The following is a 53,882-nucleotide window of genomic DNA, read 5'->3' as shown; positions in this document are numbered from 1 at the left end:
CGCAGGCGTCGTCGTCGCGGACCTGGACCTCGCGGCGCAGCGCGAGGCGCGACAGAAATTCCCGGTGCTGGAACACAGGCGCGCGCAGGGTGTCCTGCGCATGCGCACGGAGACCGACTGATGAACGATACAGCGATGCAGGCCACCGTCGACCGCCTGCTGGCCCCGGCGGGACTGCAGCAGCGGGATCTCGACCGCCTGCTCGGGCGCATCATGGGGCGCGCCGTCGACGCGGCGGACATCTACATCCAGTCCCTGCGCCAGGAAGCCTGGACGCTGGAGGACGGCAAGGTCAAGGATGCCAGCCACACCATCGAGCAGGGTGCCGGCATCCGCGCCGTGAGCGGCGAGAAGACGGGTTTTGCCTATTCCGACGAGCTCGTCATGCCGGCGCTCAGCGCCGCCACCGATGCGGCGCGCGCTATCACCCGCCAGGGCGGGGACGGTGCGGTGCAGGCCTGGCACTCGCCGCGTCCGGCGCCGCTCTATCCGGCTCTCGACCCGCTGGGCACGCTGGCCGACGAGGCGAAGATCGAGTTCCTCGAGCGGCTCGATGCCGTCACCCGCGCCGTCGATCCCCGTATTCGCGAGGTCGTGGTCAGCCTGGTGGGCGTGCATGAACTCATCCTCGTCGCCGCCAGCGACGGCACGCTGGCCACGGACGTGCGGCCGCTGGTGCGGGTCAACGTCATGGCGATCGCGGAGCAGGGCGGGCGGCGCGAGCAGGGCTACGCCGGCGGCGGCGGGCGCTTCGGCTACGGCTGGCTGCTGGAGGACGCCCGGGCGGAGGAGTTCGCGCGCGAGGCCGCGCGCCAGGCCCTGGTGAATCTCGAGGCCGTGCCCGCGCCGGCCGGGACCATGCCCGTGATCCTCGGCCCCGGCTGGCCCGGCGTGCTCCTGCACGAGGCCATCGGCCACGGCCTGGAGGGCGATTTCAATCGCCGCGGCACCTCGGCTTTCGCCGGCCGTATCGGCGAGCAGGTGGCCTCTCCCCTGTGCACGGTCGTGGACGACGGCACGCTGCCCGGCCGCCGCGGGTCGCTGACCATCGACGACGAGGGCACGCCCACCAACTGCACCACCCTCATCGAGAACGGGATCCTCAAGGGATACCTGCAGGACAAGATGAACGCGCGGCTCATGGGCACGCGCTCGACCGGCAACGGCCGGCGCGAAAGCTTCGCCCACCTGCCGATGCCGCGCATGACCAACACCTACATGCTGGCGGGGCCGCACGACCCGGCCGAGATCATCGCCAGCATCGACCGCGGCCTGTATGCGGTCAATTTCGGCGGCGGCCAGGTCGACATCACCTCGGGCAAGTTCGTGTTTTCCGCCAGCGAGGCCTACCTGGTGGAGAACGGCCGTATCACCACGCCGGTGAAGGGTGCGACGCTGATCGGCAACGGGCCCGACGTCCTCACCCGCGTCTCCATGGTCGGCAACGACCTGCGCCTCGACGCCGGCATCGGCGTGTGCGGCAAGGAGGGACAGAGCGTCCCGGTGGGCGTCGGCCAGCCGACGCTCAAGATCGACGCGCTGACGGTGGGCGGCACGAACTGAGGCGGGGGCAAGCCCGCCTTCAGTACCGTCGCGCGCGCGCGTCACGGTAGGCTTCCGCCGCCGCCACCAGCGCACTGAACAGGCTGCGTTGCGCACCCAGGTAAAGCAGGAACTCGGGATGCCACTGCACCCCGAGCAGGAACGCATGGCCCGGGTCCTCCACGGCCTGGACAATGCCGTCGAGGTCGCGTCCTGACACCCGCAGCCCGGTGCCCAGGCGGTCGATGGCCTGGTTGTGCAGGCTGTTGACCTGCCGCGGCCCCGGACCGAGCAGCCGCGCCAACCGCGTGTCCGGCTCGATGTGCAGCGTCTTCAGCGGCAGCACGGTCCAGCGGTTCGAGGTCTTGCTGCGGCGGGACGCAAGCTCCTGGAACAACGTGCCGCCCCGGCGCACGTTAAGCAGCTGCGCGCCGCGACAGATGCCCAGCAGCGGGAGGCCCGCGGCCAGCGCATGGTCGATCACCGCCGACTCGAAGGCGTCGCGCGCCGGGTCGTGGCGTGGCTCGACTTCGGGCTCCGCCGCATACAGCACCGGGTCGACGTCGTGGCCGCCGGTGACGACGACACCGTCGAACTGCGGCAAGGCAGCCTCCTGGCCCGGCCTGAGTTGCAGCGGCCGCGCGCCGTAGCGCCGCAGGGCAAGGCTGACCAGCAGGCGCGGACCAAAGGCGCCGCGCCGCGGACCGGTGACGGCGATCAGCGGCGCAGCCATGTCGAGGCGACCTCGTGGGCCCAGTCGCCGAGCCAGCGCTGCAGCGGGCGGGAGAGAAACCGGGCGTAGGCGTCACAGCAGGACGCCAGGCGACGGGGGCTCGCCGCCAGGGATTCCACTTGCAGCCAGTCGTTCCACGCGACGCGGAAGCCCCATTCGGGCCGGTGGATGTCGCAGTTGGGCAGGCGGTAATGCAGGGCCGGCCGCGGTTTTACCAGCGGATCGTCCACCACTGCGCGCACCCGCTCTTCGTCCAGGTGCAGGAACAGGGGCAGGAAGTCCAGGGCCCGGTTCCGCGTCGGGTTGAAGGCCAGGTAATCATCGATCAGCGTGTCGAGATCCGGCGCGTAACCCGGCCGCACCACCTGGCGCACGTAGTCCAGGGGGAAGGGGTCGATGTAGCTGGTGATGCGCCTGGTGAGGTCGACTTTCGCGCGCATGAGGAGCCAATCGTACAGGCACAGGAAAGCCTGCAGGTACGGCGTGACGTCGCGCGCGGACAGGCCCGGCATCTCGGGATTGAACTGCATGGCGAAGGCATAGCCGACGCTGTCCGAGGTGCCCCTTGCTCCGGCCTCGCGCAGCAGTCGGATGACGTCCTCGATCTCGTGCAGGCGGTGCAGCGGCAGCGGCGGGCTGACGAGTTCCAGCGGCACGACCAGGTCGGCCAGCGCCTTGAGCAGGTCTTCGGCGGAGTCACGCAACTCGTCCAGCAGGTCTTCGGCGCCGCGTTCCTCGTGCCCGAGGCGCTGCAGGAAATCGAAGTCCAGCTCGACGGCCCACTCCCCGGCCGGATCGCCGGCGAGAACGCGACGATAGCGCCCGTCGGTGCTGATGGAGAGATTCAGCCGCGCGGCCACGAGCTCGGCGATATCGTTGAGCTCGAGCCCGGTCATCTCCAGCTCGACGCCGACCCTGCGCTCGCGCCCCCGCGCTGTGCTGCGGCGGCGGGGCAGTCGCAGGCGGGTGTGGCTGCTGGCGGGTACGCGCTTGCTCAGTCTTCTTCCCGCTCTTCTTCCAGCTCGGCGTCGAATTGCGTGCCGGTGGCCGAGCCGTCGAAATCCCCCTCGCGATAGAGCAGCTCGTGCTCGCCGATGATGACGGCGTCACCGTCCTTGAGGGTCTTGCGACGCACGCGCCGGCCACCGAAATAGATGCCGTTCGTGCTTTTCAGGTCCTCGATGATGGCCGAGTTGTGTCCCACCGTGAGGTGGGCGTGGTGCCGGCTCACGAAACGGCTGTCCAGCTGGATGTCGTTGTCGGGCGTGCGACCGATGACGAAGCGCCCCCGCGGCAGCGGATATTCCTGCGGTTCTTCGCCACGGCAGGACACCACGATGCGCGCGATGATGTCCTGGTCCAGCGTGACCCCGGCGCGGAAACGATTGGTGCGGCTGGCGTAGTCGGTCCACTGCAGCTCTTCTACGGCCTCGCGCAGGTCGTCAGCGCTTACCGTGCCGCGCTCCTCGCTGAAAGCGACCAGCATCGCCGTGTCACACAGCGTGTTGATCAGCCGGGGGACGCCGCCGGTGTAGCGGTACACGAGCGGGAAAACCTCGGGTGCGAAGATCTCTTCCTCGGCGCCGGCGATAGTGAGCCGATGCCGGATGTAGGCCTCGGTCTCCGCCTCGGTGAGCGCCTTGAGGTGGAAGCGCAGGCGCGTGCGTTGCGCGAGCTGCTCGAGTTCCGGCGAATCCAGCGTGGCGTTGAGCTCGGGCTGCCCGGCGAGGATGATGCTCACGACCCTGCCGGCGCCGGGGCCGACGTCGGAGAGCATGCGAATCTCCTCCAGCACGGTGGTGTCGAGGTTCTGCGCCTCGTCCACGACGATGACCACGCGCCGCCCTTCCGCCAGCAGCTCGCGCAGGTGGGTGCTCAGTGCATCGAGCAGCTCGGCCTTGCGCATGTTGAAGGGGCGGATGCCGAACTGCGCCAGGACACTCTGCAGGAACTGGACCGCCGTGACCTGCGTCTGGTGGATGCGGGCCACGGTGACGCCGTCGTCGAGCTCGGAAAGGAATTGTTCCAGCAGTGTCGTCTTGCCGGCCCCGATCTCACCGGTGACGACCACGAAGCCGTCGCTGAACCACACCGTCGACTCCATGTAGGCGCGAGCACGCGCGTGCTGCTTGCTGAGAAACAGGAAGCGCGGGTCGGGGCTGAGCCGGAACGGGTGTTCCTTGAGGCCGAAGGATTCCAGGTACATGCGTCAACCGTCTGGCGCCTTGCGGCGCGGGATCAGGCGACCACTATAAGCGGCCCGCCACCGCGCGCAAGCGACGCGGTTCATGTTTCAGGCCAGCGCCGCCAGCCGCGCCAGGGCCGCATCGCGTTCCACGGCAGTGGCGCATACCACGGTGCAATGCCCCAGCTTGCGGTTTGGCCGCGCCGTCTTGCCGTAGTCATGGTAGTGCGCGCCCTCGATCGCCAGCACGTCATCGAGCGGCGGCATGCGCCCGATGAAGTTCACCATGGCGGCGTGGCCCGTGGCCTGCGTCGAGCCCAGCGGCAGGCCGAGAATGGCGCGCACGTGGTTCTCGAACTGGCTGGTGACGGCGCCCTCGATGGTCCAGTGCCCCGAGTTGTGCACCCGCGGCGCCATCTCATTGGCAAGCAGGACGCCGTCCAGCAGGAAGAATTCCACGGTCAGCACGCCGACGTAATCGAAGCGTTCGAGCAGGGCGCGCAGGTGGCGTTCGGCCAGCGCCTGCAGCGCGGCGTCATCCCAGGGCGCGCGCGTCTGGCGCAGGATGCCGTGCGCATGGCTGTTCTCCGCCAGGGGCCAGAACGCCGTCTCGCCGTTGCGGCTGCGCACGCCGACCAGGGAGAGCTCGCGCTCGAAGGGGACGAAGCCCTCGAGGATCGCCGGCACGCCGCCCAGCGCAGCAAAGGCGCCGTCCAGGTCGGCCGTTGTCTCGAGCCGCAGCTGGCCGCGGCCGTCGTAGCCGAGACGCCGGGTCTTGAGTATGGCCGGCAGGCCGACCGCAGCGACGGCGGCCTCCAGCCCGGCCTGCGAATCCACTGCCGCATGGGGCGCCGTGGGTATGCCGAGCTCGGCGAACAGGCGCTTCTCCGTCAGCCGGTCCTGGCCCGCGCCGAGGGCCGCGGGCGGCGGGAAGAAGGGCACGCGGGCGGCGACTGCTTCGGCGGCGTCCTGCGGCACGTTCTCGACGTCGAAGGTCACGATATCCACGGCCTCGGCGAGCGCGCCCAGCGCAGCCGGATCGTCGAAATGCCCCGGGATGATGCGCCCCACCTGCGCCCCGGGCGCATCGGGGTCGAGGTCCACGAAGACGAAGCGCTGGCCGAGCGGATAGCCCGCGAGTGCCAGCATGCGTCCCAGCTGGCCGGCGCCGATGATGCCGATGTTCATTCGGTGTCGGGGGCGGCGGGATCCGGCGCCGCCAGCACCTTGCGGGTCTGCTCGGCGCGGAAGCCTTCCAGCGCGGCGAGGATTTCGGGCCGCCCGGCGGCGACGATCGCCGTCGCGAGCAGCGCGGCGTTGACCGCCCCGGCGGTGCCGATGGCCAGCGTCCCGACCGGCACGCCGGCGGGCATCTGCGCAATGGAGAGGAGCGAGTCGAGCCCGTTGAGCGCCTTCGACTGCACCGGCACCCCGAGCACCGGCAGGCTGGTCTTGGCCGCCGCCATGCCAGGCAGGTGAGCGGCGCCGCCAGCGCCTGCGATAATCACTTCGAGTCCGCGCCCGCGCGCGCTCTCGCAGTACTCGAACAGGAGGTCGGGCGTGCGGTGCGCGGAGACCACCCGTGTCTCGTGCGGCACGCCGAGGGTCTCCAGCGTCCGGGCTGCGTGCTGCATCGTGCTCCAGTCGGAGCGCGAGCCCATGATGATGCCGACCAGCGTTTTCATCGCGCTATTCTAGCAGCGCCGCGCCGGCTGGTGCGCCATCCCCGTGCGCGCGCTCGACCAGCGTCTTGAGCTCCCGGAACAGGCGGCGGGAAGCCCCGCTGCGGCCCTCGCGTGCGGCTGCCAGCGTTTCTTCCAGCCGCTGTCGTTCCTCCGGCGTCACCACGGCGTGCGCCGCCACGAAGTCCCGCAGCACCGCGTCTCCGCCTTCGAGCATGCGGTCGCGCCACTGCTCGGTGAGCTTGAACAGGCGCGCCTCGACGCGGCTCGGGCGACTGCGCGCCTCAAGGAAAGCCTGCAAAGGCGCCGGGTCGACGTCGCGCATGAGGCGGCCGATGAACTGGCAATGCCGGCGCCGCGCCTCGTGCGACCGGATCGGCCCCAGTTCCTCGAAGGCCTGCAGCAGGCGCTCCGGCAGTTGCAGCGGCGCGAGGTCTGCGCGCGGCAGGGCAGCCAGTGCTTCGCCGAGTGACTGCAGGGCCTCGGCGTCGCGCTTGCGCCGGCTCTTGCTCGGCCCCTCGTGATCGCTCACAGTGCCGCCTCGAGCGCCTGCAGCAACTGCTCGACCTCGCCCAGGGTGTTGTAGTGCGCCATGGAAATGCGCACCACGCCCTCGTCGCGCGGCAGGCCCAGCGCTGCGACCAGCCGCGGGGCATAGAAATGGCCGTGCCGGATGCCGATCCGCGCCGCGTCCACCGCGGCGACGATTTCCCCGGGCCGCTTGCGCGCGGAGACGAAGGAGATCGTCGGCAGCCGGTCCGGACCGGCCTCCGCCGCACCGATGACGCGGACGTCGCGCCGGGTCGCCAGCCAGTCGAGCACGGCGGCGGTCAGCGTGCGCTCGTGCGCGCTGATGACATCGAACGCCGGCTGCCCATGGCGGGTCTCGAGCGCGTCGAGGTACTCGGGCACGGCCGCGGCGCCCCAGGCCAGCTCGTAGGGCCACGCGCCCGGCTCCAGTCGCGTGGCCGGCGCCGGCGCCGACATCCACTCATGGTTGAGGTTGGCCAGCATCGCGGCGCCGTCTGCCGAGCAGGACAGCAACGCGCAATGCGGGCCGAAGACCTTGTAGAGGCTGAAGGCGTACCAGTCGATACCGAGTTCCGCCGGCGCGAGGGCGCGGTGCGGCGCGTAGGCGACGCCGTCCACGCAGCAGCGCGCGCCGACGGTGCGTGCGCGCGCCACCACCGGACGCGGGTCGATCACGCTGCCGAGCAGGTTCGAGGCGTGAGTGAAGCACACCAGGCGCGTGCGCGGGCCGAGCAACTCGTCGAGGTCCTCCGCTTCCGGCCGCATGCTGTCCGGGCGGACGCGCCACCAGCGGATGCGGATGCCGTGCGCCTGCAGCCGCAGCCATGGGCCGATATTGGCCTCGTGGTCCGCCTCGCTGACCACGATCTCGTCGCCCGGCGAGAGCGTGGGCAGCAGCGCCCGCGCGAGCCGCGACAGCAGGGAAGTCGTCGCGGCGCCCATGGCCAGCCGCTCGGGTGGCAGGGCTGCGCCACCGCCGCGGCTGAACAGGCCTGCCAGCGCCGTCCTGGCCCTGGCCTGGAGCTCGCCTGCCTCGGCCGAGGGGCCGTAGGTGGCGCCGAGCTGCACCGGCCAGCGCCGCATGTACTCCGCCGTGCGCGCGGCGACAGCCTCGAGCGTGGCCGCGCCGCCGGCATTGTCCATCAGCACCCAGCCACCCTGGAGCGCCGGGAAGTGCCCGCGCACCCAGTCGAGATCCAGTGCTGCAGTGTCCAGTCGCGTCACGCTCATATCCCCTGCGAGGGGCCGGGATGATAGCACGGGGGTTTGCTACACTGCGGCGCCTGTTCCGGGCTCTCCGGACCGAGAGGAAACACGATGTCGTCGTCTGATCTGAGCGATCTCGAGGCCGCGCGTGCGCGACTCGAGGCGCTGGCCGAAGATGCGCTGGCGCGCGCCCGCAAGGGCGGCGCCTCGGCCGCCGAGGTGGGCGCGAGCCTGGCCGGCGGCCTGTCGGTGACGGTGCGCAAGGGGGAGGTGGAAACGCTGGAGCACCAGCGCGACCGTGGCTTCAGCGTCACCGTCTACTTCGGGCAGCGCAAGGGCAGCGCCAGCACCTCGGACCTCGCGCCCCGGGCCATCGAGGAAACGGTCGACAAGGCCTGCACCATCGCGCGCTACACGGCCGAGGACGCCTGTGCGGGCTTGCCTGACCCGGAATGCATGGCGGTCGATCCGCCCGACCTGGACCTGGACCACCCCTGGCACATCGATCCGGACCAGGCGGTCGCCCTGGCGCGCGACTGCGAGGCGGCGGGACTGCAGGCCGACGCGCGCATCACCAACACCGAGGGTGGGTCACTCTCCAGCCACCGGGGTTTGCGGGTCTACGCCAACACCCACGGTTTCAGCGGCGGCTACGCCAGCACCAGCCATAGCCTCAGCTGCGCGCTCATCGCCGGCAAGGGCGACCAGATGCAGCGGGATTACTGGTACACCCTGTCGCGCTGCGCGGACGTGCTGGAATCGCCGGAAGCGGTCGGACGCCGTGCCGCGGAGCGCACCTTGCGCCGGCTCGGCGCGCGCAAGCTGGCCACGCGCAGCGTGCCGGTGATTTTCGTTGCCGAGCTGGCACGGGGCTTTCTCGGCCACCTGGTCGGCGCGGTCAAGGGCGGCGCGCAGTATCGCAAGGCGAGCTTCCTGCTGGATGCGGCCGGCACGCAGGTGCTGCCCGACTGGATGAGCCTGGAGGAACGGCCGCACGTCGAGCGCGCGATTGGCTCTGCGCCCTTCGATGCCGAGGGCGTCGCCACGCACGACCGCGTGCTGGTCGCAGCGGGCGTGCTGCAGGGCTACGTGCTTTCCAGCTATTCGGCACGCCGCCTGGGATTGCGCACCACGGGCAATGCGGGCGGCATACACAACTTGCGCGTGCTCGGCGACGGGCGGGATTTCGACGCCCTGTTGCGGCAGATGGGACGCGGGCTGGTGGTGACGGAACTCATGGGCCAGGGCGTCAACGGCGTGACCGGCGATTACTCGCGCGGCGCCAGCGGCTTCTGGGTCGAGGGCGGCGAGATCGCGCACCCGGTCCACGAGGTGACGATTGCCGGCAACCTGAAAGACCTGTATCTCGACATCCAGGCCATCGGTTCCGACGTGGATACGCGCGGCGTCATCCAGTCGGGTTCGCTGCTCGTCGGACGCATGACGGTGGCCGGCGACTGACGGTACCTGGCTTCAGACCAGGTCGGCCAGGGTGTGGCCGTCGAGGCTCCGGGTTTCCGCTTCTCGCGCCGAGCGCAGCACATCGGCCGCCGGCTGCGCGTCGCTGCGCATTTCGCCGCGCACGGCGGCGAGAATTTCCGCCACGCTGATGGCGGCCGGCGCGCGCCCCGGCACGAAGGTTTCTTCTTCGGTAAGCAACAGCAGTCCCGCCTGCTCGAGGTGCGCGGTGATCTCTTCCAGCGCGCGCGCCGGGTACTGCAATGCCTGGGCCAGCTGGGCAAAGCCCGGCCGGCGGCCGTGGTGGAAGCCGCGCGCCACCTGCTGCATGATCGCCAGCGCCAGGTTCTCCACCTCGGTGATGGACAGTTGCAGGCGCGAGTGGCCATAGCGCAGTCGCCCGGGGTTCTGGACGTAGAACGCCACCTGCGCGCCGAGCAACAGGATCAGCCAGGACAGGTAAAGCCAGATCAGCGCCACGATGGCGATGGCGAAGCTGGAATAGATGGCGGCGTAACGCGTCGAGCCCACCACTATGGAGGCGAACAGCGAGCCGCCCAGGGTCCATGCGATGCCGGCCACGGCGGCGCCCACCAGCGCAGCGCTGATGCGCACCCTGGTGTTGGGCACGAAGGCATAGACGAAGGCGAACACCAGCACCACCAGCACGAAGGGCGCGAGGCGGCTGAGCAGCGCGATGAGCGAGCCGAAGGGCTCGATGCCGGTGATGGCCTGCATGGCGGCGCTCGAGTTGATGGTCGCGAGCATGCCCATGGCCGTGACCATCAGGATCGGCCCCACCAGGATCACGCTGAGATAGTCGCTGAAGCGCCGCGCGATGCTGCGCGACTGCTGGACCTGCCAGATGTGGTTGAAGGTGTCCTCCACCTTCTGCACCATCGAGATCACGGTGAACACCAACAGCGCCAGGCCGATGCCGCCCAGCACGCTGCCGCGCACGTTCTCGACGAACGCGATGATCTGGCTGGTGATCTCTGCGCCCTTGTCGCCGAGCGGCGCGAGGAACTCGTACAAGAGGGGCTCGACCTGCCGGTGTACGCCGAAGCCCTTCAGCACCGAAAAACTGAACGCCAGCAACGGGACGACCGAGAGCAGGGTGGTGTAGACCAGGCTCATGGCGCGCAGGGTGAGCTGGCCCTGGGACAGGTCGCGGGCGACGGCGTAGGCGAAGCGCGCCGGCAGCAAGAGCAGGCGCCGCAGCGGCTGGCGGGTGGCGCCGGAATCCTCCCACAGCAGCCGTTCGCAGCGCGCCAGCAGGGCACGGCTCATGCCGGGAACAGCTCTGTGTCGCCGGTGAGTCGGCGGTAGGCCTCGCGGTACTTCGCGGCGGTGCGGGCGATGATCTCCGCTGGAAGCCGCGGCCCCGGCGCCTGCTTGTCCCAGTCCAGGGTCTCGAGGTAGTCGCGCACGAACTGCTTGTCGAAACTGGGCGGGCTCGAGCCGGGCGCCCACTGGTCGGCCGGCCAGAAGCGCGACGAGTCCGGCGTCAGCGCCTCGTCGATGAGGTAAAGGGTGCCGTCGTCGTCGCGGCCGAACTCGAACTTGGTGTCGGCAATGATGATGCCGCGCTCGCGCGCGTAGCGGGCGGCCTCGTCGTAGATGCGGAGGGTCAGGTCCCGCACCTGTTCGGCGAGCTCGGCGCCGACGATGCCGACCATGCGGTCGAAGCTGATGTTTTCGTCGTGCTCGCCGACCGCGGCCTTGGTGGCGGGCGTGAAGATCGGGTCCGGCAGGCGGTCGGCCTGTCGCAGCCCGGCGGGCAGCGGGATGCCGCACACGGCTCCGCTGGCCTGGTAGTCCTTCCAGCCGGAGCCGATGAGATAGCCCCGCGCCACAGCCTCGACCGGCAGCGGCCGGAGCCGGCGCGTGACGCTGCTGCGCAGCCGGTAGTCCTCGCCGCAGACACCCGGCGGGAGGACCGACTCCACCGGCCTGTCCAGCAGGTGGTTGGGGACCAGTGCGCGCGTGCGCTGGAACCAGAAGCGCGCCGTCTGGGTCAGGATCTCGCCCTTGCCGGGGATCGGATCCGGCAGCACCACGTCGAAGGCCGAAAGGCGGTCGGTGGCGACCATGAGGAGGGTGTGCGCGTCCACTGCGTAGACGTCCCGCACCTTGCCCCGATGCAACAGCTCCAGTCCGGGCAGGGCGGATTCGAACAGCGTGCTCATGCTGCGGCCGCGCCCGGATGGCCGAGGCCGGACCGGCTGGCGGCGAATGCACGTGCTGTTAACATTGGGGCTCCCGTAGAGGCACAGGCCGTGATCCCCCGAATTCTCACAGCGCCCCGGCGCGCCCGTCAAATGCGCCCGTCGCGCGCACTGCTTCCGGGAGCATGCCGATGAGGTGGGCCGGCAAGCTCACGGGCGCGATTATCGGTTCGCTGGCCGGTCCCGTTGGCGCTGCGGTGGGGCTCTTCCTCGGGCACCAGTTCGACCGCGGCATGGAACGTCCGGCCGGCGGCGGTGGCCTGGGATCCGGCGATGTCGGCCAGGTGTTCTTCGCTGCGACCTTCGGCGTCATGGGCCACGTCGCCAAGGCCGACGGACGCGTCAGCGAGGCCGAGATCCAGGCAGCGCGCGGCATCATGAGCCGCATGCGGCTGACGCCGGAACAGGTGCAGGCGGCCATCGGTATCTACACCGCCGGCAAGGCGCCGGACTTCCCCCTGCAGGACACGCTGGCAAGCCTGCGCGCGGCGCTCGGTTCGCGGCGGACGCTGCGCCGGGCGTTCCTCGAGATCCAGATGGAGGCCGCGCTGGCCGACGGGCAGCTGCGTGCGCAGACACGGGAGGTGCTGTGGCGGATCGCGTCCGCGCTGGACCTGGGACGGGTCGAGATGGCCCAGGTGGAGGCGTTGCTGCGGCTGGGGCGGGGCTTCGGCGATCGGCGCACGGCCGTCGCCCCGCGGCCTTCCGCCGCGGACGCCTACCGCGTGCTCGGGCTGGAACCTGGCGCCAGTGATGCCGAGGTCAAGCTCGCGTACCGGCGCCTGATGAACCAGCATCATCCCGACAAGCTGCGCGCCCGCGGCATGCCGGATTCCATGATCCCGATGGCGGAGGCCAGGACGCAGGAGATTCGCGCCGCCTGGGAGACGGTGCGCGCCGCGCGCGGCATGCGCTGAGCCCCGGTGGCGACACAGGGTGGGGCGCGGGGCCGGGTTGGGGTAGAGTGTCGACGCCATGACTGACCCGCAGGACCCTGCCATGTCGGACTACCGCATCGCTCCCTCCATCCTGTCCGCCGACTTCGCCCGCCTCGGCGAGGAAGTAGACGCCGTGCTCGAGGCCGGCGCCGACATGGTGCATTTCGACGTGATGGACAACCATTACGTGCCCAATCTCACCATCGGGCCGATGGTCTGCGAGGCCCTGCGCAAGTGGGGCGTCGAGGCGCCCATCGACGTGCACCTGATGGTGCGCCCGGTGGACAGGATGATCGAGTCCTTCGCCAGGGCGGGGGCCAGCTGGATCACGTTCCACCCCGAGGCCAGCGAGCATCCCGACCGCAGCCTGCAGCTGGTGCGCGACCTCGGCTGCAAGTCCGGCCTGGTGTTCAACCCGGGCACGCCGCTGCACTGGCTGGACTACCTGGCCGACAAGGTCGACATGATCCTCATCATGTCCGTGAATCCCGGCTTCGGCGGGCAGAAGTTCATTCCCTCCGCCCTGCGCAAGATCGCCGCGGCACGCCGCTTTATCGACGACAACGGCTTGCCCATCCGGCTCGAGGTGGACGGCGGCGTGAAGGTCGACAACATCGCCCAGGTGGCGCAGGCCGGGGCGGACACCTTCGTCGCCGGTTCGGCGATTTTCGGTTCGGCAGATTACGCCAGCACCATCACCGCGATGCGGCGCGAACTCGCGGGTGTAGACGTCGACGTGGACTGAAGCGCCCGGTCGGGCTGGTCAGGAGGTGCGCTGCGCCCGTTGCTGGGGCCGCACGCCGTGCACCACGATGGTCTTGCCGCGCGCTCGCAGCAGGCCCTGCTCTTCGAGCACCTTGAGGACACGCCCCGCCATTTCGCGCGAGCAGCCCACGAGGCGCGACAATTCCTGGCGACTCACCTTGATCTGCATGCCGTCGGGATGGGTCATGGCATCCGGCTCCGCGCACAGGTCCATGATGGCATGCGCGATGCGCCCGGTGACGTCGACGAAGGCGAGGTCGCCGAGCTTGCGATTGGTGCGCTCCAGGCGCATGGCGAGCTGGGTGGCCAGCTCGAACAGGAGGCCGGGATTGTCTGCAGCGACCTGGCGGAAGCGGGCGTAGGTCATCTCGGCGATTTCGCAGGCGGTGCGCGTACGCACCCATGCGCTGCGGGTCGGCTGTTCGCCGAACAGGCCCATCTCGCCGAAGAACTGGCCCTTGTTGAGGTAGGCGAGGACCATCTCGTTGCCGTCGGCGTCCTCGATCATCACTTCCACCGAGCCGTCGACGATGTAGTAGAGCACGTCGGGCAGGTCGCCGGCATGGATGATGACCGTCTTGGACGGTATGGACCGTATGCGACAGAGCCCCAGAAAGCGGCTCATGGCAGGAATCTCGTTCCCCCTCCCCACGGACTCAACCATTCGCTGGCCTCGCTGCTTCTTATGTAAAAAGCCTTATGGCGCGCACCCTTTTAACCCACCGCCGGGGCAAGGGCAAGGGGAGCCGGGAGTCGGCGGGGTCAAATCCAGTACGCGGTGCGCGTCATGACCTTGGACATGAGCGTCATCAGGCCCCTGGCCGGTGCAGGCAAGGGCAGGCCGCCCGCGGCTCGCGCCTCGGCGCCGTGATGCGCCTCGTCGACCTTCATCTGCTCGATGATGGCCCGGCTGCGCTGGTCGCCGGGGGGCAACCAGCCGAGATGCTCCTCGAGATGGTTGATGACCTGCGCCTCCGTCTCGGACACGAAGCCGAGGCTCCAGCGGTCACCGGCCAGGCCGGCTCCGGCGCCGAGCACGAACGCCCCCGTGTACCACAAGGCGCCCAGCCGGCTGGGGGTGTCCCTCAGCTCCTCCAGGCGTTGCTCGCACCAGGCCAGGTGATCGAACTCTTCCACGGCCGCCTGTGCCATCGCCTCGCGCACCGTTTCCAGGCGCGCGGTGAGCGCCTGGCCCTGGTAGAGGCCCTGTGCCATGACTTCGCCGGCGTGGTTGACGCGCATCAGCCCGGCGGCATGGCGCCGCTCGCGATCGCTGAGCGTGTGTTCCGGGATGTCGCCCGCCGGATTGGGCCGGGACGGCGGCGGCGGCGGGCCGAACACCGTGCGTACCGCCTGGTCCAGTTGTTCCAGGGCGCGATCGACCGGCGTCAGCTTGCGTGCGTTCATGAGTCGGATTCTAGCGCAGCGACGACCAGCGAGGCGGGATGCAGCACCGCGACGTCGAGCCCCGCGCGCGCCAGGCCGGCCTTGAAATGCAGGGCGCAGCCGACATTGCTGGTGACCAGCGCATCGGGCGGAGCGTGGCGCAGCTCGTCGAGTAAAGGTTCGAGCAGCGCGTCCGCGAGCGCGGGCTGGCTGAGGAAGGTCTCGCCGGCCGCGCCGCAGCACCCCGCGGGGAGCTCGCGGAAGGTCACCCCCGGCAGCCGGTCCAGCAGGCGGCGCACGCTGTCGCCGGATCCGGTGACGTTGCGCTGGGTGCAGGGCACGTGCAGCACGACTTCGCGGTAGCGGCCCGGGTGCAGGTCGAGGCGGGCGTCGGCGAGCAGCTCGGAGGGATCGACGACGCGGCGTGCAAGTGCCCCGCCTTCAGCGCCCGCAAGACGTTCGTAATCCATCAGCGTGGCGGCGCAGCCGCTGGCGCAACTCACGAGCGGGGCGTCGCCCGCGAATGCCTGCAGGTTGCGTCGCGCCAGCTGCGCGGCGCGTTCGGGCCGGCCCGCATGCTGGTCCAGGGCCCCGCAACAGCGCTGGCGCCGCGGCGACTCGACGCGCCAGCCCGCCGCCTCGAGCGCTTGACGGACGTCGTCCAGGGTGGCGCCGTCGAGCGCCGCGCCCACGCAGCCCGTGAACAGCTGGACACGGGTCGCCGGCCCGTTGCGCGAGGCCGCCTGCAGCGTGCGCGGCGCGCGCGCGTCTCGCGGCAGGAGGCCGGCGGCGCGGCCAGGGAGCCTGCCGATCATGTGCGCCAGCCTTCTCATGCCCGGCAAGCCGCCGAGCCGGGCCGCAATCCGCAGCAGCACCGGCCGGCGCAACAGCGCCGCGAAAGCCCGCTGCATCGGTGCGTCGCGCACGCCCCGTTGCGCCAGCAACGCGCGCCCGGCATCGATCAGTTCGCCATAGGGCACCTCGGCGGGGCAGGCGCGCTCACAGGCGCGGCAGCCCAGGCAGCGGTCGAGATGCCGCACCAGCGCCGCATCGGCGTCGAGGCGGCCGCGCGCCAGTCCCTGCATCAGGGCGATGCGTCCGCGCGGGGACTCGCCCTCGATGTTGTCGACCGCGTAGGTGGGGCAATGTGGCAGGCACAGGCCGCATTTCACGCAGCGGTCGGCGAGTTCCAGCGGGAAGCGGGTCGTGGTGACGGAAGGCGGCATGGAGCAGGTCCACGGGCTGGGTCGTGCATGGGTACTTTTGCTATTCTATCCGGCTTCGGTTGGAGGGCGTGGCGCCCACAGGGAGACAACTAAATTGGACAACAGGATATTTCGTCTGTCGGCGCTGGCGCTGGCAATCAGTGCGCTGGCGGCACTGCCGGCGGCGGCCGGCGCGGAAGAGACTCCGGTCGGCCTCAATGGACGCGCGGCTTTCAGCTTCGCCGAGTCTCGTGGCAACACGGACAACCAGGCGATCACCGGCGAGGCCGAGGTCCAGTACAGGACGGACGGGCGCTGGGTTTACGACAGCCAGTTCGGCTTCGTCACGCGCGAGGAGAACAATATCCGCACCGAGGAGCGCTATGATTTTCGCGCCACGGCGAACTACTTCTGGACGCCGGACAACTATTTCTTCGGGCGGCTCGCCTGGCGCAAGGACAACTTCGGCTCCGTACGGGAAGAAACAGTGCCCAGCGTCGGCTATGGCCGCGTGCTGATCCAGAACGACAAGCATTCCCTCAAGGGCGAGATCGCTCTCGGCTACCGCTTCGCCGAGCTTTCGGATGGCACCGAGGAAGAAGGTGTCGCGGTGACTACCGGGGCGCGCTACCTGTGGAACCTGTCCGAGACCACCGACGTATTCCAGAACCTGCTGGTGCAGTGGTCTTCCGACAACACCTTCCTCGAGAGCGAAACCGGGCTGACGACCAACCTGGTCGGCAACCTCAACGGCCGCGTGAGCTATCGTGTGCGCCGTAACAGCGACGTGCCGGTCGGCACCCGCAACTCCGACTTCCTCACCACCATCGGTGTCGAGTACAGGTTCTGAGTCATGGCCTGGTACCGCCACCACCTGTTTTTCTGCACCAACCGGCGCGAGGACGGCCGGCCATGCTGCCAGGAGGCGGGCGCCGAGCCGGCGCGGGCCTGGACCAAGGCCAGGGTGAAGGAGTTGGGGCTGGCGGGACCCGGCAAAGTGCGCGTCAATAACGCGGGTTGCCTCGACCGTTGCGCAGAGGGCCCGGTGGCGGTGGTCTACCCGGAAGGCGTCTGGTACACCTACGTCGACCAGGAGGACCTGGAGGAGATCATCCAGGAGCACCTGGTCCACGGTCGCGTGGTGCAGCGCCTCATGCTGCCTGCGGAGCCTCCGGGCGAGGGAGACTGAAGCCGTCGACCCATGTTTTGTATGGGTTTTTACCGCAGGACAGGCCGGGCGAGAGGTCCAGGCCCTTGCATGGCAAGGGGTCGTGGATTATATTTCCCTGCTTTTCGCCTGCCGCTCATCCTTTTTGGAGCTGGGACATGAAGACTTTTTCCGCCAAGCCGGAAACCGTGCGCCGCGACTGGTTCGTGGTGGACGCCTCGGGCAAGACGCTGGGCCGGCTGGCCACTGAGCTGGCGCGCCGCCTGCGCGGCAAGCACAAGCCGGAGTTCACGCCGCACGTCGACACCGGCGATTACATCGTGGTCATCAATGCCGACAAGGTGCGCGTCACCGGCAAGAAGATGTCGGACAAGGTGTACTACCACCACACCGGCTACATCGGCCACATGAAGTCCGAGACGCTGGACAAGCGCCTGCAGCGCGCCCCTGAGCAGGTGCTCGAGGAAGCCGTGAAGGGCATGCTGCCGAAGAACTCGCTCGGTCGACAGATGCTGAAGAAGCTGCGCATCTTCGCCGGTGCGGAACACACCCATCAGGCCCAGCAGCCCCAGGCGCTGGAGATCTGAGCTCGCCAGGTAAAGATATGAGCATCGACATGAATTACGGCACCGGCCGTCGCAAGACCTCCACGGCGCGGGTGTACATCCGCCCCGGCAAGGGCACTATCACGGTCAACAGCAAGCCGCTTGACGAGTTCTTCGGGCGCAAGACGGCACGCATGATCGTGCGCCAGCCGCTCGAGCTGACCCGCATGGACGATCGCTTCGACGTGGAAGTGACCGTGCACGGCGGCGGCACCACCGGCCAGGCCGGCGCCATCCGCCATGGCCTGACGCGGGCGCTGGTAGACTACGACCCGTCGCTGAAGACGTCGCTGCGCCAGGCCGGGTTCGTCACCCGCGATGCGCGCGAGGTGGAGCGCAAGAAGGTCGGCCTGCGCAAGGCGCGTCGCGCCACCCAGTACTCGAAGCGCTGAGCAGAGCAACGCGCTTCCCGAATTGGGGGATCGTCTAGCGGTAGGACTACGGACTCTGACTCCGTCAACCCAGGTTCGAATCCTGGTCCCCCAGCCAAACGAGAAAACGGGGCCCCGCAAGGGGCCCCGTTTTTTCGTTGGGGGAGCAGGATTAGAACCTCAGGTTCGATCGGGAGCTGCGCGTCAGCGCGGCGACCAGACGGTGGAGCGAAGCGACGCCGCCCGCAGGGCGAGGGCCGCAGGCCCGAGTCAATCCTGGTCCCCCAGCCAAACGAGAAAACGGGGCCCCGCAAGGGGCCCCGTTTTTTTTTGGCTCAGTATTCGATGCGGCGCACGCCGTCGTCGGTCGCGGCCAGCGTAAGGTGGGCTTTCTGGTGTCCGAAGATGCCGACGGTGACCACCCCGGGGATGCTGTTGATACGGTCTTCCAGTCGCACCGGGTCGACGATATCGAGGTGGCGCACGTCGAGGATCACGTTGCCGTTGTCGGTGACGAATCCCTCGCGGTATTCGGGCAGGCCGCCGAGCTTGACCATCTGGCGCGCAACGTAGGAGCGCGCCATCGGGATGACCTCCACCGGCAAGGGGAAATCGCCGAGCACCCGCACGACCTTGCTGTCGTCGACGATGCAGATGAAGCGTCGTGAGGCGGCCGCGACGATTTTCTCGCGCGTCAGGGCGCCGCCCCCGCCCTTGATCATGTGGCCGGCGCCGTCGATCTCGTCAGCGCCGTCGATGTAGAGATCCAGGTCGCCGGTGCTGTTCAAATCGCTGACGGCGATCCCGTGTCCCTGCAGACGGGTCGTGGTGGCCTCGGAGCTCGATACGACGCAGGCCAGCGCCACGCCGCGCTCTGCCAGCGCATCGATGAAGCGGTTGACGGTCGATCCCGTGCCGACACCCAGCCGGCATCCGTCCGGCACCTCGGCCGCTGCGGCGCGGCCCACTGCGGTTTTCTTGCTGTCCTGGTCCATGGTTTCGTCTTGCCTCCAGTTATCAGGTGCCGAATAAAGCGAGGGCCGAGCCGCTTAGCGCGGACCCGGCCCTCGAATTTCGCTATGGCCCCGGAAACAGCCGGGGCCGCGAGACGGATACGCCTACTTCTTCTTGGAAGCCACCTTCTTCTTCGAGGCTACTTTCTTCTTCGTAGCCGGCTTCTTCTTGGCAGCGGGCTTCTTCTTCGCCGCAGGCTTCTTCTTCGCCGCAGGCTTCTTCTTCGCCGCAGGCTTCTTCTTCGCCGCAGGCTTCTTCTTGGCAGCCGGCTTCTTCTTCGCCGCAGGCTTCTTCTTTGCTACCGCCTTCTTCTTCGCAGCAGGCTTCTTCGCGACCGCCTTCTTGCGAGCAACCGGCTTCTTCTTCGCAACTGCCTTCTTGCGAGAAGCCGGTTTCTTCTTGCTGGCAGCCTTCTTCTTTGATGCAGCAGCCATGATCATCTCCGTGTAGTGGGTTCGCGCTGCTGTATATACAACAACGCGAAACTTCCAGCAAACATATCAACGCATTCTTTCGTCCGGCATCTCGAGTGCCGCGGCGCGGTCGCGCCCGCGACAACCCGCCGTGTCGTGTAAAGAGTCTTGAGGATATCGATTTCGCCAGCTATTTGCCTTGCGAAAGCGATTCGATGAATTTCCATTGCAGCGCAGTCACCGGCATCACCGACAAGCGGTTGCCCTTGGCAAGCAACTGGAACCCGGACAGTGACTTGTCGGCGCAAGACTTCAGTTCGCGCAGACTTACGACGCGTGAGAACTTCTTCTTTAGCTTCACGTCGACCATGAACCAGCGTGGATTTTCCGGATCGCTCTTGGCATCGAAGTGGTGGTCTTCGGGATCGAATGCCGTGTGGTCGGGATAGCCCTCGCGCACGATTTCGACGATGCCGGCGATGCCCGGCACCTCGCAGTTCGAGTGATAGAAAAAGGCGAGGTCGCCTTTTTTCATCTGGTCGCGGAGCATGTTGCGCGCCTGGTAATTGCGTACGCCATCCCAGCAGGTCGTCTTCTGCGGCGCCCGCGCCAGGTCGTCGATGGAGAACGCCTCCGGTTCCGACTTCATCAGCCAGTAATTCATGCTCGTGTTCCTCTCTTGTGCAGACCTCGTTCAGTGACCACGAGGTGCAACGGTACGTCCCAGGGTTGTTGCGGCAGTGTGCCGACCTGTTGCAGGGCGAAGGCGGCCCCGATGAGTACGGGGCGGCGCCAGCGGCGCTGCAGCGCGCGATCATAGTAACCGCCGCCCATGCCGAGCCGGTTGCAGTGCGCATCGAACGCCACCAGCGGAATGATGACCAGGTCGAGCCCGGCAACGCCGACTTTGCGCCGGCCGACCGGCTCGGGGATGCCGAAGCTGTTGCGGCGCAGCCGGCCTTGGCTGCTCCACGGCGCAAAGCGCATGGCGCCCGCATGGCCGACCACCGGCAGGTAAAGGCGCTTCCCGCGCCCCCATGCATGTGCCGCCAGCGCTCTCAGGTCGGGTTCGCCATCCGCGGGCCAGAACAGGGCGATGCGGCGCGCGGCATGGAAGGCGGGCAGGCGCCGGATGCGCGCGATGATCGCGCGCGTAGCCAGCGTGCGCCGGCTGCCGCTCAGCGCCCGGCGCCGCAGGCGCATCTCCCGGCGCAGGGCCGGCAAGGCGTCGACTGGGGGGTTGCTGGAGAGAATAGGGTGGCGCCTCCCGCCTGTGCCGTTACGAACCATTGCTCTCGAACCAGAGCAATAGGTGGGGCCGGCAATCGCGCCTAAGGCTTTCCGCTTGCAGCGGGCTTGCGCACTGGCATCGACTGGTCCCGGCCCCTGGGTGGTTAATTAGGGTCGAGAGGAACCCGGCCCATATCGAACACCGCAGGAGGCGCCAAGACTTATAGACTCGCCGCGGGCAGTTACAGTTCCAACTGCTTGCCATCCTCGAGCGCCGCCTCGACGCGCTCGCGCAGCGTCTTGAGCCGCACCCCGACACGCGTCTCGTGAGACTGGTCCCGGTTGCGCCCCTTGAGGAGGTCGTTGGCGAGGTTGAGCGCGGCCATGACCGCGATCCGGTCGGTACCGACCACGCTGCCGGCGTCACGGATCTGTTTCATGCGGGCGTTGAGGTACTCCGCCGACCGCAGCAGGTCGTTCTGCTCATCGGTGGCGCAGGCGAACTGGTATTCCTTTTCCAGGATGCGCACCGACACGCGTGCGGTGTCGCCGCTCACGAGCCGTGCTCCATGGCCTTGAGCCGGCCGATCATCGCTTCCACGCGCGTCCGCACCTGCTCGTTCTTCTGCATCAGCGAGGCGCGCTCCAGCATGAGGTTCTCCTGCCGCTGGCGCAGCGACCGATTCTCCTCCTTCAACTGGCGGCATACCGCCACCAGCTCCTCGAGTCGGTGCTCGAGGCGCTTGAGTTCGATGTCCACTGCCTGGGCGCTGCCTTCGTCCATGGCCGCAACTATAGTTAGGCCCCCGGGGACGGTCAATCAGCCCTGGCGCCATGCGGCGCCGGTCCCCGCGGTGGTAGCATCGCGGCGAGGGCCGCAGCTGGCGCGGCCGCCCGCGCGAGGCGAGCGAACGATGACCATGCCTTACTATGGCGAGCTACAGGCGGCGCTGGGTGATTCGGCCTCCGGGAGCATGGCTGCGGAAGCCCACGGCACGCTCTGCGGGCTGCTGTGTGCCGGCGCCGAGGACGTGCCGGAAGCCTGGATCCACAACACCCTGGCCGACGTCGAGGAGTACAGCTTCGGCGCTGCCGGGGATGCGCGCGCGCTGCTGGAAACGCTCCACCAGTCCACCGTCGCGGCGCTCGCGGGCGACCAGATGGGTTTCGCACTCCTCCTGCCCGACGACGACGCCCTCCTGGATGATCGCGCCGCGGCGCTCGCAGCCTGGTGCAATGCCTTCCTCTACGGCCTGGCGATGCGGGGCCTGCGCCCGATGGAGGAGCTGCCGGACGAACTGCGCGAAATCCTCGCCGACTTTGCCGAAATCGGCCGCGCCGGAGTGGCGGAGGAGGAAGCGGAGGAGGTTGGCGAGAGCGCCTACGCAGAGCTGGTGGAATACGTCCGGGTGGGCGTGCAGATCGTGTTCGACGAGTGTCGCGCGCCGCGCCAGGCCGAGTCCGCCGCGAGTCTCCACTAGCGCCCCGCTCCGCCGGGCGTGCCACCGGTTATCATGGTCGGCGACTCCCAAAGACGCAGGATATTTCCGCCGATGAACCAGAAGGAATTTGCCCGCCGGCGCCGGCAGCTGATGCGCATGATCGGCAAGGGGGGCATCGCCATACTCCCCGCGGCGCCGACCCGCGTGCGCAATCGCGACACCGAGTACGCCTACCGCCAGGACAGCGATTTCCATTACCTGACCAACTTTCCCGAGCCGGAGTCCGTGGCGGTGCTGATGCCCGGCCGGCCCCACGGCGAGTACGTGCTGTTCTGCCGCGACCGGGATCCGGAACGCGAGACCTGGGACGGCTACCGTGCGGGGCCGGAAGGCGCGGTGCGCGAATTCGGCGCGGACGACGCGTTCCCCATCTCCGACATCGACGACATCCTGCCGGGCATGCTCGAGCATACCGAGCGCGTCTACTACACCATGGGCCTGAGCGCGGATTTCGACCAGCGCCTGCTGGGCTGGGTCAACCAGCTGCGCGCAGCGGCCAAGCGGGGCGTGACGACTCCAACGGAGTTCGTCGCCCTCGATCACCTGCTGCACGACATGCGGCTGTTCAAGAGCCGCAGCGAGATCACGGTGATGCGCAAGGCGGCGCAGATCGCCGCCTCAGCCCACGTGCGCGCCATGCAGGCCTGCCGGCCCGGGAAGTGGGAATACGAGATCGAGGCGGAGTTCCTGCACGAGTTCCGCCGCCACAATGCCACGACGTCCTACCAGCCCATCGTCGGCGGCGGCGCCAACGGCTGCATCCTCCATTACGTGGAGAACAAGGACCAGCTCGAGGAAGGCGAGCTGCTGCTGATCGACGCCGGTTGCGAGTATGAAAGCTATGCTTCCGACATCACGCGCACCTTCCCGGTCTCCGGCCGCTTCAGCCCCGAGCAGCGGGCGCTGTACGAGGTCGTGCTGGAGGCCCAGCTGGCCGCCATCGACAAGGTCCGGCCGGGCAACCACTGGGACGACCCGCACGACGCTGCGGTGCGCGTGCTGACGCGCGGCCTGGTGAAGCTCGGGCTGCTCAAGGGCCGCGTGCCGACGCTGGTGAAGAACGGTGAGTACCGGCGCTTCTACATGCACCGCACCGGCCACTGGCTTGGCCTGGACGTGCATGACGTCGGCGATTACAAGGTGGGCGAGGCCTGGCGCCTGCTGGAGCCCGGCATGGTGCTGACCGTCGAGCCGGGCCTGTACATCGCGCCCGGCAGCAAGGGCGTAGCGAAGAAATGGTGGGGCACGGGGATCCGTATCGAGGATGACGTGCTCGTGACTGCCGACGGCCCGGACGTGCTGTCCGCCGACGCCCCCAAAGACCCGGAGGAGATCGAGCGCCTGATGCAGGCCGCCTGAAGCGAATGAGCGCACGCGCAGACTTCGACATCGTCATCGCCGGCGGCGGCATGGTCGGCGCGTCGCTGGCCCTGGCGCTGGCCGGATTGCCGCTGCGCACGCTGGTGATCGAGGCGACGCCGCCCGCCGACGCTGCCCAGCCCAGTTACGACGATCGCGCCACCGCTCTGGCGGAGAGCAGTCGGCGCATCCTCGAGGGCATCGGGTGCTGGGCAGAGCTGGCGCCCGCGGCGGCGCCGATTCGCGAGGTGCATGTTTCCGAACGCGGCGCCTTCGGGGTGACGCGGCTGCGCGCCGTCGAGCACGGCCTGGCGAGCTTCGGCCACGTGGTCGAGAACCGGGCGCTCGGCCAGGCGCTGTGGCGCAGGCTCAAGCTACAGGCGGGCGTGTCGGTCCGCGTGCCGGCCCGCGTGACCGGGCTCGCACAGGACGAAGGTGGCGTCACGGTGACAGTGGATGCCGGCGACGGCGGCACGACGGCGGTCCGTGCGCGGTTGCTGGTGGCGGCCGACGGCGCGCGCTCCCCGACCCGGACGCTCGCAGGCATCGAACACGAGACCCGCGACTACCACCAGGTGGCCGTGATCGCCAATCTCAGCCCGGCGGAAGACCACGGCGGCACGGCCTTCGAGCGCTTCACTTCCAGCGGCCCGCTGGCGGTGCTGCCGCTGGCTCGCGGTCGCGTCACCATCGTCTGGACGCTGCCGCCGGAGCGCGCCGCGACCGTTGCGGCGCTCGACGACGACGCCTTCCTGGCGGAACTGCAGCGTGCCTTCGGCTACCGCCTCGGCGTGTTGCGCAAAGTCGGCCGCCGCGCCAGCTATCCGCTCTCCCTGGTGCAGGCGCGCGCCTGGCATGCAGGACGCGTGGTGCTGGCGGGCAACGCCGCGCACGGCATCCATCCCGTCGCCGGCCAGGGCTTCAACCTCGGCCTGCGCGACGCGGCGGCCCTGGCGGAGCTCGTGGCGCGGCACCCGGCGGATCCGGGGCAGGCGGCCGTCCTGGAGGAGTACGCGGAATGGCGCGAGGCAGACCGGGCGCGCACGGTGCGCGATACCGACAGCCTGGTGCAGGTTTTCACCAGCGAACTGGCGACGCTGCGCGCCGGGCGCCGCCTGGGCCTGGTCGGTCTCGACCTGCTGCGGCCGGCGCGCGCCATGGTGGCGCGGCGTGGCATGGGTCTCGCCGGACGCTTGCCGCGCCTCGCGCTCGGGCGGAGTCTCGGGCCGTGAGGCGAGGCAGCGACGACATCGCAGTGGTCGGCGCCGGCATGGTCGGTGCGGCGGCTGCGGCGCTGCTGGCGCGCGCCGCGCCGGGGACGCCGATCGTGGTGCTGGACGCTGATGCGCCGCCGCACTGGAGCCCCGACGACGAGCCCGGGCTGCGGGTCTCGGCGCTCTCCGCTGCAAGCCAGCGCGTGCTCGCTGCCTGCGGCGCCTGGGACGAGATCGCGGCGGCGCGGATCAGCCCTTACGCCAGCATGCGGGTGTGGGACGGCGAGGTGCCTGCCGGGGGTCCGGGCGCGATCCGCTTCGACGCTGCGGACATTGCCGAGCCGGTGCTAGGCCATATCGTCGAAAACGAGCTGGTGCGCCTGGCGCTGCGCAACGCGCTCCTGCAACTGGACAACGTGCGGCTCCTCGACGGCGCCCGGCTCGAGAGCCTGGTGCTGGACGGAGAGCGCGCCGAGCTGGGCGTGGCAGATGGACGCCGCCTGCAGGCACGACTGGTGATCGGCGCCGACGGTGCGGCATCGCCCTCGCGCGCCCTCGCCGGGCTCGAGGTGCGCGGCCACGACTACGAGCAGCGCGCGGTGGTGTGCAATCTGCGTTGCCAGCTGCACCACGGCGAGACCGCCTGGCAAAGGTTCCTGCCGAGCGGGCCGATCGCCCTGCTGCCGCTGGCGGACGGCCGCGTATCCATCGTCTGGTCGACGACGCCCGAGCATGCGCAGCGGCTGCTGGAGATGGACGAGGAGAGTTTCCGGGCGGCAGTGGCCGAGGCCAGCGACGGCTGCCTTGGTGAAGTCATCGCGGCCGGGCCGCGTGCGGCATTCCCGCTGCGCATGCGCCATGCGCCCGTGTACACCCGGGCGCGCTACGCGCTGGTCGGCGATGCGGCGCATACTGTGCATCCGCTCGCCGGGCAGGGTGTGAACCTGGGGTTCCTGGATGCCGCGGCGCTGGCGCAAGTCGTGGCCGCGGCGCTCGCCGCCGGTCGCGACCCGGGCGACCCGGCGCTGTTGCGGCGCTACGAACGCTGGCGCAAGCCCGAGAACCTGCTGTCGATGCGCGCCTTCGACGGCATCAACAGCCTGTTCAGCAACGCCAATCCCGGGCTCGGCGCCGTGCGGCGCGCCGGCCTCACGCTGGTCGACCGGCTGGCGCCGCTCAAGGGCGTGTTCATGCGCCGTGCCATGGGGCTCGAAGGGGACCTGCCCGCGACCGCGCGTGGCGTCGCCTGAGCAGGAAGAGATTTCGCAACGGAGGACCATGACCATGCCGAGGCAGGAGATGGAACAGCTGCTGGCCGAGCTGCGCAAGCAGGTGGCGGGCTCGCGTGAGCTCAGCGCGGGCCAGCGGGCACGCATGGAGGCCTTGCGCGAGCAGATCGAGGAACGGCTGGCCGCCGACGAGGTGCCGCCGGAAGAGGGACTGCGGGAACAGTTGCGCGAGCAGATCGACGAGTTCCAGCGCAGCCATCCGACGCTCACCATGGTGCTCGGCCGCATCCTGGACGCGCTCAACAAGATGGGCATCTAGGCGCGATGCAGGTCCGGCCTTTCAACCAGCCGGCGCCGCGACTCGGGAACCAGTACGACGAGGATCGCGTGCTGCGCTCCGTGCTGGCGCGCCGTTTCGGCGGCGAGGTGCCTGCGGCGGTGGCGGAGCCCCTGCGGGAAATGGGCCGGCTCGCTGGCGGCGAACTCTACCAGGCCCAGCTGGACGACCGGCTGAACGAGCCGCGCCTGGTGCAGTGGGACGCCTGGGGCAATCGCGTCGACGCGATCGAGCTGTCGCCGCTATGGCGCCGGGCGGAGCGACTGGCGGCCGAGTACGGGCTGGTGGCCACGGGTTACGAGCCTGGGCATGGCGCCTTGGCGCGCACCGTGCAGTTCGCCCTGGTGCACTTGTTCCACCCCTCCACGGATCTCTACAGCTGCCCGCTCGCCATGACCGACGGCGCGGCGCGGACGCTGCTCGAGTCCGGCAACCAGGCGCTCATCGAGCGCGCAGTGCCGCACCTCACCAGCCGCGATCCGGCCCGGTTCTGGACCAGCGGGCAGTGGATGACGGAATCCACCGGGGGTTCGGACGTGGGCGCCTCGGAGACGGTGGCGCAACGTGACGGCGAGCGCTGGCGCCTGTGGGGCCGCAAGTGGTTCACCTCCGCCGCCACCTCGCAGATGGCGCTGACCCTGGCGCGCCCCGAGGGCAATGGTCCCGGCGGGCGTGGGCTGGCGTTGTTCTATGTCGAGACCCGGGATGACGCCGGCCGGCTCGACGGCATCGAGGTGTTGCGGCTGAAAGACAAGCTCGGCACGCGCAAGGTGCCGACGGCCGAACTGGTGCTCGACGGCACGCCCGCCGTCGCGGTCGCCGGAGAGAGCGACGGTATCCGCCGCATCGTGCCGATGCTGACCCTGACGCGGACCTGGAACAGCGTCTGCGCGGCGTCGTTCATGCGTCGCGGCGTGGCGCTGGCCATGGACTACGCGCGCCGGCGCGAGGCCTTCGGCCGGCCGCTGGCGCGCCAGCCGCTGCACGTACAGACGCTGGCGGCAATGCAGGCAGAGTACGAGGCGGCGTTTCACCTCTGTTTCGAACTCATTCACCTGCTCGGCCGCGCCGAGCACGGCGAGGCGGGCGAGGACGAGCGCGCGCTGCTGCGCCTGATGACGGCGTTGACCAAGCTGACCACCGGGAAGCAGGCGGTGGCGGTGTCGACCGAGGCCATCGAGTGCTTCGGCGGCGCCGGCTACGTGGAGGACACCGGCCTGCCCGTGATCGTGCGCGACGCCCAGGTGCTGCCGATCTGGGAGGGCACGACCAACGTGCTGTCGCTCGAGCTGCTCAAGGCCTGTGGCGACGGCGTGTCGCTGGAGGTGCTGCGTCGGCGGCTGGCGCGCTGCGCCCGCGCCGGCACGGACGATCGCCTCGTCGCTGCCGCCAGCGTCGCGAACGCGGCCGCTGACCGCGCGCTGGCGTGGTACCGGCGCGCGGCAGAGTCCGGCCCGGAGGCGCTGCAGGCGCAAGCGCGCGGCTTCGCCCTCACCCTCGGTCGCGCCACGGCGCTGGCGCTCATGTGCGAACACGCACAGTGGTCGCTGGACCATGAACAGGACGCGCGTGCGCGCGCCGCGGCACTGGCTTTCGCCACCACGCGCATCGACCTGCTCGACGCCATCGAGCCGGACGACGCCAAGCTACTCGTCGAGTAGGGCGTCGACCTTGGCGGCGCAGATGAAGTCGTTCTCCGACAACCCCTTGATGGCGTGCGTGGAGAAGCGCACCAGGCAGTGACCCCAGCCGACCTCGAGGTCGGGATGGTGGTTCTCGCTGTTGGCGATCCAGGCCACGGCGTTGACGAAGCCCATGGTGCGATTGAAACCCTTGAAGAGGAAGTCGCGGCGAATCTCGGTCGCGTCTTCGTTCAGCGTCCAGTCGGCGTGCAGGCGACCCAGGAACTCGCGGGCCTCGGTCGCGGACATCGGCTGCAGTCCTCCTTCGCAGGGAACGCAGTGCTTGGCAGTGAGATCGCTCACGGGGTGCTCCTCGGTGCAGTGTTGAGCTTCAGGCGGTGGCCGCTTCCTTGGGCGGAAAGGCCGGCGGATGCATGCCCATCTTCCTCGCTTGCTCGATCAACCCGAGCAGGTCCATTTGCGCCACCTCGAACAGGGTGTCGAAGCTCTCGATGACGAAATAGATGGGCTGGTAGATGTCGATACGGTACGGCGTGCGCAACACGTCCAGCGGGTCGAAGGGCTTGCGCTGCGGTTCGGGACTTTCCAGCGCGTAGGTGGTCTCGCCGCTGGAGGAAACGACGCCGGCGCCATAGGTACGCAGACCTTCGTCGGGCCGATGGATGAGGCCGAACTCGACGGTGAACCAGTACAGTCGCGCCAGCATGGGCCGGTCTTCCTTGCGCGCCGCGGCGCCCGCCTTGCCGTAGGCATGCGTGAAGGCGGCGAAGCGCGGGTCGGTGAGCAGCGGGGTGTGGCCGAAAATCTCGTGGAAGATGTCCGGCTCCTGGAGGTATTCCATCTCGTCGCGGCGGCGGATGAAGCTCGCGGCCGGGAAGCGCTTGCTCGCCAGGAGGTTGAAGAAATCGGTGAAATTGATGAGCGCCGGCACGGGCGCCACCTCCCAGCCGGTGTGTGCACGCAGCACGCGACTCACGTCCTCGCACTGGGGGACACGATTTTCCGGCAGGTCGAGCCGGTCCAGCGCTGCGATGTATTCGGCGCAGGCGCGCCCGGGCAGCACCTTTTTCTGGCGCGTGATCAGTTCGTGCCAGACCTGGTGCTCTTCATCCGTGTAGTGGATGTAACCGTTCTCGTCGGGGACCTTGGCAACGTAGTTCGTGCCCTTGCCCATTACATGCTCCAGGTGGTTTCTATGCGCATGATTCTACCGGGGGGCGTGCGTGGCGCGCATGCCGCGCCGCGACAAGAGCGTTTGAGCGGCTTATGTCACGCCTTGCGCGGATAACGGCGCTCGACGTAGTCATCCACCATCGCCTGGAACTCCGCGGCGATGTTGTCGCCCTTGAGCGTGACGTCCTTCTGCCCGTCCACGTACACCGGCGCCACCGGCCGTTCGCCGGTGCCCGGCAGGCTGATGCCGATGTTGGCGTGCTTGCTCTCGCCGGGGCCGTTCACCACGCAGCCCATCACCGCGACGGTCATCTCTTCCACGCCATCGTGGCGCTTTTTCCATTCCGGCATGCGGTGGCGCAGGTGCGACTGGATCTGCTGCGCCAGCTCCTGGAAGAAAGTGCTGGTGGTGCGCCCGCAGCCCGGGCAGGCGATGACCATGGGCGTGAAGGACCGCAGGCCCATGCTCTGGAGCATCTCCTGCGCCACGATCACTTCCTGCGTGCGGTCGCCGCCCGGCTCGGGGGTCAGCGAGACGCGAATGGTGTCACCGATGCCTTCCTGCAGCAGCACGGCCATGCCGGCGGTGGAGGCGACGATGCCCTTGCTGCCCATGCCTGCTTCGGTGAGACCGAGGTGCAGCGGATAGTCGCAACGCGCGGCGATGTCGCGGTAGACGGAGATCAGGTCCTGCACCCCGCTGACCTTGCAGGAGAGGATGATGTGATCGCGCGGCAGCCCGAGCTCGACGGCGCGCTCGGCGCTGTCGAGGGCGGACCGGATCATCGCCTCCTGGGTCACGGCGCGGGCGTCCAGCGGTTCCGCCAGCTTCGAGTTCTCGTCCATCAGCCGCGTCAGCAGGTCCTGGTCGAGGCTGCCCCAGTTGACGCCGATGCGCACCGGGCGATCGTTGCGGCACGCCACTTCGATCATGGCGGCGAACTGGGGGTCGCGCTTGGAGCCGCGGCCGACGTTGCCCGGGTTGATGCGGTACTTGGACAGGGCCAGGCCGCACTCCGGCACCTCGGCCAGCAGCTTGTGGCCGTTGAAGTGAAAGTCCCCCACCAGCGGCACATTCAGGCCCATGGCGTAGAGGCGCTCGCGCACGGCGGGCACCGCGGCGGCCGCCTCGCGGGTGTTCACCGTGACGCGCACCACCTCCGAGCCGGCCCGGGCCAGTTCCGCCACCTGGCGCACGGTGGCCTCGATGTCGGCCGTATCCGTGTTGGTCATGGACTGCACCACGATCGGGGCGTCGCCGCCGACGCGGACGTGGTCGACCTTGACCTGGAGGCAGGGGCGCCTGCGTACGGGGTTCATGCCTGTGGACTCCGACAAGAGAGGTTTCGGGGTGGCAATGATCCCCGCCTCGCGGCGCACTCGCAAGGGAGGCATTGCCTCGGGTATCATGCGCCCTCCAACGTTACAGTCCCTGGTGGAGAGACCCCGGCCGGAACGGCCCGGGGCGCCGAAGGCGCAAGCACCGCCCGGAAACGCTCAGGCAAAAGGACGCCGGGGACGAGTTGGCTCTGGAGAGCGGCCCGGCAAGGGCCCACCGAAGGTGAGCGGTACCGCGTTGCGTCGCGGCACTGAATCTCTCAGGTAACCGGACAGAGGGGCGGCGGGCGGCGCCGGCTGTCATGCTGTTGGGTTGCGGGAGATCGAGCGCGATGGGCGAGAAGACACCACTTCATTCCGAACACGAGCGCCTCGGCGCGCGGATCGTCGATTTCGGCGGCTGGGACATGCCGCTGCACTACGGTTCGCAGGTCGAGGAGCATCATGCCGTGCGCGCCGAGGCCGGCATGTTCGACGTCTCCCACATGACCGTGGTCGATATTGCCGGCGCAGACGCCGGGCCATGGCTGCGCCGCCTGCTGGCGAACGACGTGGCGCGGCTGCAGGCCCCGGGCAAGGCGCTGTATACCTGCATGCTGAACGAGGACGGGGGGGTCATAGACGACCTCATCGCCTACTATTTAGCGCCGGAACGCTACCGGCTGGTGGTCAACGCTGCGACACGTGCCAAGGACCTGGACTGGATGCAGCGCCAGGCGGCAGGCGTGGCCGTGAGCGTGACCGAGCGGCCGGAGCTGGCCATGGTCGCCGTACAGGGCCCCGCGGCGCGCGAGCGCGCGATAGCGCTGCTGCCGGAGGCGGACCGGGAGGCGGCGCTGGCCCTGGCCCCTTTCACCGCGATGCCTTGCGGTGAACTGTTCGTGGCGCGCACCGGCTACACCGGCGAAGACGGCTGGGAGATCATCCTGCCGGCGGCGCAGGCCGTCCCCACCTGGCAGGCGTTGCTGGCCGCCGGGGTGCGTCCCTGTGGCCTCGGCGCCCGCGACACCCTGCGGCTGGAAGCGGGCATGAACCTGTATGGCCAGGACATGGACGAGACCACCACGCCGCTGGAATCCGCGCTGGGGTGGACCGTGGCCTGGGAGCCGGCGGAGCGCGATTTCATCGGCCGCGCGGCGCTGCAGGCGCAGCGTGACGCCGGCCCCCCGCGCAAGCTGGTGGGCCTGCTGCTGCAGGACCGTGGCGTGCTGCGCGCGCACCAGCGGGTGGTCACCCCCGCGGGTGACGGCGAGGTCACCAGCGGCAGTTTCGCCCCGACGCTCGGCCGCTCCGTGGGTTTTGCGCGCATCCCGGCCGGCGCCGGAGAACAGGTCGAGGTCGACATCCGCGGCCGTCTCCTGCCCGCCCGCGTGGTGCGACCGCCCTTTGTGCGCAACGGCAAGCCCCGCATCCAGCTCGACTGAACCCCCGTCAGACGCCCAATAATTCAAGAGGCCCGCCATGAGCAACATCCCCTCCGACCTCAAGTACACCCGCACGCATGAATGGCTCCGGCAGGAGGACGACGGCACGTTCACCGTCGGTATCACCGACCATGCGCAGGGTGCGCTCGGCGACCTGGTGTTCGTCGAGACGCCGGAGACGGGCCGTGGGCTCGAGGCGGGCGAAGCCTGCGCCGTGGTCGAGTCGGTCAAGGCCGCCTCGGACGTCTACAGCCCCGTCGCCGGCGAGGTCGTGGCCGGGAACGAGGCGCTGGCAAGCCAGCCCGAGCTGCTCAACACCGATCCCTACGGCGCCGGCTGGATCATGAAGATCCGTCCCGCCGCCGAGGCCGAAACCTCTGCGCTCATGGATGCGAAAGCCTACGAGGCCACGCTCGAAGACTGAGCCCGGGGCGCTGCGCGCTTCCCTCCGGAGTTAAACCATGCCTTTCATTCCCCACACGGAAGACGACATCCGCGAGATGCTTGCCGCCATCGGTGTCGGCGAGATCGAGCAGCTGTTCGACGAGATCCCGAGCGGCCTCAAGGTCGATTCACTGCCCGGCGTGCCCGCGGCGCTGGGCGAGATGGAGATCCAGCGGCTGATGCGCGAACGCGCGGCGCAGGACGCCGGCCATCTCAACTTCATCGGCGCCGGCGCCTATGAGCACCACATCCCGGCGGCGGTGTGGGAGATCACCACGCGCGGCGAGTTCTACAGCGCGTATACGCCCTACCAGGCCGAGGCCAGCCAGGGCACGCTGCAGCTCATCTACGAATACCAGTCGATGATGACGGCCCTGACCGGCATGGACGTGTCCAACGCCTCGCTGTACGACGGCGCGTCGGCCATGGCGGAGGCCGCGCTGATGGCGGTGCGCGCGCACCGCGCCTCGAAGTCGGCGCGCATCCTGGTGCCTGCCACGGTCAACCCGGCCTACCGGCGCGTGGCGCACGCCATCGCCGGCGGCCAGGGGCTGAATTTCGAGATCGTGCCGTACGATCCGGACACGGGTACGACCGCGCTGGAGGCCCTGGAGCCGTGGGCGCAAGAGGACATCACGGCGCTGGTGATCCAACAGCCGAACTTCTTCGGCGGCTACGAGGACGTGGCGGCGCTGACCGACTGGGCGCATGCGCGCGGTGCGCTGGTGATCGCGGTGGTGAACCCGACCAGCCTGGCGCTGCTGCAGCCGCCGGGCGCATGGGGCGAAACCGGGGCCGACATCGCCTGCGGCGAGGGCCAGCCGCTGGGCGTGCCGTTGTCCTCCGGCGGTCCTTACTTCGGCTTTCTCGCCTGCCGCGGCGCGCTGGTGCGCCAGATGCCGGGCCGCATCGTCGGCAAGACCGTCGACCTGGACGGGCGCGAGGGCTTCGCCCTGACCCTGCAGGCCCGCGAGCAGCATATCCGGCGCTCCAAGGCGACCTCGAACATCTGCACCAACCAGGGGCTGATGGTGACCGCCGCCACGATCTACATGAGCCTGCTCGGCGCGGAGGGCCTGGCGCGGGTCGCGGCCGCGTCGGTGCGCAACACGGCGGAGCTGGTGGGGCAGCTGGAGTCTCTGGAGGGCGTGCAGCGGGTGTTCCCCGGTCATTTCTTCCACGAGTCCGTGCTGCGGCTGGACCGGCCGGTGCGACCGGTGCTGGAGATGCTGGCGCGGCGCGGCATCCTCGGCGGCTACGACTTGTCGCGCGAATACCCCGAGCTGGGGAACGCGTTGCTGGTGTGCGCCACCGAGACCCGCACCGCCACCGATATCGAGACTTATTTCCAGGCGCTCAGCGAAGTGCTGCGCGAGGCACAGGTGGCCTGAGCGGCCGCCCGACATTCGAATCCATTGCGGAGTTAAACATGGCTACCATCACCCTGCAGGGCAACGAGATCCACACCGCCGGTGAATTCCCGCGCGTCGGCGGCAAGGCGCCCGATTTCACGCTTACCGACAGCGCGCTCAACGACGTTTCCTTGTCGCGCTGGATGGGCAAGAAGAAAGTCCTGTCCATCTTCCCCAGCATCGACACGCCGGTCTGCGCCCTGTCGACCAAGAAGTTCAACGACTACGCCCGTGAGCATGACGACACCGTGATGCTGATGATCTCGCCGGACCTGCCGTTCGCGCACAAGCGCTTCTGCGGCGACGAGGGGCTGGAGAACGTGGTCACGCTGTCGACCATGCGTTCGCCCGACTTCGCCCGCGCCTACGGCGTGCTGATCTCGGACAGCGCCTTCGCGGGCCTGACGGCGCGCGCGGTCGTCGTGCTGGATGAGAACGACACCGTGGTTCACGCCGAGCTGGTGCCGGAGATCGCCAACGAGCCGGACTACGAGGCGGCGCTGAAGGCGCTCGGCTGAGATGCGCGAGCCGCTGATCTTCGAGCATTCCCGTCCCGGCCGCCGCGCCGTGGCGCAGGCGCCGGCGACCGGGGTCCAGGCGGACATCCCGGCCGCGTTCCGCCGCGCTGAGCCGCCGCGCCTGCCGGAGGTCTCCGAGCTGGGCGCGGTGCGGCACTACACGCGGCTGTCGCGGCTCAACTTCTCCATCGACACGAACTTCTACCCGCTGGGCTCGTGCACGATGAAGTACAACCCGCGCGCCTGTAACACGCTGGCGTTGCTGCCTGGCTTCACCGGCCGCCACCCGCTGGCGCCGGAGTCCACCGGCCAGGGCTTCCTGGCCTGCATGTGGGAGCTGCAGGAAATCCTGCGCGAGGTCACGGGCATGAAGGCGGTGTCGCTGACGCCGATGGCCGGCGCCCAGGGCGAGTTCGCCGGCGTGGCCATGATCCGGGCCTACCACGTGGCGCGCGGCGAGTCGCATCGCAACGAGATCATCGTCCCGGACGCGGCGCACGGCACCAATCCGGCCACGGCCACCATGTGCGGCTGCAAGGTGATCGAGATCCCGACCTCGGCCGACGGCGACGTCGACCTCGAGGCGCTGAAGGCCGCGGTCGGTCCCAACACCGCCGGCATCATGCTGACCAATCCCTCCACCGTGGGGGTGTTCGACCGCAAGATCCTGGAGATGTCGAAGGTGGTGCATGCCGCAGGCGGCCTGCTGTACTACGACGGCGCCAACCTGAACGCCATCCTCGGCAAGGTGCGCCCGGGCGACATGGGCTTCGACGTCATCCACATGAACCTGCACAAGACCTTCTCCACGCCGCACGGCGGCGGCGGGCCGGGCTCGGGGGCGGTGGGCGTCAGTGAGCGCCTGGTGCCGTTCCTGCCGGTGCCCTTCGCGGTGAAGGAAGGCGAGCGCTTCCGCTGGGTCAGCGAGGAAGAACGGCCGCACTCCATCGGCCGCCTCTCGGCCTTCATGGGCAACGCCGGCGTGCTGCTGCGCGCCTACGTCTACGCCCGCATGCTGGGGCGCGAGGGCATGCCGCGGGTGGCGGAGTTCGCCACGCTGAACGCCAACTACCTCATGGCGCGGCTGCGCGAAAAGGGCTTCACCCTGGCCTATCCCGAGCGCCGCGCCAGCCACGAGTTCATCGTCACGCTGAAGCGCGAGGCCAAGGAGCTTGGCGTGACGGCGATGGACGTGGCCAAGCGCCTGCTGGATTTCGAGTTTCACGCGCCGACGACCTATTTCCCGCTGCTGGTGCCGGAGTGCCTGCTGATCGAGCCCACCGAGACCGAGTCGAAGGAAGTGCTGGACGCCTTCGTCGAGGCCATGGCGACGATCCTCGAGGAGGCGCGGACCGAGCCGGAGAAAGTGAAGGGCGCACCGTACACCACACCGGTGCGGCGCCTGGACGACGTGCGCGCAGCGCGGCAGCTGGACGTGGCCTGGAAACCGGACGCGGCATGAGCGCGCTGATCTGCGGCTCGATCGCTTACGACAACATCATGGTGTTCCAGAGCCGGTTCCAGGACCAGATCCTGCCGGACCAGATCCACGTCCTGAACGTTTCGTTCCTGGTGCCTGCCCTGCGCCGCGAGTTCGGCGGCTGTGCGGCGAACATCGCCTACAACCTGGGCCTGCTGGGGGAGACCGGCTACCCCATGGCCACGGTCGGGCATGATTTCGCGCCGTATCGCGAATGGCTCGGCGCGCGCGGCGTGCCGCTGGACTTCGTGCGCGAGCTGCGCGACAGCTGGACCGCGGTCGCCTACATCACCACCGATCTCGCCGACAACCAGATCACGGCATTCCATCCCGGGGCGATGCAGCATGCGCATATCAACGCGGTGCCGGCCCATGCCGGCATCCGCTGGGGCATGGTCTCGCCGGACGGGCGCCAGGGCATGATCGACCATGCGGAGCAGTTCGCCGCCGCCGGCATTCCTTTTATTTTCGACCCCGGCCAGGGCCTGCCCATGTTCGGTGCGGCAGAGCTGACGCGCTTCATCGAGCTGGCCGACGTGGTCGCGGTCAACGACTACGAGGGCAAGATGCTGAGCCAGCGCACGGGGCTCGACGATGAGCAGATCGCGGCGCGCGTCCAGGCCTACATCGTCACGCGCGGCGCCGAGGGCTCCACGATCATGGCTGGTGGCCGCCGCCACGACATCCCGGCGGCCGCGCCGGAGGCCGTGGTCGACCCGACGGGTTGCGGCGACGCTTACCGTGCCGGCCTGCTGTTCGGGCTGTTGCGCGGCGCCGACTGGGAGACCACCGGCCGTATCGCCGCCCTCATGGGCGCGCTCAAGGTCGAGTCGGCGGGCACCCAGAATCACCACTTCGCGCGCGAGGCCTTTGATGAACGTTTCAGCGCCAGTTTCGGGTACGAGCATGGCCTCTCTGGCTGAGCGCTTTGGCACGGCCCTGCTGTTGATCCTGGCGCTGGGCGCCGGACCGGTCCTGGCTGACGCCCTGCCGGGCGGCGAGGTCGCGGCGGAACCGGCGGACTGGCGCCGGACGCTCGAGCGCATCGCGCCCAGCGTAGTCACCATTCGCGTGGACGCGCCGCGCGCCTTCGACACGCACTGGAACATGTCCACCCAGGCCACCGGCTTCGTGGTCGACGCCGAGCAGGGCCTGATTCTGACTAACCGCCACGTGGTGACGGCCGGCCCGGTGGTGGCCGAGGCGGTGTTCCTGAACCACGAGGAAGTGGAGCTGACGGCGGTCTATCGCGACCCCGTGCACGACTTCGGTTTCTTTCGCTACGATCCGGCGCAGCTGCGCCACATCAGCCCGCAGACGCTGCCGCTGGCGCCCGAGGGCGCAGAGGCGGGACGCGAGATCCGCGTCGTGGGCAACGATGCCGGCGAGCAGATCTCGATTCTCGCCGGGACGCTGGCGCGCCTCGATCGTGAGGCGCCTTTCTACGGCCGCGGCCAGTACAACGACTTCAACACCTTTTACATCCAGGCCGCATCGGGCACTTCAGGTGGCTCCTCCGGCTCGCCGGTGATCGACATCCATGGCCGCGTGGTGGCGCTCAACGCGGGTGCCAACACCCAGGCGGCGTCCAGCTTCTTCCTGCCGCTGGACCGTGTCGTGCGGGCGCTGGAACACATCCGCAATGGTGAGCCCGTGCCGCGCGGCACGCTGCTGACCACTTTCGTGCACATGCCCTACGACGAGCTGGGGCGCCTCGGGCTCGATCCGGAAGTCGAGGCGCGCTACCGGCGGCTGTTCCCGGAGCAGAAGGGGCTCCTCGTGGTGCGGGACATTGTGCCGGGTGCTCCCGGCGACGGCCGTTTGCAGCCCGGCGACATCCTGCTGGCGCTGGACGGTCGCCCGCTGGCGACCTTCGTCGCGCTGGCCGAGGCGCTGGATTCAAGGGTGGGCGAAAGCGTGCGGCTCTCGCTGCGGCGCGGCCCGGCCGACCTCGAGATCGAGGTGGAAGTCAGCGACCTGCACGCCGTCAGCCCCGACGAGTTCCTGTACATCGGCGACGCGGTGCTGAACAACCTCTCCTACCAGCAGGCGCGCCACCTCAATGCGCCGCTCCACGGCGTCTACGTCGCCAATCCCGGCTACATGCTGATGGCCTCCGCAGTGCCGCGCGGCGCCGTGATCGTGGAAATGGACGGCCGGCCCACGCCCGACCTGGCGAGCCTGCGCGCCATTATCGAGGGCCTGCCGGACGGAACGCGGGTCACGGCGCGTTATTTCGAGTTCGACAATCCGCGCGGCACCCAGCTGCGCAGCGTGCGCATCGACCGGCGCTGGTTCCCGGCCGCGCATTGCCGCCGCAACGATGCGATCGGCGACTGGCCCTGCGAGCCGCTGGCGGATCCCGGTCCGCCGGCCCGCCAGGAGCCGGCTGCGACCAGCTTCCCGCCGGAGCGGGAGCGCCACCTGAAGGTGCTGCAGCCGTCCCTGGTGATGGTGAACTTCGAGATGCCTTATCCGATCTCGGGCGTCTCTGATCGTTTCTATTACGGCACCGGACTGGTGGTCGATGCGGCGGCCGGGCTGGTGGTGGTGGACCGCAACACGGTCCCGGAGACGCTCGGCGACGTGACGCTGACTTTCGCCGGCTCGCTGGAGATCCCGGGCACGGTCGAGTTCATGCACCCGCTGCACAACCTGGCGGTGGTTCGCTACGAGCCGGCGCTGATCGGCGACACGCCCGTGCGGGCGGCGACGCTGGCGCCGCGCGCGCTGGAGCCGGGCGAGGAGGTCTGGGTGGTCGGACTCAGGGGCGACCAGCGCCTGGCGTCGCAGTCCACCGAGGTGTCGTCCATCGATGCGCTGGTGATGCCGCTCTCGCGCACGCTGCGCTTTCGTGACGCCAACCTGGAGACGATCCAGCTGCTGAGCGGGCCGAGCGATTTCGACGGCGTTTTGTCTGACTCGCGCGGGCGGGTGCTGGGCATGTGGTCGAGTTTCGCCTTCGATGCCGGCCGCACCATCGAGCAGTCCAACATGGGTGTCTCCGCGGAGCTGGTCGCCGAGGTGCTGGCGCTGGCGCGGGGTGAGCGCGTGCTGCGTTCGCTCGAGGCCGAGTTCGCGCAGATTCCGCTCGCCAGCGCACGACGGCTGGGGCTGCCGGAGGCACTCGTGGCCCGCCTCGAGGCGCATGATCCCGAGCGTCGCCAGGTGCTGCAGGTGGTGCGCACGGTCGCGGCGACGCCCGCAGCGGAGCTGCTGCGCCCCGGAGACCTGCTGCTGTCCATCGACGGCCAGCTGGTGAACAGTTTCCGCGCGGTAGAGACGCTCAGCCAGGCAGAGTCTCTGGTGGTGGAAGTCTGGCGCCAGGACGAGCTGCTGACGCTCGAAGTGCCGACGGTGATCCTCGGCAGCGGCGGCGTCGACCGCATCGTCTCCTGGGCCGGCGCCGTGTTGCAGGCGCCGCACCGGGCCCTCGCCGCCCAGCGCAGCATCGATCCGACCGGCGCCCTGGTGGCTTTCCATGCCTTCGGGTCGCCGGCCAGCCGCAACGGCCTGGGCGGCGGCCGCCGTATCGTCGAGGTTGACGGCCAGCCCACGCCGGACCTCGACGCTTTCCTGGCGGCGGTTGCCGGACACCAGCACGGCGAGTCGGTGCGGCTGAAGGTGGTGAACTGGAATGGCCAGGTCGAGGTGGTGACCCTGAAGCTCGACCAGCGGTACTGGCCGACCTACGAGCTGCGACGCGGGCCCGAAGGCTGGCGCCGTATCGGCCCCTAGCCCTTCAGCGCCGTGGTGAAGCCGGACAGCGTATCCACGGGCGGCAGGCAGGTGGTGCCACGGCAGATCCAGGCGCGCGCCCCGGACTCGGGCGGCGTCTTTTCCGCCAGCGAGGCCGGCAGGCCGGCGGCGTCCGCCGGGATCTCGAGCACGAGGCGGCGCGGCGCATAGACCAGGCGTGCCGTGCGCGCCCACTCTGCGGGGCGGCGGCCCACGCCGCGCACGATGACGATCTCGGGCGGTGCCAGCTGTTCCTCGAGCGCGTCCAGCAGGGCGCAATGCAGCCAGGGCGCGCGCCGCAGTGCCGGCATGGCCGAGCGCACCGCGCGCTCGGCGGACGCCAGGTAGCGGGTCTCGCCGAGCAGGCAGCCAAGACGGTTCAGCGCCAGGGCAGCGATGCCGTTGCCGGCCGGCATGGCATCGTCCGCCAGCGGCCGCGGGCGTTCCAGCAGGGACTCGTGGTCGTCGGCGGTGAACAGGAAGCCGCCGCCCGCCGGGTCCTCGAAGTGCGCCAGCAGGATGTCAGCCAGCGCCACGGCGAATTCCAGCACCTCGGGGTTCCAGCGCAGCTGCAGGGACTCCAGCGCCGCGTCCAGCAGGTAGGCATGGTCGTCGAGATAGGCGCCGAGGCGCGCCGTGCCGTCTTTCCAGGTCGCGCGCAGGCGGCCGTCGACGAACATCTCGCGGCGCACGAAATCCATGGCGCGTTCCGCCGAGGCCGCCATGCCGGCATCGCCGAGGATGCGCGCGGCGATGCACATGCCGCGGACCATGAGACCGTTCCAGCCGGCGAGGATTTTCTCGTCGCGCCCGGGACGCACGCGCTTCTCGCGCGCCGCCAGCAGCTTGGCGCGCGCGGTGGCGAGCAGGGCTTCCACTTCCGCGCCGTCCAGGCCGCTGTGGGCGGCGAACTGCTCGGGAGTCATAAAGGTGTGCAGGTGCCAGCGGCCTTCGAAGTTGGGCCCATGGTCGAGCCCGTAGACGGCCGTGACGGCGGGCAGTTCGCTCGGCGCCAGCAGGCGCTGGATCTCCTCGCGCGTCCAGGCGTAGTAGCGGCCTTCCTCGCCCTCGGTGTCCGCGTCCAGCGCCGCGTAGTACCCGCCCTCGGGGGATTGCATCTCGCGCATGACCCAGCCGGCCGTCGACTGCGCCACGCGGCGGAACAGCGCCTCGTTGCTGACCGAGTGCGCCTGGGCGTAGAGGGGCAACAGCTGCGCATTGTCATAGAGCATTTTTTCGAAATGCGGAATCATCCAGTGCGCGTCCACGGCATAGCGGTAAAAGCCGCCGCCGAGCTGGTCGCAGACGCCGCCCTCGGCCATCTGCTGCAGGGTCGCGGTGACCATGTAAAGCGACTCGAGGTCGGGCGAGTCGCCCAGCGCCGTAGCGCGCCAGTGGCGCAGCAGTCGCACCAGGTTGGGCGGATGCGGGAACTTGGGCGCCTCGCCGAAGCCGCCATGTTCCGTGTCGAAGCTCTCGCCCAGCGCCCGGCGCGCCTGGTCGAGCGGTTCCCTGTCGAGCGTCTGCCCGGCGAGGTCGGTGCCGGCCGGGGCGCGCCAGATTTCCGCAAAAGCCTCCTGCACCGCGCCCGCGTGCTCGCGGATCTCGTCCTGGTGATCGCGCCAGTAGCCGGCAACCCGGTCCATCAGTTCGGGGAAACCGGGCAGCCCGTGGCGCGGCTCCGGCGGGAAATAGGTGCCGCCGAAGAAAGGCGCCTGGTCGTCGGGAGAGAGGAACATGGTGAGAGGCCAGCCGCCGTTGCGCTGGGTGATCATCTGGTGCGCCAGCTGGTAGATGCGGTCGAGGTCGGGACGCTCCTCGCGGTCCACCTTGATGTTGACGAACAGCTCGTTCATGCGCGCCGCGATCGCCGGGTCCTCGAAGCACTCGTGCGTCATGACGTGGCACCAGTGGCAGGCGGAGTAGCCGATGGACAACAGGATGGGCTTGCCCTCGCGCCGGGCGGCGGCGAGCGCTTCCTCGTCCCAGGGCTGCCAGTGCACCGGGTTGTCGGCATGCTGCAGCAGGTAGGGGCTGGTCTGGTCGGCGAGGCGATTGCGCATTTCGGTCATGAAGCTTCCGCAAGGATCCGGGACGGGGAGAGGGCGTAACTATACTCGACGCCGGGCGGGTCAGGCGCCGCCGCGCTGGATGCTGGTCGAGAACAGGTTGATCACCGCCACGCCGGTGAAGATCAGCCCGATGCCGATGACGGCCGGGGCGTCCAGCCGCTGGCCGAAGACCAGGTAACCGACCAGCGCAATCAGCGCCATGCCGGCGCCCGCCCAGACCGCGTAGGCGATGCCCACGGGGAGGGTGCGCAGCGTCAGGGCGAGGAAATAGAAGGCGATCACGTAAGCGACCACGACCACCACCGACGGGGCGAACCGCGTGAAGCCGTCCGAGCTCTTGAGGAAGGAAGTGCCGATCACCTCCGCCACGATGGCAATGCCGAGATAGATCCAGTGCGTCACGCCTTCATCCTCCAGGGAACGGGGGCGTTATTCTGCAGTAAACTAGCGCGCCATGATTCCCTATCCCGACATTGACCCGATCGCCGTCCAGCTCGGGCCGCTGGCCATCCGCTGGTATGGCCTGATGTACATCATCGGCTTCGCCATCGCCTGGGCGCTGGCGCGGCACCGTGCGAAACAGCCGGGCTCGGGCTGGACGCCGCAGCAGGTCGACGACCTGATCTTCTATTGCGCCATCGGCGTCATCGTCGGCGGGCGGCTGGGATCGATCCTGTTCTACAACTTCGACGCATGGACGCGCGACCCGCTGATGCTGCTGCGGATCTGGCAGGGCGGCATGTCCTTCCACGGCGGCCTGCTGGGCGTGCTGCTGGCGGTGTGGCTGTATGGCCGCAAGCTGGGCAAGACGTTCTTCGAAATGACCGATTTCATCGCCCCGCTTGCGCCGCTGGGGCTGGCCTTCGGCCGCCTCGGCAACTTCATCAACGGCGAGTTGTGGGGCAAGCCGACCGACGTGCCCTGGGGTTTCGTGGTGGACGGCACGACGCGGCACGCCTCGCAGCTGTACCAGGCCGGGCTGGAAGGGGTCACCCTGTTCCTGGTGCTCTGGTTCTACTCGGCGCGACGGCCGCCGCGCATGGCGGTGTCGGGCATGTTCGCGCTGGGCTACGGGGTGTTCCGCTTCGCAGTGGAGTTCGTGCGCCTGCCCGACGCGCACATCGGCTATCTCGCCTGGGGCTGGCTCACCATGGGCCAGGTGCTCTCCACGCCGCTCATCCTGCTGGGCGTGGTGCTGCTGTGGCTGGCCTACCGGAGTCCGCGGCGGAGCGCCTGACATGCAACAGTATCTCGACCTCCTGCGTCACATTCGCGAGCACGGCCTGGAGAAGGAAGACCGCACCGGCACCGGGACGCTGTCGGTGTTCGGGCACCAGATGCGCTTCGACCTCGGCGCCGGTTTCCCGCTGCTCACCACCAAGAAGCTGCACATCCGCTCCATCGTGCACGAGCTGTTGTGGTTCCTCTCCGGCGAGACCAACATCGGCTACCTGAAAGAGCACAAGGTCCGCATCTGGGACGAGTGGGCGACGGAGGAGGGCGAGCTCGGGCCGGTGTACGGGCGCCAGTGGCGCGCCTGGCCGACCGCGGACGGCGGCGCCATCGACCAGGTGGCCCAGGCGGTCGAGACCCTCCGCACCCGGCCGGACTCCCGCCGCATCCTGGTGGTGGCATGGAACCCTGCGGAGCTGCCGGACGAGACCCTGTCGCCGCAGGAAAACGTGCGTGCCGGGCGCATGGCGCTGGCGCCCTGCCACTGCCTGATCCAGTTCTGGGTGGGGGACGGCAGGCTTTCCTGCCAGCTCTACCAGCGCAGTTGCGACATCTTCCTCGGCGTGCCGTTCAACATTGCATCCTATGCGCTGTTGACGCACATGATGGCGCAACAGTGCGACCTCGAGCCGGGGGAGTTCATCTGGACCGGCGGTGACGTGCACCTGTACCGCAACCATCTCGCGCAGGCCGACCTGCAACTGGCGCGCACGCCGGGGCCGCTGCCGCGCCTGCATATCCTGCGCCGGCCGCCGAGCATCTTCGAGTATCGCTACGAGGATTTCGAGATCGTCGGCTACGAGGCGCAGCCGCACATTCCGGCGCCGGTGTCAGTCTGAGGCGGAGAAGATGGGGAGCCGTCCATGGCGCCCCGTGGGGGAAGACTTTGCGCGGCCGGGCCTTACTGGAAGGCGCAGCCCGGCTGCACGCCGGACTTCTTGAGGATGATCGCCAGCGGGCAGAAGCCGGTGAAGGCCGCCTGCAGCATGTTCAGGCCGACGAAGGCGGGCAGCAGCAGCCACCAGGGCGACAACAGCTGCGACAGCACCAGCCCGAGCAACACCAGCGTGCCGGCGAAGGCGAAGACGAAACGGTCGATGTTCATGATGTGCGCTCCTTGAATTCGGGCCACGCGCCAAATATTAGATACACCTGATATTAAAGTCAACGCGGCGGCGCTCCTCGGTCTATCATCAGGGCATGGCAACACAAGTCACACTCGTCGCCGCCGTGGCGGACAACGGCATCATCGGGTCGCAGGGCGGGATGCCCTGGCACCTGCCGGCGGACCTCAGCCATTTCAAGCAGGTCACCCTGGGCAAGCCGGTCCTGATGGGCCGCCTGACCTGGGACTCCATCGGGCGGCCCTTGCCCGGGCGACGCAACCTCGTGCTCACCAGCGACCCGGAATGGCAGGCCGAGGGTGCAGAGCGGGTGAGCTCGCTGGACCAGGCGCTCAGCCTGGCGGAGGCCGAGGGTGCGGAGGAGTTGATGGTCATCGGCGGTGCGGCGGTCTACCGGCTGGCCCTGCCGCGCGTGCGACGGATCTACCTGACCCGCGTCCACGCCGCTCCCGAGGGAGACACGCGCTTCCCGGACCTGGATCCGCAGGACTGGGACGAGGTGGCGCGCCGCGAACGCCTGGCCGACGAACGCAACGCGCATGACCTGACTTTCGTCGTCCTGGAGCGCGCGCGCCCTTAAGTAATTGCCGCAGTTCGTGACCCCGTTCAATCCGCAGCGGCGCTTCTGCGGGTATAAGTGCGTCTGCCCCGGGACGGTCCCGGGGGCGGCAGGCGGCGGCAATGTATCAGATCGGCATTCCCGACATCTTCGCGGGCTTCCTCGCGACCCAGGACATCGGCCTGGCCATCAAGGGCCTGGACGGCCGCTACCTGTATGCCAATCCCGGCTACGGCCGGTTGCTCGGCGCGCAAGCCGAAACGACCGTGAGCGGCAGCCAGGACGCCGACCTGCTCCCGGAGTCCATGACGCGGGCCATGGAGGAAGCGCAGCGCGCGAGCGCGGCAACGGGCGCTGCGGTCAACATCGAGCTGCAACCAGGCGCGGCCGGTGCGGGTGCCCGGGCGGTCCTGGTGACGCACTTCCCGGTGTTTGACGCGCAGGGCGCCATGGAGGCCGTGGGCGTCCTGCTGGTGCCGCAGGTGGGCCGGTTACAGGCGACGGAGGAGGCAGCGCAGGCGCTGCGTTCGGCAGAACAGGTCAACGCGCAGCTGGCGTCCGCCGTGCGTTCCCTGCAGGAGCTGGCCAGTACGGACGGCCTGACCAAGGCCTGGAACCGGCGCCGCTTCGAGGAGGCCCTGGAAGGCGAGACTCACCGCGCGATACGTTTTGGTCACCCCCTGTCGCTGGCGGTCATCGACATCGATCACTTCAAGAGCGTGAACGACAATTTCGGTCACCCGGTCGGCGACCGTATCCTGGCCGAGTTCGCAGACTGCCTGCGCGAGGGCATGCGCAAGTCCGACTCGCTCACGCGCTGGGGCGGCGAGGAGTTCATCATTCTGATGCCGAACACGCCGTTGCCCGCTGCACAGCGCTCGGCGGAGCGGCTGCGCGAGCAGGTGGAGCGATGCCAGTTCCGCGGCGTGGGCGCGCTCACCGCCAGCATCGGCGTGGCGCAGTTCGCGCCCACGGAGACCGCCGCCGAATGGCTGCGGCGCGCGGACGACGCGCTCTACCGGGCCAAGAAACGCGGCCGCAACCTGGTCGAGGTCGACACCTCGCAGCTGGCTGCGCCGGAAGCCGAGCACGTCGAAGGCAACTTTGTGCGCCTGGTCTGGAAACAGCGCTTCTGCTCCGGGCATCCCCTCATCGACGCCCAGCACCGGGCGCTGTTCGAGGACGCCAACCACCTGCTGGAGGCGGTGTTGTCGGGCCGGCCGGCGGACGAGGTCGAGCAGTTGATCGAGCGCCTGATCGAGGACGTGGCGCGCCACTTCCGTGACGAGGAGCAGGTCCTGAGCAAGGTCGGCTTTGCGGATCGCGAGAGCCATGCGCAGGAGCACGCTGTCCTGCTGGCCCGGGCCCGCGACATGGCGACTGATTTCCGCGCCGGCACCCTCGCGGGGGGCGAGTTGTTCCAGTACCTGGCCTACGACCTCGTGGCGCGGCACATGCTGGGGTCCGACCGGCAGTTCTTCCCCAGCATCGGCGCGCGCCGGGACTGAGACGGCTCGTCAGGAGGCGGAGGCGTCCTTCGCTTTCTTCAGCAGCAGCGCCGAGCGCAACCCTTTCTCGCGCACCGCGCGCACAGCGACCTTGAGCGGGGTCGCGACGTGGAAGCGCTTGCCGTGGCGGCGCAGCAGTTTCTCGTCGATCTCCAGGCCCAGCCCGGGCGCCTGGGGCACGTCCACGGTGCCGTCCGCGTGCACCGTGATGGGCGGCATGATGCCCTCGCGCGCGGCCGGCACGAAGCCCGGCGGCTCGTAGGGATATTCCAGCAGCTTGCGACGCTCCCAGGCTGCGAAGGCGTGCAGGTTGACCACCATGTGGAAGCCGTTGGACCAGGTGTGCGGCGTGAAGTCGAGGCCGCGTGTGCGACATTCGTCCATCACCCGGCCGGCCACGGTCAGCCCTGAGAACATGGCGTCCGGCTGGTACTTGTCGAGGCTCTCGTGCTCGAACAGCGGCAGCAACTCATGCCATGCCCCGTGCAGTTCCCCGCCGGCGATCGGCGTCCTGACGCGCCGGCGCAACTCGGCCATGCCGTGCCAGTCATGCATGTCGAGCGGCTCTTCGAGCCAGGCCACGCCGAGTTCATCGCAGCCCCGTGCGAAGGCGGTGGCACGCTCGAGGTCCCACTCCGGGTTGCGGCGGAACAGGGACACGGGCCAGCCCTGGTTGGCGTCCACGCCGAGGGTGAAACCGTCGCCGACGTGCTCGCGCACGGCCCGCACCGTGGCGAGGTCCTCCTCCAGGGTGGCGTACTTGACGCGGATCTTCACTGCGCTGAAGCCCATGCGGCGGATCTCGTCGAGCCAGCGCCGCCGCTCGTCGAGCGGCTTGAGCGAGCCGCTGGAGGCATACACCGGGGCTTTCAGCACGGTCGCCGGCTCCCGCTGCAGCAGCTGGTAGACGGGCTTGCCGGCGAGCTTGCCCGCCATGTCCCACCATGCGGCTTCCAGCCACCAGTTGCGCCAGCCCAGGTAAGAGGCTTCGCGCAGGCGGCGGCGTACCGCGTCCATGTCGTCGGCCGGCAATCCCAGCAGGAAGCCGCCGAGCAGGTCGCCGAGGCCGCGGCGCTCCGTGGTGAAGGCGGGGCCGCCGGTCTCGCCCACCAGGCCGTCGCCCGCGTAGATGCGCGCCACTGTCTGCGCGACGTGGGTCTGCGGATAGCCTGGAATCCACGAGGGCCAGAAAGGGGCGGGCAGGGGCACGTTGACGTGCCAGAGCTCGATGCGCTCGATGCGGTTCGCCATGCTCAAGACCCTCCCTGGGATGCCGCCTCATTCTAGACAATCCGCGCAGCCCGGTGACGGCCTGTAGTATACGAACACGTCCTCATCAAGCTGCCGGGAGAGCGTATGGGCTTTTACAGCCGGCATGTCCTGCCGCACGTGGTGCACCTGGCGTGCAGCACGCGCTCCGCCATGCGGCAGCGCGCGGAGGTGGTGCCGCAAGCGCACGGGCGGGTGCTGGAGGTCGGCTTCGGCTCCGGCCTGAACCTGCCGTTCTACGACCCCGCCCGGGTGAGCATGGTGTGGGGGCTGGATCCGTCCGCCGAAATGCACGCCAAGGCGGATGCGGCCGTGGCCGCTGCGCGCTTCCCGGTCGAGTTGGTCGAGGCGCCCGGCGACCGGATCCCGCTGCGTGACGCCAGCGTGGATACGATCGTGACCACGTACACGCTCTGCACCATCCCCGATACCGACGCGGCGCTGGCCGAGATGCGCCGCGTGCTCAAGCCCGGGGGCGAGCTGCTGTTCTGCGAGCACGGGCTGGCGCCGGATCGCTGGATGCAGCGCCAGCAGGCGCTGCTGAACCCGCTGTGGCGGCGTCTCGGTGGCGGCTGCAACCTGGACCGGCACATCCCGCAGGTGCTGGAGGCCGGCGGCTTCCAAGTCCGGGAGATGGATGCACGCTACATCCCCGGCTGGGGGCCGGCAGCCTTCAACTACCGTGGCAGTGCCGCCCCGCGCTAGGTATGCTTCACCATTGCCGGTACGCAGCCGGAAACCTAGGGTTTATACTTCGCCTTCCTGGGTGGGAGATTCCGCTATGAAAACTTGCAAGCAGCTGGCCGCGCTGTCGATCGGCCTTGTCGCCGGCTTTTTCGTCGCGCCGCTCGGGGCGAACGCACAAGAGTCCGGCGGCAACCTGTTCATCTACAACTGGTCGGACTACATCGCCGAAGACACCATCGCGAATTTCGAGGCGGAAACCGGCATCAAGGTCACGTACGACGTGTTCGACAGCAACGAGGTCCTCGAGGCCAAGCTGCTGGCCGGCAGCACGGGCTACGACCTCGTGGTGCCGTCGGCTGCATTCCTCGGTCGCCAGGTGCCTGCCGGCGTGTTCATGCCGCTGGATCGCGCCAAGCTGTCCAACTACGGCAATCTCGACCAGGACCTGCTGGCCCGCATCGCGGTGAACGACCCGGACAATCGTCACGCCGTGCCCTACCTGTGGGGCACGACCGGGATCGGCTACAACGTCGAGAAGATCGCCGAGATCTTCGGCGCGGATTTCGAGGTCAATTCCTGGGACCTGGTGTTCAATCCGGAGTACGCCGAGAAGATCTCGGCCTGCGGCTTCGCCATGCTGGACGCCGCCTCGGAAATGATCCCGCTGGCGCTGCATTACCTCGGCGAGGACCCGAACAGCTTCGACCCCGAGGTGATCGCCCGGGCCGCCGACGTGTTGCTGGCCGTGCGCCCGCACGTCACCTACTTCCATTCCTCGCAGTACATCAACGACCTCGCCAACGGCGACATCTGCGTCGCGGTCGGCTGGTCCGGCGACGTGGCCCAGGCGGCCTACCGCGCGGAGGAAGCGGAGAGCGGCGTCGAGCTCGCCTACGCCATCCCGCAGGAGGGTGCGCCGATCTGGTTCGACACGCTCGCCATCCCGGCGGACGCGCGCAACCCGGACAACGCGCACCTGTTCATCAATTACCTGCTGCGCCCGGAAGTGATCGCGGAGATCACCAATTACGTCGCCTATGCCAATCCGAACCCGGCGTCGCTGGAACTGCTCGACGAGGAGATCCGCGACGATCCGAACATCTTCCCCCCGCCCGAGGTGATGGAGCGGCTGTTTGGTCTCAAGACCCTGCCGCGCGAGGTCGACCGGGTATATACGCGGACCTGGACGCGGGTCCGCACCGGAAGGTGAGTTGACGCGCCGTCGCGGCGTCGCCCGACCCTTCGGGCAAGAGCGGTGAACAACGGCGCCAAACCTGCGGCGCCGCGGGTGGCGGTGTCGCCCGCGCGTGCCGATGCGCTCGGCCGGCAGGCCTACCTCCGCATCGACGGGGTTTCGAAGGACTTCGACGGCTTCGTGGCTGTCGACAGCGTGACCCTGTCCATCCGCCAGCGCGAGATCTTCGCCCTGCTGGGCGCCTCCGGCTGCGGCAAGTCCACCCTGCTCAGGCTGCTGGCGGGCTTTGAGCTGCCGTCGTCCGGGCGGATCGAGCTCGACGGGGAGGACCTGTCGGGGCTGCCGCCCTACCGGCGCCCGGTGAACATGATGTTCCAGTCCTACGCCCTGTTCCCGCACATGACGGTGGCGGAAAACATCGCCTTCGGACTGCGCCAGGACGGCTTGCCGAAAGCGCAGCGGGAGCGTCGCGTGGAGGAGATGCTGGCGCTGGTAAAAATGGAGTCCATGGCGCGCCGCAAGCCGCACCAGCTCTCCGGCGGCCAGCAGCAGCGTGTGGCGCTGGCCCGCTCGCTGGCCAAGCGCCCGAAACTGCTGCTGCTCGACGAGCCGATGGGTGCGCTGGACAAGAAGCTGCGCTCGGAGATGCAGCTCGAGGTGGTGAACATCATCGAGCAGCTCGGCGTGACCTGCGTGATGGTGACGCACGACCAGGAAGAGGCCATGACCATGGCGCATCGCATTGCCATCATGGACCAGGGCCAGATCGTGCAGGTGGGCACGCCGGACGAGATCTACGAGCAGCCCGCCAATCGTTTCGCCGCGACCTTCGTCGGCTCGGTCAACCTCGTCGAGGGCAAGATCGAGGAAGACGCGCCGGACCACATCACTATCCGCGCCGCCGGGCTGCCGGAGCCGATCTATATCGGCCACGGCCACACCGGCTACGAGGACATGGACGTGATCTTCGCGCTGCGCCCGGAAAAGCTGGTGATCAGCAAGGAGATGCCGGACCAGCCGCACAACCGTTTCCGCGGCAAGATCGAGGAGATCGCCTATTTCGGCAGCCACTCGGTGATGCACATCCGCCTGCCGAGCGGCCTGAAGCTGCTGGCGCACGTGCCCAATTCGCGCCGCTGGGCCAACGAGGACTTCACCTGGGAAGACGAGGTCTGGGCCAGCTGGGACGACATGGCCGGCGTGGTGCTGTCATCGTGAAGGCCCCCCTGGCTTCGCTGGCCGCCCGCCTGCGGGCGCGGCTGCCGGGCGCGCGCTGGCTGGTGATCGCGCTGCCTTTCCTGTGGATGCTGCTGTTCTTCGCCGTGCCTTTCGCCATCGTGCTGAAGATCTCCTTCGCCGAAGGCCTGATCGCCATGCCGCCGTACGGCGACCTGCTGACCCGCACCGAGAACGGCATCACCATCAGCCTGAATTTCCAGAACTACCTCTACATGGTGCAGGACAGCCTGTACGTCTCGGCCTACCTCGGCTCGGTCAAGGTCGCGGTGGTCTCGACGCTGCTGTGCCTGCTGATCGGCTACCCGATGGCCTACGCCATCTCCCGGCTCGAGCCGGCAGCCCGCAACGTGGCGCTGCTGCTGGTCATCCTGCCCTCGTGGACGGCGTTCCTGATCCGCATCTATGCCTGGATCGGCATCCTCAAGAACAACGGCCTGGTGAACAACTTCCTGCAGTGGACGGGGCTGATCAGCGAACCGCTGCAGATGCTGCACACGCCGCTCGCTGTTTACATCGGCGTGGTCTACACCTACCTGCCGTTCATGATCCTGCCGCTGTACGCCAACCTGGTGCGCCTCGACCCGCGCCTCGAGGAAGCCGCCTACGACCTCGGCGCGCGTCCGTGGCAGGTTTTCCTGCGCATCACCCTGCCGCGCACCCTGTCCGGGATCATCGCGGGCTCGATGCTGGTGATGATCCCGGTGATCGGCGAGTTCGTGATCCCGGAGCTGCTTGGCGGCCCGGACACGCTGATGATCGGCAAGGTGCTGTGGGAAGAGTTCTTCAACAACCGCGACTGGCCGGTGGCGTCGGCGGTGGCGATCATCATGCTGCTGTTGCTGATCATCCCCATCACGATCTTTCACAACTACCAGTCGCGCGAACTGGAGAAGCAGCTGGCATGAGGCGGGCGGGACGCAACTCGGCTTTCAGCCTGGCCATGCTGGGGCTCGGCTTCCTGTTCCTCTACGCGCCCATCATCAGCCTGGTGGTGTATTCCTTCAACGAGTCGCGCCTGGTGACGGTATGGGGCGGCTTTTCGACCAAGTGGTACGGGGAACTGTTCGCCGACCGGCAACTCATGGACTCGGCCTGGGTGAGCCTGTGCGTCGCCTTCAACACCGCGTGGAGCGCCGTCGCCATCGGCACCATGGCGGCGATGATGCTGGTGCGGTTCCGGCGCTTTCGCGGCAAGACGCTGTTCGGGGCCCTGATCACGGCGCCGCTGGTGATGCCCGAGGTGATCACCGGGCTCTCCCTGCTGCTGTTGTTCGTGCACCTCGGCGAGTTGATGGGCACGCCGATCATGCGCGGCATGGGCACCATCTGGATCGCACACACGACGTTCGCGACCGCTTTCGTGACCGTGGTGGTGGCCTCGCGCCTGACGGAAATGGACCGCTCGCTGGAAGAGGCAGCGATGGACCTGGGCGCCAATCGCGTCAAGGTCTTTTTCATCATCACCCTGCCGTTGATCCTGCCGGCGCTGGCAGCCGGGTGGCTGCTGGCTTTCACGCTGTCGCTCGATGACCTGGTGATCGCCAGCTTCGTCTCCGGCCCTGCTTCGACCACTCTGCCGATGAAGGTCTTCTCCTCGGTGCGCATGGGCGTGAGCCCGAAGATCAATGCGCTGGCGACCATCTGGATCGCTGCGGTCTCGATCGCGGCCTTCTTCGCCTGGCGCGTGATGGCGCGGGGCGAACGCAAGCGGCGTGAGCAGGTGCGGGGCGCCAACTGATACCCGAATGTGCCCCTTGCGCGGCCGCGCAAGGGGCTTGATAAGTGGATGGACCGGGCCCAGGCCCGCTAACTCGAGGAAACTGAAACATGGCACAAAGAATCGCACCGGCACTGTGCGCCGGCCTGCTGGCGGGAATGGCTTGCGGCGCGGCCCAGGCCCAGGACGGTGACTGGTGGTACGGCGGCTCGGTGGCGCTGACCAGCGATTACGTCTTCCGTGGCGTGAGCCAGACGGACGAAGGACCGGCCTTGCAGGGCAGCCTGGACTTCGGGCACGCCAGCGGCCTGTATGCCGGCGCCTGGGCCTCCAACGTCGATTTCGACGCCCCGGACGGCATCGACATCGAGGTCGATCTCTACGTCGGCTGGACGCTGGAACTCGAGAACGAGACCTGGCTGGACCTGCAGCTCGTGCGTTACCTCTACCCGAGTGCCAACCAGGGCTTCGGCATCAACTACAACGAGTTCATCGCCGCCTACGGCTTCATGAACTTCACTGCGACCCTGGGCTACACCGATAACTACATCAACAGCGACGAGAGCGCGCTCTATTACCACTTCGGTGGCGAGTACCCACTGGGCGACACCGGGTACACCTTTACCGCCGGTGTGGGGTTCAACGACATCTCGAACGCTGCCGGCAGTGATTACTGGGATTACCAGTTCGGCATAAACCGCAGCTGGGACGCCATCACGGCCGACCTGTCGTACTACGACACCTCGGGCTTCGACACGGACGTGCAGGATTTCCTCGGCCCCGAGAAGTGGGCCGACGGGCGCGTGGTGCTGACTTTCAGCTGGGAGTTCTGAGTCGCCGGGGCCGGAGCGTACCGGCGCCGCTCAGTGGCCCACGTAGGTCAGGGTGGCCCGGTACGCTTCGAGTTCCGCCTCGTAATCCGGCAGCGCGCGCTCCAGGGCGTCGATCTCGACCGCGGCCTCGGTACGGCGGTCCGCCAGGTTCTTCATGTCGAGCAGTGCCTGGGCGCGGGTCTCCGCGGTGGATTCCGGGCTGACGATGATCAGGCCGGCTGTACTGAGCATTTCGTCGATGCGCTTGATTTCATTGCGCCGCGCCGTGATGCCCGCCAGCGCCTCGTCGACACGGCGCTCCAGCCGCCACAGCTGGCGCCCGGCCTCGTAAGCCACGAGGAACTCGTCCGCCAGCAGGTCGGGACAGGCCCCGCTGTAGCGTTGGCCTCCAGCGCCGACGCGGAACCCGTTGCCGGGCACGCAGAACTCCAGCAGGCCCTCGTCGCGCCCCAGCCGGTAGGCTTCCAGGTCGGGGGCGACGCCGTACTTGGCGCAGGCCTGGCGTCGCCACGTGAGACGCTCGATGCCCATGCCCGCGGCGCCGTCCTCGTAGCCGACGGTGCGCCAGTCCATGGCCAGGCATTCGTCCTCGCCGATGCTGGCGCAACCACCCAGCACCAGGGCGGCCACTGCGACGCAAATGGCACGGCCGAGATAGCGTGGAGAGCGGATGGCGACGATGCGCATTGCGATATAGTCTCCGGGAAATCCTGTGACCGCGGCGATGTTAACACCCAGGCCGGCTTCCCTTTTCTGCGCTGAGTCTCACAATTCGTGAGCCGGGCACGCGTCATCGCGCTCACGGCGCTCGCCATGCTGCCGCTGTCTGCCAACTCCTGGTTCTGCCGCGTCGCGCTGCGCGACACCGGGATCGATGCCGCCAGCTTCACCTCTATCAGGCTGGTTTCCGGCGCCTTGATGTTATGGCTGCTGCTGTACTTGCGCCGCAGCCGTGGCCGCGCACCACTGCCGGCG

Annotated in this window: 59 protein-coding genes, 1 tRNA gene, 1 other RNA gene and 1 riboswitch (2 of these 62 only partly in view); of the genes, 35 read left to right on the top strand and 26 right to left on the bottom strand. The window is 68.8% G+C overall.

What is annotated here, in order from left to right; translation table 11 throughout:
* Together G8346_RS09320 and tldD are read left to right on the top strand one after the other, a co-directional pair.
* Positions 1–121 carry the 3' portion of a carbon-nitrogen hydrolase family protein gene (locus G8346_RS09320; protein ID WP_166050475.1) on the top strand. The gene continues 725 nt to the left of window position 1, outside the view, so only the last 121 of its 846 coding nucleotides appear in the window; its start codon lies beyond the left edge, outside the window; its stop codon occupies positions 119–121.
* Entirely contained in the window at positions 121–1,563 is a 1,443-nt protein-coding gene (gene tldD, locus G8346_RS09315) for a metalloprotease TldD (protein ID WP_206202653.1), read from the top strand. Before G8346_RS09320 ends, tldD begins: the two co-directional genes overlap by 1 nt.
* Before the next feature lie 19 nt (positions 1,564–1,582).
* On the opposite strand, the gene G8346_RS09310 is transcribed toward tldD, so the two are convergent.
* From G8346_RS09310 to G8346_RS09280, 7 genes are all read right to left on the bottom strand, one after another.
* Complete coding sequence (locus tag G8346_RS09310; RefSeq protein ID WP_166050474.1) at positions 1,583–2,275, bottom strand: gamma-glutamyl-gamma-aminobutyrate hydrolase family protein; 693 nt, start codon at positions 2,273–2,275, stop codon at positions 1,583–1,585.
* Positions 2,260–3,231, bottom strand: coding sequence for an amidoligase family protein (locus G8346_RS09305; RefSeq protein WP_255453995.1), 972 nt, complete (start codon positions 3,229–3,231; stop codon positions 2,260–2,262). Before G8346_RS09305 ends, G8346_RS09310 begins: the two co-directional genes overlap by 16 nt.
* A 38-nt stretch (positions 3,232–3,269) precedes the next feature.
* Positions 3,270–4,481: an AAA family ATPase gene (locus tag G8346_RS09300; RefSeq protein ID WP_166050470.1), complete on the bottom strand. Its 1,212-nt coding sequence runs from the start codon at positions 4,479–4,481 to the stop codon at positions 3,270–3,272.
* An 87-nt stretch (positions 4,482–4,568) separates the two neighbouring features.
* Positions 4,569–5,648, bottom strand: coding sequence for a 5-(carboxyamino)imidazole ribonucleotide synthase (locus tag G8346_RS09295; RefSeq protein WP_166050467.1), 1,080 nt, complete (start codon positions 5,646–5,648; stop codon positions 4,569–4,571).
* Positions 5,645–6,145, bottom strand: coding sequence for a 5-(carboxyamino)imidazole ribonucleotide mutase (gene purE, locus G8346_RS09290; protein WP_166050465.1), 501 nt, complete (start codon positions 6,143–6,145; stop codon positions 5,645–5,647). Before purE ends, G8346_RS09295 begins: the two co-directional genes overlap by 4 nt.
* 4 nt (positions 6,146–6,149) lie before the next feature.
* A complete protein-coding gene (gene yjgA, locus G8346_RS09285) occupies positions 6,150–6,674 on the bottom strand; it encodes a ribosome biogenesis factor YjgA (protein WP_166050464.1) in 525 nt (174 codons plus the stop codon).
* Positions 6,671–7,897 carry an aminotransferase class V-fold PLP-dependent enzyme gene (locus G8346_RS09280; protein WP_166050462.1) on the bottom strand — a complete coding sequence of 409 codons (1,227 nt, stop codon included), beginning with the start codon at positions 7,895–7,897 and terminating at the stop codon, positions 6,671–6,673. Before G8346_RS09280 ends, yjgA begins: the two co-directional genes overlap by 4 nt.
* A 93-nt stretch (positions 7,898–7,990) precedes the next feature.
* Between G8346_RS09280 and pmbA the strand changes: the two genes are divergently transcribed.
* A complete protein-coding gene (gene pmbA / locus G8346_RS09275; RefSeq protein WP_166050460.1) occupies positions 7,991–9,340 on the top strand; it encodes a metalloprotease PmbA in 1,350 nt (449 codons plus the stop codon).
* A 12-nt stretch (positions 9,341–9,352) separates the two neighbouring features.
* On the opposite strand, the gene G8346_RS09270 is transcribed toward pmbA, so the two are convergent.
* Together G8346_RS09270 and G8346_RS09265 are read right to left on the bottom strand one after the other, a co-directional pair.
* Complete coding sequence (locus G8346_RS09270) at positions 9,353–10,627, bottom strand: YhjD/YihY/BrkB family envelope integrity protein (protein ID WP_166050457.1); 1,275 nt, start codon at positions 10,625–10,627, stop codon at positions 9,353–9,355.
* Complete coding sequence (locus G8346_RS09265) at positions 10,624–11,526, bottom strand: phosphoribosylaminoimidazolesuccinocarboxamide synthase (RefSeq protein WP_166050455.1); 903 nt, start codon at positions 11,524–11,526, stop codon at positions 10,624–10,626. The genes G8346_RS09270 and G8346_RS09265 overlap by 4 nt, the downstream gene beginning before the upstream one ends.
* A gap of 164 nt (positions 11,527–11,690) precedes the next feature.
* Here G8346_RS09265 and djlA point away from each other — a divergent pair, with 164 nt between their 5' ends.
* Together djlA and rpe are read left to right on the top strand one after the other, a co-directional pair.
* On the top strand, positions 11,691–12,482 hold the full coding sequence (gene djlA / locus G8346_RS09260) for a co-chaperone DjlA (RefSeq protein WP_166050453.1): 792 nt from the start codon (positions 11,691–11,693) through the stop codon (positions 12,480–12,482).
* A gap of 82 nt (positions 12,483–12,564) precedes the next feature.
* Entirely contained in the window at positions 12,565–13,248 is a 684-nt protein-coding gene (rpe, locus tag G8346_RS09255) for a ribulose-phosphate 3-epimerase (protein WP_166050660.1), read from the top strand.
* A gap of 18 nt (positions 13,249–13,266) precedes the next feature.
* Here rpe and crp read toward each other — a convergent pair whose 3' ends face one another.
* The 3 genes from crp to G8346_RS09240 all read right to left on the bottom strand — a co-directional run bounded on the left by crp (position 13,267) and on the right by G8346_RS09240 (position 15,880).
* Positions 13,267–13,932: a cAMP-activated global transcriptional regulator CRP gene (gene crp, locus G8346_RS09250; protein ID WP_166050451.1), complete on the bottom strand. Its 666-nt coding sequence runs from the start codon at positions 13,930–13,932 to the stop codon at positions 13,267–13,269.
* Positions 13,933–14,030: 98 nt separating this feature from the next.
* Positions 14,031–14,675 carry a 2-polyprenyl-3-methyl-6-methoxy-1,4-benzoquinone monooxygenase gene (coq7, locus tag G8346_RS09245; RefSeq protein WP_166050450.1) on the bottom strand — a complete coding sequence of 215 codons (645 nt, stop codon included), beginning with the start codon at positions 14,673–14,675 and terminating at the stop codon, positions 14,031–14,033.
* Positions 14,672–15,880: a (Fe-S)-binding protein gene (locus tag G8346_RS09240; RefSeq protein ID WP_166050448.1), complete on the bottom strand. Its 1,209-nt coding sequence runs from the start codon at positions 15,878–15,880 to the stop codon at positions 14,672–14,674. The genes coq7 and G8346_RS09240 overlap by 4 nt, the downstream gene beginning before the upstream one ends.
* A gap of 94 nt (positions 15,881–15,974) precedes the next feature.
* Between G8346_RS09240 and G8346_RS09235 the strand changes: the two genes are divergently transcribed.
* From G8346_RS09235 to G8346_RS09215, 5 genes are all read left to right on the top strand, one after another.
* Positions 15,975–16,709: a YdiY family protein gene (locus G8346_RS09235; RefSeq protein ID WP_166050446.1), complete on the top strand. Its 735-nt coding sequence runs from the start codon at positions 15,975–15,977 to the stop codon at positions 16,707–16,709.
* Positions 16,710–16,712: 3 nt separating this feature from the next.
* Positions 16,713–17,048, top strand: a complete 336-nt coding sequence (locus G8346_RS09230; protein WP_166050444.1) for a ferredoxin — start codon at positions 16,713–16,715, stop codon at positions 17,046–17,048.
* Positions 17,049–17,185: 137 nt separating this feature from the next.
* Entirely contained in the window at positions 17,186–17,614 is a 429-nt protein-coding gene (gene rplM, locus G8346_RS09225; protein ID WP_166050442.1) for a 50S ribosomal protein L13, read from the top strand.
* 17 nt (positions 17,615–17,631) lie between these two features.
* Positions 17,632–18,024, top strand: coding sequence for a 30S ribosomal protein S9 (gene rpsI, locus G8346_RS09220; RefSeq protein WP_166050440.1), 393 nt, complete (start codon positions 17,632–17,634; stop codon positions 18,022–18,024).
* 23 nt (positions 18,025–18,047) lie between these two features.
* Positions 18,048–18,121: transfer RNA gene (locus G8346_RS09215), tRNA-Gln, on the top strand.
* Positions 18,122–18,338: 217 nt separating this feature from the next.
* Here the strand turns inward: G8346_RS09215 and rpiA are convergent.
* Complete coding sequence (gene rpiA, locus G8346_RS09210; RefSeq protein ID WP_166050438.1) at positions 18,339–18,998, bottom strand: ribose-5-phosphate isomerase RpiA; 660 nt, start codon at positions 18,996–18,998, stop codon at positions 18,339–18,341.
* A 133-nt stretch (positions 18,999–19,131) separates the two neighbouring features.
* On the opposite strand from rpiA, the gene G8346_RS09205 reads away from it, so the two are divergent.
* The gene (locus G8346_RS09205) at positions 19,132–19,467 is read left to right on the top strand and encodes a hypothetical protein (protein ID WP_166050435.1); all 336 of its coding nucleotides are present in this window, start codon (positions 19,132–19,134) and stop codon (positions 19,465–19,467) included.
* Positions 19,468–19,620: 153 nt separating this feature from the next.
* Here the strand turns inward: G8346_RS09205 and G8346_RS09200 are convergent, their stop codons facing one another.
* The 5 genes from G8346_RS09200 to G8346_RS09180 form a co-directional block, all read right to left on the bottom strand.
* Positions 19,621–20,094 (bottom strand): EVE domain-containing protein, encoded by a 474-nt coding sequence (locus G8346_RS09200; protein ID WP_166050433.1) that lies wholly within the window; start codon positions 20,092–20,094, stop codon positions 19,621–19,623.
* The gene (locus tag G8346_RS09195; protein WP_240901377.1) at positions 20,091–20,654 is read right to left on the bottom strand and encodes a 5-formyltetrahydrofolate cyclo-ligase; all 564 of its coding nucleotides are present in this window, start codon (positions 20,652–20,654) and stop codon (positions 20,091–20,093) included. The genes G8346_RS09200 and G8346_RS09195 overlap by 4 nt, the downstream gene beginning before the upstream one ends.
* 36 nt (positions 20,655–20,690) lie before the next feature.
* Positions 20,691–20,874: non-coding RNA, 6S RNA (gene ssrS / locus G8346_RS09190), on the bottom strand.
* Between the two features lie 28 nt (positions 20,875–20,902).
* Positions 20,903–21,217 (bottom strand): cell division protein ZapA, encoded by a 315-nt coding sequence (locus G8346_RS09185; RefSeq protein ID WP_166050431.1) that lies wholly within the window; start codon positions 21,215–21,217, stop codon positions 20,903–20,905.
* A complete protein-coding gene (locus G8346_RS09180) occupies positions 21,214–21,444 on the bottom strand; it encodes a TIGR02449 family protein (protein WP_166050429.1) in 231 nt (76 codons plus the stop codon). The genes G8346_RS09185 and G8346_RS09180 overlap by 4 nt, the downstream gene beginning before the upstream one ends.
* 130 nt (positions 21,445–21,574) lie before the next feature.
* Here G8346_RS09180 and G8346_RS09175 point away from each other — a divergent pair, with 130 nt between their 5' ends.
* From G8346_RS09175 to G8346_RS09150, 6 genes are all read left to right on the top strand, one after another.
* Positions 21,575–22,141: a UPF0149 family protein gene (locus G8346_RS09175; protein ID WP_166050427.1), complete on the top strand. Its 567-nt coding sequence runs from the start codon at positions 21,575–21,577 to the stop codon at positions 22,139–22,141.
* Between the two features lie 72 nt (positions 22,142–22,213).
* Positions 22,214–23,521 (top strand): Xaa-Pro aminopeptidase, encoded by a 1,308-nt coding sequence (gene pepP / locus G8346_RS09170; RefSeq protein ID WP_166050426.1) that lies wholly within the window; start codon positions 22,214–22,216, stop codon positions 23,519–23,521.
* Positions 23,522–23,526: 5 nt separating this feature from the next.
* The gene (ubiH, locus tag G8346_RS09165; protein WP_166050423.1) at positions 23,527–24,753 is read left to right on the top strand and encodes a 2-octaprenyl-6-methoxyphenyl hydroxylase; all 1,227 of its coding nucleotides are present in this window, start codon (positions 23,527–23,529) and stop codon (positions 24,751–24,753) included.
* Positions 24,750–25,985 carry a UbiH/UbiF/VisC/COQ6 family ubiquinone biosynthesis hydroxylase gene (locus tag G8346_RS09160; protein WP_370520576.1) on the top strand — a complete coding sequence of 412 codons (1,236 nt, stop codon included), beginning with the start codon at positions 24,750–24,752 and terminating at the stop codon, positions 25,983–25,985. Before ubiH ends, G8346_RS09160 begins: the two co-directional genes overlap by 4 nt.
* 28 nt (positions 25,986–26,013) lie before the next feature.
* Positions 26,014–26,283 (top strand): DUF4404 family protein, encoded by a 270-nt coding sequence (locus tag G8346_RS09155; RefSeq protein WP_166050420.1) that lies wholly within the window; start codon positions 26,014–26,016, stop codon positions 26,281–26,283.
* A gap of 5 nt (positions 26,284–26,288) precedes the next feature.
* Positions 26,289–27,962: an acyl-CoA dehydrogenase family protein gene (locus G8346_RS09150; protein WP_166050418.1), complete on the top strand. Its 1,674-nt coding sequence runs from the start codon at positions 26,289–26,291 to the stop codon at positions 27,960–27,962.
* On the opposite strand, the gene G8346_RS09145 is transcribed toward G8346_RS09150, so the two are convergent.
* From G8346_RS09145 to ispG, 3 genes are all read right to left on the bottom strand, one after another.
* The gene (locus tag G8346_RS09145; protein ID WP_166050416.1) at positions 27,948–28,286 is read right to left on the bottom strand and encodes a 4a-hydroxytetrahydrobiopterin dehydratase; all 339 of its coding nucleotides are present in this window, start codon (positions 28,284–28,286) and stop codon (positions 27,948–27,950) included. The genes G8346_RS09150 and G8346_RS09145 overlap by 15 nt on opposite strands.
* Positions 28,287–28,314: 28 nt before the next feature.
* The gene (gene phhA / locus G8346_RS09140; RefSeq protein ID WP_166050414.1) at positions 28,315–29,118 is read right to left on the bottom strand and encodes a phenylalanine 4-monooxygenase; all 804 of its coding nucleotides are present in this window, start codon (positions 29,116–29,118) and stop codon (positions 28,315–28,317) included.
* A gap of 95 nt (positions 29,119–29,213) precedes the next feature.
* A complete protein-coding gene (gene ispG / locus G8346_RS09135; protein WP_166050412.1) occupies positions 29,214–30,437 on the bottom strand; it encodes a flavodoxin-dependent (E)-4-hydroxy-3-methylbut-2-enyl-diphosphate synthase in 1,224 nt (407 codons plus the stop codon).
* A gap of 105 nt (positions 30,438–30,542) precedes the next feature.
* A riboswitch (glycine riboswitch) is annotated at positions 30,543–30,640 on the top strand.
* 147 nt (positions 30,641–30,787) lie between these two features.
* Between ispG and gcvT the strand changes: the two genes are divergently transcribed.
* From gcvT to G8346_RS09100, 7 genes are read left to right on the top strand one after another with little or no spacing between them, the layout of a single operon-like run.
* Complete coding sequence (gene gcvT / locus G8346_RS09130; protein ID WP_166050410.1) at positions 30,788–31,879, top strand: glycine cleavage system aminomethyltransferase GcvT; 1,092 nt, start codon at positions 30,788–30,790, stop codon at positions 31,877–31,879.
* Positions 31,880–31,916: 37 nt separating this feature from the next.
* The gene (gcvH, locus tag G8346_RS09125; RefSeq protein WP_166050408.1) at positions 31,917–32,303 is read left to right on the top strand and encodes a glycine cleavage system protein GcvH; all 387 of its coding nucleotides are present in this window, start codon (positions 31,917–31,919) and stop codon (positions 32,301–32,303) included.
* A gap of 37 nt (positions 32,304–32,340) precedes the next feature.
* Positions 32,341–33,714, top strand: coding sequence for an aminomethyl-transferring glycine dehydrogenase subunit GcvPA (gcvPA, locus tag G8346_RS09120; protein WP_166050406.1), 1,374 nt, complete (start codon positions 32,341–32,343; stop codon positions 33,712–33,714).
* A 38-nt stretch (positions 33,715–33,752) separates the two neighbouring features.
* Complete coding sequence (gene tpx / locus G8346_RS09115) at positions 33,753–34,253, top strand: thiol peroxidase (protein WP_166050404.1); 501 nt, start codon at positions 33,753–33,755, stop codon at positions 34,251–34,253.
* A 1-nt stretch (position 34,254) separates the two neighbouring features.
* Positions 34,255–35,715, top strand: coding sequence for an aminomethyl-transferring glycine dehydrogenase subunit GcvPB (gene gcvPB / locus G8346_RS09110; RefSeq protein WP_166050402.1), 1,461 nt, complete (start codon positions 34,255–34,257; stop codon positions 35,713–35,715).
* A complete protein-coding gene (locus G8346_RS09105; protein WP_166050400.1) occupies positions 35,712–36,656 on the top strand; it encodes a carbohydrate kinase family protein in 945 nt (314 codons plus the stop codon). The genes gcvPB and G8346_RS09105 overlap by 4 nt, the downstream gene beginning before the upstream one ends.
* Positions 36,640–39,471, top strand: a complete 2,832-nt coding sequence (locus G8346_RS09100; protein WP_166050397.1) for a trypsin-like peptidase domain-containing protein — start codon at positions 36,640–36,642, stop codon at positions 39,469–39,471. The genes G8346_RS09105 and G8346_RS09100 overlap by 17 nt, the downstream gene beginning before the upstream one ends.
* Here G8346_RS09100 and G8346_RS09095 read toward each other — a convergent pair.
* Both G8346_RS09095 and G8346_RS09090 read right to left on the bottom strand, forming a co-directional pair.
* Positions 39,468–41,543 carry a thioredoxin domain-containing protein gene (locus tag G8346_RS09095; RefSeq protein WP_166050395.1) on the bottom strand — a complete coding sequence of 692 codons (2,076 nt, stop codon included), beginning with the start codon at positions 41,541–41,543 and terminating at the stop codon, positions 39,468–39,470. The genes G8346_RS09100 and G8346_RS09095 overlap by 4 nt on opposite strands.
* A gap of 60 nt (positions 41,544–41,603) precedes the next feature.
* Positions 41,604–41,945, bottom strand: coding sequence for an SMR family transporter (locus G8346_RS09090; RefSeq protein WP_166050393.1), 342 nt, complete (start codon positions 41,943–41,945; stop codon positions 41,604–41,606).
* 52 nt (positions 41,946–41,997) lie between these two features.
* Between G8346_RS09090 and lgt the strand changes: the two genes are divergently transcribed.
* Together lgt and G8346_RS09080 are read left to right on the top strand one after the other, a co-directional pair.
* Complete coding sequence (lgt, locus tag G8346_RS09085) at positions 41,998–42,780, top strand: prolipoprotein diacylglyceryl transferase (protein ID WP_166050391.1); 783 nt, start codon at positions 41,998–42,000, stop codon at positions 42,778–42,780.
* Between the two features lies 1 nt (position 42,781).
* Entirely contained in the window at positions 42,782–43,615 is an 834-nt protein-coding gene (locus G8346_RS09080) for a thymidylate synthase (RefSeq protein WP_166050389.1), read from the top strand.
* Positions 43,616–43,677: 62 nt separating this feature from the next.
* Here G8346_RS09080 and G8346_RS09075 read toward each other — a convergent pair whose 3' ends face one another.
* Positions 43,678–43,881 carry a DUF2892 domain-containing protein gene (locus G8346_RS09075; protein ID WP_166050387.1) on the bottom strand — a complete coding sequence of 68 codons (204 nt, stop codon included), beginning with the start codon at positions 43,879–43,881 and terminating at the stop codon, positions 43,678–43,680.
* A gap of 95 nt (positions 43,882–43,976) precedes the next feature.
* Between G8346_RS09075 and folA the strand changes: the two genes are divergently transcribed.
* Together folA and G8346_RS09065 are read left to right on the top strand one after the other, a co-directional pair.
* Positions 43,977–44,480: a type 3 dihydrofolate reductase gene (folA, locus tag G8346_RS09070; RefSeq protein WP_166050385.1), complete on the top strand. Its 504-nt coding sequence runs from the start codon at positions 43,977–43,979 to the stop codon at positions 44,478–44,480.
* 101 nt (positions 44,481–44,581) lie between these two features.
* Entirely contained in the window at positions 44,582–45,967 is a 1,386-nt protein-coding gene (locus G8346_RS09065; RefSeq protein WP_166050383.1) for a diguanylate cyclase, read from the top strand.
* 9 nt (positions 45,968–45,976) lie between these two features.
* Here G8346_RS09065 and G8346_RS09060 read toward each other — a convergent pair whose 3' ends face one another.
* Positions 45,977–47,218, bottom strand: coding sequence for a mandelate racemase/muconate lactonizing enzyme family protein (locus G8346_RS09060; RefSeq protein ID WP_166050381.1), 1,242 nt, complete (start codon positions 47,216–47,218; stop codon positions 45,977–45,979).
* Between the two features lie 105 nt (positions 47,219–47,323).
* Between G8346_RS09060 and G8346_RS09055 the strand changes: the two genes are divergently transcribed.
* The 6 genes from G8346_RS09055 to G8346_RS09030 all read left to right on the top strand — a co-directional run bounded on the left by G8346_RS09055 (position 47,324) and on the right by G8346_RS09030 (position 52,907).
* Entirely contained in the window at positions 47,324–47,941 is a 618-nt protein-coding gene (locus G8346_RS09055; protein ID WP_166050379.1) for a class I SAM-dependent methyltransferase, read from the top strand.
* A gap of 76 nt (positions 47,942–48,017) precedes the next feature.
* A complete protein-coding gene (locus tag G8346_RS09050) occupies positions 48,018–49,133 on the top strand; it encodes a polyamine ABC transporter substrate-binding protein (protein ID WP_166050377.1) in 1,116 nt (371 codons plus the stop codon).
* Positions 49,134–49,178: 45 nt separating this feature from the next.
* Complete coding sequence (locus G8346_RS09045) at positions 49,179–50,336, top strand: ABC transporter ATP-binding protein (protein WP_370520574.1); 1,158 nt, start codon at positions 49,179–49,181, stop codon at positions 50,334–50,336.
* A complete protein-coding gene (locus G8346_RS09040) occupies positions 50,333–51,262 on the top strand; it encodes an ABC transporter permease subunit (RefSeq protein WP_370520573.1) in 930 nt (309 codons plus the stop codon). The genes G8346_RS09045 and G8346_RS09040 overlap by 4 nt, the downstream gene beginning before the upstream one ends.
* Positions 51,259–52,095, top strand: coding sequence for an ABC transporter permease subunit (locus G8346_RS09035; RefSeq protein WP_166050375.1), 837 nt, complete (start codon positions 51,259–51,261; stop codon positions 52,093–52,095). Before G8346_RS09040 ends, G8346_RS09035 begins: the two co-directional genes overlap by 4 nt.
* A gap of 89 nt (positions 52,096–52,184) precedes the next feature.
* Positions 52,185–52,907, top strand: coding sequence for a TorF family putative porin (locus G8346_RS09030; protein WP_166050373.1), 723 nt, complete (start codon positions 52,185–52,187; stop codon positions 52,905–52,907).
* Positions 52,908–52,937: 30 nt separating this feature from the next.
* Here G8346_RS09030 and G8346_RS09025 read toward each other — a convergent pair whose 3' ends face one another.
* On the bottom strand, positions 52,938–53,594 hold the full coding sequence (locus tag G8346_RS09025) for a DUF2799 domain-containing protein (protein ID WP_166050371.1): 657 nt from the start codon (positions 53,592–53,594) through the stop codon (positions 52,938–52,940).
* A 126-nt stretch (positions 53,595–53,720) separates the two neighbouring features.
* Here G8346_RS09025 and G8346_RS09020 point away from each other — a divergent pair, with 126 nt between their 5' ends.
* Positions 53,721–53,882 carry the 5' portion of a DMT family transporter gene (locus G8346_RS09020; protein WP_206202676.1) on the top strand. 675 nt of this gene lie beyond the right edge of the window, so 162 of the gene's 837 nt are visible here — the first part of the coding sequence; it begins with the start codon at positions 53,721–53,723; its stop codon lies off the right edge, out of view.

Source organism: Thioalkalivibrio sp. XN279, assembly GCF_011089885.1.
Taxonomy (GTDB): Bacteria; Pseudomonadota; Gammaproteobacteria; order Steroidobacterales; family XN24; genus XN24.
Note: the sequence above shows the minus strand (reverse complement) of the source record. Positions and strands in the feature narration are given on the sequence as shown.

What these genes read in the sequence shown, in the direction of transcription:
- purE (WP_166050465.1), bottom strand. Translation starts at nt 6,145, where the DNA reads ATGAAAACGCTGGTCGGCATCATCATGGGCTCGCGCTCCGACTGGAGC.
- G8346_RS09155 (WP_166050420.1), top strand. Translation starts at nt 26,014, where the DNA reads ATGACCATGCCGAGGCAGGAGATGGAACAGCTGCTGGCCGAGCTGCGC.
- ubiH (WP_166050423.1), top strand. Translation starts at nt 23,527, where the DNA reads ATGAGCGCACGCGCAGACTTCGACATCGTCATCGCCGGCGGCGGCATG.
- rpsI (WP_166050440.1), top strand. Translation starts at nt 17,632, where the DNA reads ATGAGCATCGACATGAATTACGGCACCGGCCGTCGCAAGACCTCCACG.
- coq7 (WP_166050450.1), bottom strand. Translation starts at nt 14,675, where the DNA reads ATGAACGCACGCAAGCTGACGCCGGTCGATCGCGCCCTGGAACAACTG.
- G8346_RS09230 (WP_166050444.1), top strand. Translation starts at nt 16,713, where the DNA reads ATGGCCTGGTACCGCCACCACCTGTTTTTCTGCACCAACCGGCGCGAG.
- tldD (WP_206202653.1), top strand. Translation starts at nt 121, where the DNA reads ATGAACGATACAGCGATGCAGGCCACCGTCGACCGCCTGCTGGCCCCG.
- G8346_RS09050 (WP_166050377.1), top strand. Translation starts at nt 48,018, where the DNA reads ATGAAAACTTGCAAGCAGCTGGCCGCGCTGTCGATCGGCCTTGTCGCC.
- gcvPB (WP_166050402.1), top strand. Translation starts at nt 34,255, where the DNA reads ATGCGCGAGCCGCTGATCTTCGAGCATTCCCGTCCCGGCCGCCGCGCC.
- G8346_RS09180 (WP_166050429.1), bottom strand. Translation starts at nt 21,444, where the DNA reads ATGGACGAAGGCAGCGCCCAGGCAGTGGACATCGAACTCAAGCGCCTC.
- gcvPA (WP_166050406.1), top strand. Translation starts at nt 32,341, where the DNA reads ATGCCTTTCATTCCCCACACGGAAGACGACATCCGCGAGATGCTTGCC.
- ispG (WP_166050412.1), bottom strand. Translation starts at nt 30,437, where the DNA reads ATGAACCCCGTACGCAGGCGCCCCTGCCTCCAGGTCAAGGTCGACCAC.
- G8346_RS09055 (WP_166050379.1), top strand. Translation starts at nt 47,324, where the DNA reads ATGGGCTTTTACAGCCGGCATGTCCTGCCGCACGTGGTGCACCTGGCG.
- G8346_RS09100 (WP_166050397.1), top strand. Translation starts at nt 36,640, where the DNA reads ATGGCCTCTCTGGCTGAGCGCTTTGGCACGGCCCTGCTGTTGATCCTG.
- G8346_RS09150 (WP_166050418.1), top strand. Translation starts at nt 26,289, where the DNA reads ATGCAGGTCCGGCCTTTCAACCAGCCGGCGCCGCGACTCGGGAACCAG.
- G8346_RS09075 (WP_166050387.1), bottom strand. Translation starts at nt 43,881, where the DNA reads ATGAACATCGACCGTTTCGTCTTCGCCTTCGCCGGCACGCTGGTGTTG.
- G8346_RS09265 (WP_166050455.1), bottom strand. Translation starts at nt 11,526, where the DNA reads ATGAGCACGCTGTTCGAATCCGCCCTGCCCGGACTGGAGCTGTTGCAT.
- tpx (WP_166050404.1), top strand. Translation starts at nt 33,753, where the DNA reads ATGGCTACCATCACCCTGCAGGGCAACGAGATCCACACCGCCGGTGAA.
- G8346_RS09240 (WP_166050448.1), bottom strand. Translation starts at nt 15,880, where the DNA reads ATGCCGCCTTCCGTCACCACGACCCGCTTCCCGCTGGAACTCGCCGAC.
- gcvT (WP_166050410.1), top strand. Translation starts at nt 30,788, where the DNA reads ATGGGCGAGAAGACACCACTTCATTCCGAACACGAGCGCCTCGGCGCG.
- rplM (WP_166050442.1), top strand. Translation starts at nt 17,186, where the DNA reads ATGAAGACTTTTTCCGCCAAGCCGGAAACCGTGCGCCGCGACTGGTTC.
- rpe (WP_166050660.1), top strand. Translation starts at nt 12,565, where the DNA reads ATGTCGGACTACCGCATCGCTCCCTCCATCCTGTCCGCCGACTTCGCC.
- G8346_RS09030 (WP_166050373.1), top strand. Translation starts at nt 52,185, where the DNA reads ATGGCACAAAGAATCGCACCGGCACTGTGCGCCGGCCTGCTGGCGGGA.
- G8346_RS09300 (WP_166050470.1), bottom strand. Translation starts at nt 4,481, where the DNA reads ATGTACCTGGAATCCTTCGGCCTCAAGGAACACCCGTTCCGGCTCAGC.
- pmbA (WP_166050460.1), top strand. Translation starts at nt 7,991, where the DNA reads ATGTCGTCGTCTGATCTGAGCGATCTCGAGGCCGCGCGTGCGCGACTC.
- G8346_RS09035 (WP_166050375.1), top strand. Translation starts at nt 51,259, where the DNA reads ATGAGGCGGGCGGGACGCAACTCGGCTTTCAGCCTGGCCATGCTGGGG.
- G8346_RS09080 (WP_166050389.1), top strand. Translation starts at nt 42,782, where the DNA reads ATGCAACAGTATCTCGACCTCCTGCGTCACATTCGCGAGCACGGCCTG.
- G8346_RS09200 (WP_166050433.1), bottom strand. Translation starts at nt 20,094, where the DNA reads ATGAATTACTGGCTGATGAAGTCGGAACCGGAGGCGTTCTCCATCGAC.
- G8346_RS09025 (WP_166050371.1), bottom strand. Translation starts at nt 53,594, where the DNA reads ATGCGCATCGTCGCCATCCGCTCTCCACGCTATCTCGGCCGTGCCATT.
- folA (WP_166050385.1), top strand. Translation starts at nt 43,977, where the DNA reads ATGGCAACACAAGTCACACTCGTCGCCGCCGTGGCGGACAACGGCATC.
- G8346_RS09310 (WP_166050474.1), bottom strand. Translation starts at nt 2,275, where the DNA reads ATGGCTGCGCCGCTGATCGCCGTCACCGGTCCGCGGCGCGGCGCCTTT.
- G8346_RS09295 (WP_166050467.1), bottom strand. Translation starts at nt 5,648, where the DNA reads ATGAACATCGGCATCATCGGCGCCGGCCAGCTGGGACGCATGCTGGCA.
- G8346_RS09270 (WP_166050457.1), bottom strand. Translation starts at nt 10,627, where the DNA reads ATGAGCCGTGCCCTGCTGGCGCGCTGCGAACGGCTGCTGTGGGAGGAT.
- phhA (WP_166050414.1), bottom strand. Translation starts at nt 29,118, where the DNA reads ATGGGCAAGGGCACGAACTACGTTGCCAAGGTCCCCGACGAGAACGGT.
- djlA (WP_166050453.1), top strand. Translation starts at nt 11,691, where the DNA reads ATGCCGATGAGGTGGGCCGGCAAGCTCACGGGCGCGATTATCGGTTCG.
- G8346_RS09175 (WP_166050427.1), top strand. Translation starts at nt 21,575, where the DNA reads ATGACCATGCCTTACTATGGCGAGCTACAGGCGGCGCTGGGTGATTCG.
- crp (WP_166050451.1), bottom strand. Translation starts at nt 13,932, where the DNA reads ATGGTTGAGTCCGTGGGGAGGGGGAACGAGATTCCTGCCATGAGCCGC.
- lgt (WP_166050391.1), top strand. Translation starts at nt 41,998, where the DNA reads ATGATTCCCTATCCCGACATTGACCCGATCGCCGTCCAGCTCGGGCCG.
- rpiA (WP_166050438.1), bottom strand. Translation starts at nt 18,998, where the DNA reads ATGGACCAGGACAGCAAGAAAACCGCAGTGGGCCGCGCCGCAGCGGCC.
- G8346_RS09095 (WP_166050395.1), bottom strand. Translation starts at nt 41,543, where the DNA reads ATGACCGAAATGCGCAATCGCCTCGCCGACCAGACCAGCCCCTACCTG.
- G8346_RS09105 (WP_166050400.1), top strand. Translation starts at nt 35,712, where the DNA reads ATGAGCGCGCTGATCTGCGGCTCGATCGCTTACGACAACATCATGGTG.
- G8346_RS09065 (WP_166050383.1), top strand. Translation starts at nt 44,582, where the DNA reads ATGTATCAGATCGGCATTCCCGACATCTTCGCGGGCTTCCTCGCGACC.
- G8346_RS09060 (WP_166050381.1), bottom strand. Translation starts at nt 47,218, where the DNA reads ATGGCGAACCGCATCGAGCGCATCGAGCTCTGGCACGTCAACGTGCCC.
- pepP (WP_166050426.1), top strand. Translation starts at nt 22,214, where the DNA reads ATGAACCAGAAGGAATTTGCCCGCCGGCGCCGGCAGCTGATGCGCATG.
- gcvH (WP_166050408.1), top strand. Translation starts at nt 31,917, where the DNA reads ATGAGCAACATCCCCTCCGACCTCAAGTACACCCGCACGCATGAATGG.